Source organism: Klebsiella sp. K5-306 (genome assembly GCF_051835185.1).
Classification (GTDB): Bacteria; Pseudomonadota; Gammaproteobacteria; order Enterobacterales; family Enterobacteriaceae; genus Klebsiella; species Klebsiella oxytoca.
In genome coordinates, this window is record NZ_JAIFJY010000026.1 from 1 (window position 1) to 52,033 (window position 52,033).

Genomic DNA, 52,033 nt, shown 5'->3' on the forward strand with positions numbered 1-52,033 from the left:
GGAAGTTCTTCAGCTCTTCGATTGGCAGATCGTAGCCGGTGAGGTGCAGCAGGCTGTAGATCAGCATCGAGCCGTGACCGTTGGACAGCACGAAGCGGTCGCGATCGGCCCAGGACGGGTTCTGCGGATTATGGTTCAGGAAATCACGCCACAGGACTTCGGCAATGTCAGCCATACCCATCGGGGCACCCGGGTGGCCGGATTTGGCTTTCTGTACTGCGTCCATGCTCAGCGCACGAATAGCGTTAGCAAGCTCTTTACGTGAGGACATTTTGACTCCAGATCGGATAATGAAGGCCATGCCCGCAGCGACTTGACGACAGCGCGTTTTGGGCTACGCCGGAAAAAAGTGTGAACAATGTAACCTAAGCGGCAAAGCATGTACATGGAGCATCCTTTTACCGTTTAAGAAATCTCTGGAACACGTTGTGCTACGGCGTAATCCTCTCGCCCGCATTCTCATATAGTATTTATAATTTGCACAGGATACGGCAGGTCAGCCATCGCCGTTTTTTCGGATAAAGAACCATAAGATTGTGGATGATAAAAAAATGAAAATTCGCTCAGCTCTTCTTGCCCTTGGGATCGCAGCAACGCTTACCGGATGTCAGAACATGGACTCCAATGGTCTGCTTAGCTCCGGCGCAGAAGCTTTCCAGGCTTATTCACTCAGCGATGAGCAGGTCAAAGCCCTAAGCGACAAAGCCTGTCAGGAGATGGATGCGAAAGCGACTATCGCGCCTGCCAGCAGTGAATACAGCAAACGTCTGAGTAAAATCGCCGCCGCGCTGGGGGACAACATCAACGGCCAGCCGGTGAACTATAAGGTGTACCAGACCAAGGACGTTAACGCCTTCGCCATGGCTAACGGCTGTATCCGCGTTTACAGCGGACTGATGGATTTGATGAATGATAATGAAGTCGAAGCGGTTATCGGCCACGAAATGGGTCACGTCGCGCTGGGCCATGTGAAGAAAGGCATGCAGGTGGCATTAGGCACCAACGCGGTACGCGCGGCGGCGGCCTCCGCTGGCGGTATCGTCGGCAGCCTGTCGCAGTCGCAGCTGGGCGATCTTGGCGAGAAGCTGGTGAACTCACAGTTCTCCCAGCGTCAGGAGTCCGAGGCGGATGACTACTCGTACGATCTGCTGCGCAAACGCGGAATTAATCCTGCGGGCCTCGCGACCAGCTTCGAAAAACTGGCGAAGCTGGAAGCCGGACGCCAAAGCTCAATGTTTGATGACCACCCGGCATCGGAAGAACGCGCTCAGCATATCCGCGATCGCATGAAGGCCGACGGGATTAAATAATCGACAGCGGGAGGCATTATCGCCTCCCTTTTTTATCGGTTAGCGAAAAATAGTTAGCCGCATTAATTGATAATTTAAGCGCACAAACCGTTAATTATTTTTAGCGTTCATTACAGCCAATTATTTTATATCCATTCACTCAATAAAATATTATTTCGTAAATTTAAAACGCGACACCCGATCCCTCTTTGAGTTGCGCTTTGCAGCAAATAATTAAATAGTCCACCCCTGTCGTCCTGCGGGCCGGCAACATGGGTATACCGTTTGTTTCCTGTCGATACACCTGCTCACACAATGATTGCTTTCAACATTATTTCAGGAGAATATCCGGGCTGCAGTGATTCCCTTGAATATATCGACAGCAGAGAAGTCCCATCAGTGAAAAAAGAATTATCGTTAATCGCACTTGGCTTTATTGCCACCGCGCCAACCTTTGCCAGCCAACAATCAACGAGTCAGGGCTTTATCGAAGACAGTCATCTGGATCTGTTTTTACGCAACGCTTATATCAAACGTGATTATCGCGATGGGCTGGCGGATAAAGCCGAATGGGGACAGGGGATTATCGCCACCTTCGAGTCCGGCTTTACTCAGGGACCGGTCGGCTTCGGCGTGGACGGTATTGCCCAGTATGGCGTAAGGCTTGACGGTGGCCGGGGGCGCAGCGGCGCGGGGGGCATCGACTTTTTCGCCCAGGACAACGACGGCCGGGCAAAATCCGATCTCGCTAAATTCGGCGCCACCGCCAAAATGCGCTTCTCTGATACCGTGCTCAGCTACGGCAACCAACGCCCCATGCTGCCGATCGTCTACGCCGACGATTCGCGACTGCTGTACGAAAGCTACACCGGTACTCTGCTAACTTCGAAAGAAATTGACGGTCTGGAAATCAACGCGGGCTATCTAACCGATCAACAGCGTAAGAGCGACGACAGTCATGACAGCGGTTTGAAAAGCCTGACTTTCGGCGGCGCCAGCTATCAGTTCAGCGACCAGTTCAGCGGCGCGCTTTATGCCTCTCACGTCGAAGACGTGCTGAACAAGCAATATCTCGGCCTTAACTATAAGCAGCCATTCGCTACTGGCCAGCAGCTGATACTCGATTTTAACGGCTATAATTCACGTCTGGAGCAAGAATACGCCGATGCCCAGAACACCGGACGCAGTAACAGCATCTGGAGTCTGGCCGCCAGCTATATCCGGGATATCCATACCTTTAAAGTTGCATACCAGCAAAGCAGCGGTAGTACGGGCTATCACTACGGCGGCTATCGCAACCAGGGCGGCGTCGGCGACGGCGGCAATACCATCTGGCTGGCTAACTCCTACTGGTCTGATTTTAATGGCGAAGATGAACGTTCCTGGCAGGCCTCTTACGGACTGGATTTTGCCGGGCTGGGTTTACCAGGACTGACCTGGACTACCGCCTACGTGCGCGGCGATAACATTAAAACTGCGGAAACCAGCAATGGTAAAGAACACGAATGGTTCAACCAGCTGCAATATCAGGTTCAGAACGGCGTGGCGAAAGATTTGAAGTTCAGATTGCGCTACTCGGTGCTGCGGGTTTCCAGCAATGCCAGCGACTATAACGTCAGCGGCAATGAAGTGCGTTTTTACGTCGAATATCCGTTTAACGTATTTTAACCCTGTCATGAACCCGACCCTGCCGCCTGGCCCTCTCCCGGCGCGCAGGAGCCGCCGCCCGACGCCTTGATTAACCCCCTGTGCGGTGCGGTACCCTCTCCATGGAAGGGAGAGGGTTTTGGGTCATGGAGTCGCAGACTTTTCCCAAAAGACCGGGGAAGTATGTCGCCCGGCTACACGCTGTGTAAACCGGGTTGTTCTCCGGCAATGGCGCTATCGATGATGATTAATACAGCGTCTTTTGCGGCGGCCCGGCAAAACGCAGCGCGCCGATCTGTCCCATCTTCACTTCCACCACCGAGGGCCCCGGCATCGCCAGCGCTTCAGTCATCACCGCCTGGAAATCATCCGCCCGATCGACGCTCCACGCCTGCAGACCGATGGCCTGCGCCAACAGCGTAAAGTCCGGCGTATGCAGCTCGTTATAATACTGGCGGCCGCCAAAGTACTTATCCTGAATACCGCGCATCACGCCGTAGCCGCCGTCATTCATAATCAGCAGCGTCACGTTAGCCTTCTCCTGTGCCAACGTCGCCAGCTCGCCGAGGTTCAGGCTCAGTCCGCCGTCGCCGACCAGCCCCACCACTTTACGCTGCGGATTAGCAATTGCGGTGCCGATCGCCATCGGCAGCCCCATACCGATAGCACCGGCCAGAGAATGAATATTCATCAGCGGACCGTGGGCGCGAAACAGGCGGCTCCCCCACAGGCTGCCAGACACGGTAATATCGCGAACCAGGATACCGTTCTCCGGCAGCGCCTGCGCGATAGCGTCATTTAATCTGGCGTAATCACCGCACTGTTCGCGCAGCCCCTGCTCCGCCATCGCCACCGCTTCTTTTATTTGGCTATCCCAGCGCGCGTCGCCCCATATTCGCCCCTGCGCTCGTTCCGCCAGCGCGTCTAAAAACGCGCGGCAGTCCGCCACCAGCGTATTGTCCATCAGATAGTTACGGCTGGCCGCCGCCGGGTCGATATCAATCTGCACCCGCGGCGCGGGCAGTTCCAGCGTCCATGAGCGCGTTTCGTTACTGCGCAGACGTGAACCAGCGACAAGTGTGAAATCACATTGTGAAATCAACGCTTCAACCGATGGGGAATTGTGAAATGCGCGCAGGCTGGCGCGGTGGCTATCCGGCAGAATACCGCGGCCATGGGTGCTGGAAATCACCGTCATCCCGGCATCGGCCAGCGTCTTCACCGCCTCGCAGCTCTCTAAAGCTCCGCCGCCGAGCCACAGCAGCGGCCGCTTCGCCTGCTTAAGCTGCGCCCACAGCGCATCAACCATTGCCTCTTCAGCTTCCGCCACCGGTGGCGTTTTCAGCGGCGTGGTCAGCAGCGAAAGCGGAATTTTCACGCTTTGAATATCGATCGGAATTTCAACCGAGACCGGACCGCACGGCGGCGTCTGCGCATCCTGAATCGCTTTATGCAGGAGCGCTACCGCCTGATTGGCGTTACTGATACGGTATGCGCGCTTTGAGCTGGCTTTCAGGAAGGTCAGCTGATCGCGGGTTTCGTGAATAAACCCGGTGTCGGCATCCAGCCAGGCCTTTTCGACCTGACCGGTCAGGTGCAGCAGCGGCGTGCCGGCGTTCATTGCCTCAACCAACGCGCCGACGGCGTTGCCCGCCCCGGCGCCGGTGCTGGTCAGCGCCACGCCGAGCCCGGAAAAACGCCCGTGGGCGTCGGCCATGGTCACCGATCCCGCCTCCCCGCGCGCCGGGACGAAGCGGATTTTTTCCCGCTGGCCGACGGCATCGGCGATCGGCAGATTGTGAATAGAAATGACGCCATATATGGCTTCAACGTGATACTGCTCCAGCGTTCTGGCGATGGCGTCGCCGACGGTTATCATTTCACTCATTGCTCACCCTTCTCTCAATCGCACCAGTGGTTGACGCTATTACCCGTCGCCAGATAAATACTCTTCTGCTGCATCCAGGCCTTCAGGCCCTGGATACCTTTTTCGCGGCCCAGACCGCTCTCTTTAAATCCCCCAAACGGGGTGGAAATAGAGAAAACCTTGTAGGTGTTGATCCACACCGTACCGGCCTCCAGCTGTTCGCTCAGGCGCAGGGCGCGGCCGGTATCGCGCGTCCAGATCCCCGCGGCCAGCCCGAACACCGAATCATTGGCCTCGCGGATCAGCGCCGCTTCGTCGCGAAAGCGCATCGCCACCAGTACCGGCCCAAAGATCTCTTCCTGACAGACGCGAGCCCGGTTGTTGAGTCCCTCGACGATCGTCGGCAGGAAGTAGCTGCCCGCCGCCAGCGCCGGATCCGCCGGGATCTCGCCGCCGCACAGCACGCTACCGCCTTCGCGCTTCGCCAGCTCGACATACTCCAGCACGCTCTGACGATGCTTATCGTTAATCAGCGGTCCGACGTGGGTATCCGCGCTAAATGGGTGGCCCACCCGCAGCCCTCGGGTTAATTCCAGCAGGCGGGCCATTAATTGCGGATAGACTTTTTCATCAATGAACAGACGCGATCCGGCGATGCAGGCCTGGCCGCCGGAGCTGAATATGCCGTAGCAGATACCCCGCGCCGCCTGTTCGATGTCGGCATCTTCCAGCACAATAGTTGGCGATTTGCCGCCCAGCTCCAGCGACGCCGGGATCAGCTTTTCCGCCGCCACGTGCGCCAGATGCCGCCCGGTAGCGGTACCACCGGTAAAGGAAATTTTGCGCACCTTAGGATGGCGAGCCAGCGCATCGCCAATGACCGAGCCTTTTCCGGGCAGAACGCTCAGCAGCCCGGGAGGTAATCCGGCCTGTGCAAAAATCTTCGCCAGCTCCAGCGCCATCAGCGGCGTCGCTTCCGCCGGTTTGAGGATCACCGCGTTACCGGCGGCGATGGCCGGCGCAACTTTTTGCATTTCGCTGGCGATGGGCGAGTTCCACGGCGTAATCGCCGCCACTACGCCCAGCGGTTCATAGCGGCTCAAGGTCAGCAGATCCGCCTGACGCGGCGTCGGCAGCTCGCCTTCCAGCAGTTCGCAGGCGGCGGCAAAATAGCGCGCGGTGCCCGCCGCGCTCATGACCAGGCCCCGCGCTTCCGCCAGCGGTTTACCGTTGTCGCGGCTCTGTTTACGGGTTAACTCGTCAATTTGCGCTTCAATCAGATCGGCGACCTTATGCAGGATCTTTGCCCGCTGATGCGGCAGCATGGTCCGCCACGTCGGTTCCCGCCATGCGCGATCGGCGCAGTCGATCGCCTCCTGCAGGTCGTCCAGGCTGGCCGCATATAATGAAGCGTTAAGCGATCCATCCGCCGGAAAGCGGCTGTGCATCAGGTTGCCGCCGCCGCGCCGCCACTGACCGCCGATAAAAATGTCTAACTCGTCCATCTCAGCCTCTCTGCGTTATGTCAGTTCGCAGCAGGCGCGTACCGCGCTCAGTGCCGCCAGGGTCGACGTTTTGGGATTGCTGGCGAGCGGCAGACCGCTCAGCTCCAGGTGAAACTCGCCGAACAGTCCTTCGGCGTGCAGCGTATGGGTGTTGCGTTGGGTCGTCGGATCCACCATCAGCTGCACCCGGGTGGCATCGAGACCAATACCGCCCAGCGCCACGGTCGCCGCCACGTTGGCATTCGCCGGAAACAGCCGCGCCGCTTCGCGGGCGCTGCCTTCAAAGAAAATGCGCGTTTCATGTACCGCGCTGAGATCGATAAGCTGCTCAGCGTAGCTGCCGCGCCAGCTGGCCGGACTTTTACGCGACTGATAGGTCACGCGCTCAAGGCCGCCCTCTTTCGCCGCCGCCAGGCCATCAATACCGGCTATCGCGCCCGCCAGCAGCGTGAGCTTTCCGCCCGCCTGGCGAAGGCGCTGTTCCAGTTCGCTATCCGCCAGCGCGCCGGTGGAGATCACCGCCAGATGCCAGCCGCGGGCCAGCACCGCCTCGGCGTACTGCGCTACCGCCTGCTGGCTGGCGCATTCAAGCACCAGATCCGGCGTCCGATCGCACTGCTGCGGATCGCTCAGCGGCGTAACCGCCCCGGCAAACTGCTGGCGGATCGCCGCATGATGCGGCTCGCGAGCCACGATCCAGCCCAGCGACACCTGCGGCGGTAACCGCTCAATGACCGCCTGCGCCATCGCGCCATAGCCGATTAACATCACCTTTTTCATCATCTTTCCTTACAGGTGACGGCAAAAGCCGCCGGACACATCCAGCGCCGCGCCGGTGGTAAACGAAGCCAGCGGCGAAGCGAGAAACAGCAGCGCCTGCGCCGGTTCCTGTGGTTTGCCAAGCCGCGCCATCGGGATCCCGCGCTTACGGGCTATGTCGGCGGTCCACTCTGGCCAGCTCTGGCTCTTATCGCTGCGGTCTGCAAAACGGCGCTGCCACTGCCCGGATTCGACCATGCCCAGCAGAATGGAATTGACGCGAATCCCTTTGCCAATCAGATCCTTCGACAGGGTCAGCGTCATATTAAGCAGCGCGGCGCGGGCGGCTGAGGTGGCGATCATGTGCTCTTCCGGCTGCAGCGCCAGCAGCGAGTTCACGCAGGTAATTGAAGCGATGTCCGACCGTTCAAGCTGCGGCTGGAACGCCCTGACCGGATTAATCACCCCGAACAGCTTCAGTTCGGCTTCGTGCAGCCAGGCCTCGCGCGGCGTATCGGCGAAATGGGCGACATAGCCCTGGCCAGCATTGTTTATCAGCATGTCAGCGCCGCCAAAGTGGGCCCCGACCGCATCTGCAAAGGCCTGAACCTCTTGTTCGTTCAGAACGTCGCAGCGCCAGGAAAACACGTCTCCTGCGGGATATTCGTTTAACAGCGCCGCGTGAGCGCTGGCCAGCCGGTCCGGGTTGCGGCCACAAAAGGCGACTTTCGCCCCTTCGCCCAATAGCAGGCGCAGCGTTTCGAAGCCAATCCCTGACGAGCCGCCGGTGACCACCGCGACGCGTCCTTCAATTTGTGCATTCATCGCGCACCTCTTCCCCTATGCGTAAAAGCTGTTGGTTAAAAAACGTAGCGTTATCGAGATAGCTGGCGTGCCCGGCCTGCGGGATGGCGAGATACGGCATGCCGTAGCGTAGCGCCACTCCCTGCACCAGCTCGGGCTGGGTGATGGCATCCTGCTCGCCGCACCACACGGCGAAGCGGCCGCGATACCCGGCAAGCCAGCGGTGGATGTCCTCGTGCGCCAGCATCCAGGCGGCGGCGAGATAGCCTTCACTGCGCAGCCTGCGCATGCCTGCCGCGACCGTCGCCACATCGGCTTCGCGCGCGCCGGCGCGCAGCAGCTTCGCCGCCCGCCCCTCGGCCATCGCCTCGCCGCCCAGAGCCATTTGCTGCTGACGCCCCTGCCAGACTTTTTCCCGCTGCGCGGCCTCCGCCTGGCCGTAGCCCTGGGCGACGTCGGCCAGCACCAGATACCGCACGCGCTGGGGATATCTGGCGGCGAAAGCGGCGGCGACCAGCGCGCCCAGCGAATGGCCGAGCAGAACGGTTTTCTGCACCCCGGCGCGGTCAAGCATCCGCGCCAGCGCATCGGCGTAGGCGCCGGCATCCGCCCTCGCCGTCGCAAGCATCGGGCTTTCGCCATAACCGGGCATATCCCAGGCCAGCACGCGGTAGCCGGGAAGCGCCATCTGTTTATGCCAGGAGGCCGCGCCGGAACTGATGCCGTGCAGCAGCGTCAGCGGCGTACCGCTTCCTTGTTCACGAAAACCCGTCATCATCCCCCCTTAGCTACGCTTCACTTTCGACAGCGGATGATCTTCCGGGTAGGTCGGAATATGCGGCTTTGGCGTACCGAGCATCACGCACATCAGCGCTTCTTCCTCGCCGTGGTTGAATAGCCCGCGATAAATCCCGGCAGGAACAGAAATCAGATCGCGTTCGCGCAGAACGGTCTCGGTGTAGTTGTCGCCATCCTGAATCATCAGGGTGATCTGCCCTTTGAGCATGAAGAACACCTCTTCCACATCATCATGCAGGTGCAGCGGGCCTTCGCACTTGGACGGCAGTACCATGGTGGAGAAGGTAAAGTGTTCCGCCTGGACGGTATTGCTATCGCTGGCGACGCCGGTCGCGCCGGTGCCAATGTAGCGCATCTGCGCGCGACGATATTTCGGGTCAAAATCTGCCTGGAACTTCAGCGCATTCCAGTCGTATTTACGGCCTTCAAAGCGCGCGATACGCGACTCGACCCACTCCTCCATCGTCAGATGTTCAGGTTTGAGACTCGGTTTTGCAGTTACGGTTGAATCAGTCATCGTTTTATCCTCAGTAACGTCTTAGCAGCGGCAGTAACAGGACGCAGCCCACCGCCGCCATCACCGCCAGAAAAATCAGCCCGGAATCCATGCTGTGGGTGAAGGCGATCAGCGCGCCCATCACCGCCGGCGATAGCGCCCCGGCAAAGTTTCCCAGACCGTTGAAAATCCCGCCCGCCGTGGCGCTGACTCGCGGATGGGTTGCCTTGGCCAGCAGCGCAAAAATATTCGGTGCGCCGGTCCCCCACATAAAGGTGCTAAAGCTCATCGCCGCAATCACCGGCAGCGGGGTAGTGAAATGCATCACCGCCGCCAGGCCAATGCCTGCGCCCGCCAGGGAAATAAAGCAGGCGGCGGCGCGCTTATCGACGCGGTCAGACAGCCAGGCGCCGATGATTTCGCCGAGCAGCATGGCGATAAACGGCATCGACGACAGCCAGCCGGCGTGTTCGAGATGAATGCCTTTACCCTTAATCAGGTAGCCGGGCAGCCAGCCGTTGATGCCCCACAGATAGGCGAGAAAGGCGATGTTGAAGATGCAGATCATCCAGAAGTGCGGGCTGACAAACAGCTCGCGGCGCGCGCTGCGGCGTGCCTCCTGCGACGTTTGCCCGCCGCTGGCTTTTGCCCCCAGCGTGATGCCGCGCAGCCCGATGCGCACAAAAATCAGTACCGGTACCGTCAGCATCGCCATCACAAAGAAGGTGCTCTGCCAGCCGAAGGTGTTAAGCAGCCAAATCGACAGCGGGAAGCCAATCGCCGCGCCGACCGGCGTCCCGAGCAGCCAGAGCATGGTGGCGCGCGCCTGCAAATGCTGGGGAAAGGTATGGCGGACGATAGCGAACGCCAGCGGGAACAGCGGCCCTTCGGCGATACCCAGCAAAATTCGCAGCGTCACCATCAGCGTATAGTTATGGGTAAAGCCCATCACCAGCATCAAAACGCACCACACCGCCATCATTCCGGTAAGCAGGCGCAGCGGCGCAATACGGTCGCCCAGGCCGCTTAGCAGCACCGAAGAGAATCCATAGCTCAGCAGGAAAGCGCTCATCAGTATGCCCAGACGGGTGGTGTCGAAATCGATCCCCATCGCCTGCTGGAAGTGGCTATCGGAAAACAGCGCGGCGATGCTGATTTTGTCGAAGAACGCCAGCAGTACGCAGGCCAGCAGCGACAGCGGAATGGCCCAGCGAACCGCTTTTTCAGGCGTGCGGACGCCCTCGCCGCTCGCCTCAGCAGGCGCGGCGTTAGTCTCTAATGTGGTCATTTCTCCCCCTTAAGGGTGCGGGTTAGCTATCGCAATGACATCAGTGAAAAAGCCGGGTCGGCGAGCGGTACAGCGGATAAATCTCGCCCCGCCGCCATCCAGCGCTTCGCCAGCTTGACGGTGCGCGCATCATTAAACGCCACCAGCTGCGTCAGCCGCCCGTTTTCGTCCAGCGAGAAGTACAGCGAATCTTCACGCGCTATCGTTCTGCTGCCCGGCTGCGGAATACCGAGGATCTGGATATTGTGCTGATATTGATCCGACCACAGCCACGGCGCGTCGTCGTAGCCTGGCGCATCGGGGTTGAGAATCGCTTTTGCCGTCGCCACCGCCTGATTCTGGGCGAAGGCCCAGGACTGGATGCACAGGCCGTAGTGATGATGCTGCGCCACATCCCCGGCAGCAAAGATGAACGGATCCGACGTTCGCCCCTGGCTATCCACAACGATCCCGCGCTCGGTTTTCAGCCCCGCGTCGCGCGCCAGTTCGAGATTAAGATCGACCCCGATCCCCACCACCACCGCATCGAAGGTTTCCCGCCGGCCGTCGCAGTGCAGCGTTGGCAGAGCGTTATCCTCTTCCAGCTCCAGCGCGCCGCAGCCGCAGCGAATATCGACACCCTGCTCGCGGTGCATCTGCGCCAGCGCCTGCGAAACTTCCGCGCTCACCGAACGCATGCACAATGCTGGCTGCTGCTCATAGAGGGTTACGGCCACGCCGCATTTGCGCGCCGAAGCGGCAATCTCAAGGCCAATCCAGCCGCCGCCGACTATCGCCAGTTTTTGACTTGCCGCCAGACGACTTTTCAGACGCTGCGCATCCTGCCAGTGACGCAGGGTATAAACCTGGGGATGCGCCGCCCACGACTCGTCCGGTAGACGCGCTCGCCCCCCGGTGGCGATTAAAAGGACGTTGTAACTCAGGCGTTCGCCGTTGCTTAAAATCACCGTTTTAGCTAGTCGGTCAATCCGCTCTGCACGCAGCGGACGGTACCAGGTCAGGTTCAGCGCCTGCTGCGCCTCGTGCGAAAACAAGCGCGGTAGCTGCGCATCGGTATCCAGCAACGCGGCTTTGGACAGCGGCGGCCGTTCATAGAAATCCCATTCCTCTTCCGCCACTACGCAAATCTCGCCCCCGAAGCCCTGGTCGCGCAGCGTTTTCGCCGCCCAGCCGCCCGCCTGGCCACCGCCGACTATCACGATCCGCGCCGTCATACCGCCTCCGTTTTTTTCTGCTGGCGGCGGGTATCGTGGTCGATTCCGCCCTCCACCGCCCACTCGGTAAAGGAGACCAACGAGTGCTCCAGTTCGCGCGGCTGCCAGTTTTCCGTCAGATAATCATCGTTGGTGTAGTACTCGAAGGCGCCGCCGGTGGGGCTGTTGACGTACCAGAAGTAGGCCGAGGAGACCGGGTGGCGACCGGGGCCGATGAAAGTGCTCCAGGCATTTTTGTTCATCGCGATGCCGCCGCCGATCACCTCGTGAATATCGCGGACGGTGAAAGCAACATGATTCAGCCCGCGCTTACGGTTCGGCAGTTGCAGCAGGAAGAGGTTGTGATGGCCACCGCGCGCGCCGCAGCGCAGGAAGACCGCGCGGTTAATGTAGCGGTCTGACACCTGGAAGCCGAGCACCTCGCGATAGAAGCTTTCGACCGCCGCCAGCTCTTCAACGAAGAACACCACGTGGCCGACGTTGATCGGCTGCGCGCGGTCGTAAACCGGACTCGGCGTGTCGATACGACGAATATCGCCCCACTGATTAATTGGCTCGACGTTCAGCTCCACTGCCTTTTGCTGGCTGACCTGCACTCGCAGCGTCATACCGTTCGGGTCGAGGCACTCCAGCGCGCCGTCGACCCTGCGGAAGCCAGGCTGACGTTCCAGCTTTGGACGCAGCGCTTCCAGCGCCGCCTGGTCCGCTACGCCCCAGGTCATGCGGCGCAGCGTATTGCCGGTTTCAAAAGCCGGCGGCAGGTCGGCGGCCTCCAACGGGTTAAGCTCAATGCGCGCGCCGCTGAGGGTGGTGAACACGCGGCCGCTGGCGTCGCCAGCCAGGCCAAAATCGTGCATAAATTTGGCGCTATGGTTCAGGTCATCTACGCCAAATTCCAGCTTTTCAATTCCGGTAATACTCATTTTTCGTCGCCTCTTTACCGTTCAGTCGCCCGAATTTGGGCGTAAAACATGCCCGACGCACTCAAGCGCCTGCCGTTAAGTTTTTGATTTAACTTGCCTGGGACAAATATCCCAGGAAACCGGAAATTTTGTCCGCCGCCAGGCTGACGTCGTTCTGCAGCCGCTCGCGATCGCTTTGCGGGATCTCATCGGAGGGCACCAGGATACTGACGACTCCCGCCACCCGGCCGCTGCGGTCATACACCGGGTAGACAATCGACGAAATGCCGTGGCGAAAGAAAGACTCGCCAATCACATAGCCGCGGGCTTTATCCTGCTGCACCATCTGCCACAGCGCTTCGCGATCGTGCAGCTGGCCCGGGGTGTTGCCCGGCAGCCGCTCGTTGGGGAACAGCTGTTCAAACTCGCTGCGTGAAACATCGGTCAGCAGCATGCGGCCCAGCGAGGTGCAGTGCACCGGCAGCCGGGTGCCGACGCTGACCTGGTTTATCCGCGAACCGGCCGCGCTGACGCGAGCGATGTAGATGATGTCCCGGCCATCGCGGATTGCCAGATGGCTGCTGCACTGGCTGACATCACGCAACTGCTCGATAACCGGCTGACCTACCTGGGCGATATCCAGCGAGGCAATATATTCAAAGCCCAGCCGCAGCACGTTCATCCCCAGCGAAAAGGTATTGGTGCGCGCGTTGCGTTCGAGAAAGCCCATATACTCCAGCGTTTGCACCACGCGATAGGCGGTCGCTTTCGGCATATCCACCAGCCGGTGCAGCTCGGCGAAGGTCAGATCGCGATGCTGTTCGCCAAAAGCCAGCAGCAGCTGCAGGCCGCGCTCAAGCCCCGGCACCAGATACTTCACTTCCTGCTCGTTCGCCATACCGCCTCACTTATTAGTTAAAAACAAAACCGCCGTTGACCGGGATCAGCTGGCCGGTGATAAACCGCGACAGCTCGCTGAGCAGCCAGACTACGCTGCCGGTGACGTCTTCCGGCTGCTGAGCGCCGCTGAGCGCGCGACCGTTTTCATACAGCTGATGGCGTTCCGCGGGCACGTATTCCGTCGCCTCAACGCGGGTCAGCCCCGGCGCGATGGCGTTTATGCGGATCCGTTTCTCCCCCAGTTCGCGGGCCATCGAGCGGGTCATCGCGATCACCGCACCTTTACTGGCCACGTAGGCCATCAGCCGCGGCGCTCCCCACAGAGCGGTATCCGAAGCGACATTGACGATCCCGGCCCCTTCACGCAGCAGCGGCACCGCCGCGCGGGTCACCAGCCAGGTGCCTTTGACGTTAACCGTCATCACCCGATCCCACAGATCCGGATCGTAATCGAGCATGTTTTTCCCGCCGACGCCGGTGGCCATCGCCGCATTATTCACTAACCCGTCGATCGCCCCCCGCTCGCCGATAGCGCTGAATACCCGGTCGATCGACTCGCTATCGGCGAGATCGATCTCATGGGATTCAATGCAGTAGCCCTTTTCCTGCAGACGATGAGCGCTTTCCGCCAGTTCGCCCCGCAGAATGTCGCACATCACTACCGCCGCTCCCTGCCCGGCACAGGCTTCGGCAAAGTGGTAGCCCAGGCCGCGCGCCGCGCCGGTGACGACGATACGTTTTCCGTTCAACAGACCGTTCATCAGGCGGCTCCCTGCTGCTCTTCCAGGGCCGCCAACTGCTCTTTTGCCGCTTTCTGCATCATGCGGCGCAGGCGGGAAAGGCCGACGTCGTGCTGATAAAGATATTCGCGATCGCGGGCATTCGGCGCCAGGCTTTCCAGCACCACGCGATCCTGTTCGAGCACTTCCCAGTGCAGTTTTTCCAGGCGGTTGCGGTACATAAATCGCCATAGATCGCGCTGCCAGCCCTGTACGCCGCGGATGCGCCAGAAGAAGACGCGGCAGTTGTCGTTATCTTCCGGCACCACCATGCCGACAATCCAGAAGTGGCCGCCCGGCCCGAAGCGCTTTTTGTACGGAATAGAGAGGCGCATCCAGTAGGCCCCGCTGCTGCCCAGTTCGACCCAGTCGAAGTTAACGCCAACCTGCCCTTTTTTCTCAAAAATAAACCCGGTTTTCGTCGGCTGCAGCACCATGTCGGCTTTACGATCGCCTTCCGCCATCGAGTGCGAGGAGGAGTGAAGATAGGTGCCGTGCATCGGGTCCATCACGTTTTCCAGCGCGTACTGGTAGTTGCATTTCCACGCTGCGGTACACAGGAAGTGGCTAAATTTGTCGCTATTGGCCAGCTCTTCCGGAAAGCTCAGCTCATCAGGCTGCTGGTCGGCGGTGACGCCAAACCACAGGAAAATGGCGCCATGCGCTTCCTGAACGCTGTAGCGGCGAACGCACTGCTGACCCACCAGCGGGCAGCGGTCAACCGCCGGGACGTCTTTCACTTCGCCGTTACCGGCCACTTCCACGCCGTGATACCAGCAGGCAATGCGATCGCCCAGGTTCCAGCCCATCGACAGGCGCGCGCCGCGGTGCGGGCAGCGGTCTTCCAGCGCCTGCACCTGGCCATCTTTATTGCGCCAGACCACAATCTGTTCGCCGAGGCGGGTAATCCCCACCGGCGCCGACTGCACTTCCCAGCTCGCCAGCACCGGATACCACAGGCCGCGTAATCCTTTATCAAGATAGTTCTGTACCGTTGTTGTCATCGCTGTGTCCTCAGTATCCGTTTACCTGCAGAAATGCCTGGAAGCTGCTCTCGCTCCACGGTTCCCCCTGCTGGTCGTGCATTCTGACGCCGTTCAGGCCGTTCACCAGCTCACCGAGGCTTTCTGCGCCCTGTTCAAAGAGCGTCTCGAGGGTGGCGATAAGCTGTAGCTCCCAGCTTTCCGGCACCCGGCTGCGGGTTTGCCAGATCAGATTGGTGTAGTCGCCGGGTTTGTGAATGTTGCCGTTTCCGCCTTCCGCCGGCGGCGTAAACTGACGGCTTTCCGGCAGCGCCGGGTTAAAGTCCAGGGTTTCGCTCATGCCACGTTCTCCTCGATAAAAGAAATCTGGATCTGCTTGTCGTATACCCGCACCGGGTAGCGATGCAGGTTGCGCCCGCCGGGGCCGTGCAGACACTGGCCGGTTTTGACGTCGAATACCGCTTCATGCAGCGGGCACTCCACCTTGCCATCTTCGACAAAGCCCTGGCTCAGCAGCGCATACGCATGGGGACAAACGTCTTCCAGCGCGTAATATTCGCCATCAATCAGATAGATACCGATTTCTTTACCGTCGATACTGCCGCTATAGGGGAAATCTTCCTGTACTTGCTCCGCGTCACACACGCCAATCCAGCTCATCGCATTCCTCCGGGCTTTGTTTCATATATGAAACTCTGTTTCTTATTTAATACGGTCAATATAAAAGCGATGAATCTTTCGTCAAGCAGCAATGTGACTAATTTGTTAATGAATGGCTTTTTAATTAGCTAACTGTGGAATTGATCACGAAAAAAAGCAGCCAGATGAAATGATGATATTTAAAGCGCCCTTTCATTATAAAAAACGCTATCTCTTCAGAAACAAAATGCGCTATTGACTTCTTTTCATGAATATCGTTAAAAATGAACAGGAAGGGAGCTTGCGGTGTTTCACATATGAAACAAAAATAAAATTAAACCTTAATAAACAATGAGTTTCATAGGTGAACCATTTTAGTTAAGTGATTATTTCTGGCGTCAAAAAAAATAATAACCAAAATGTATTAAATTTAAAAAGAGGTAAATCATGGCGGCAAGATGGCAAGGTACTATCGCATTACTTTTGTTAATAATTATTTCTTACGTCGATCGGGTAAATATCTCAGTGATGATTCTGAACCCCGAATTTGCCGCTCACTTTCATTTAAATGAAAACAGAATGTTACAAGGCATGCTGATGACATGCTTTCTTCTTGGTTATGGTTTATCGGCTTTAATATTAACTCCCCTTATAGAAAGTAAGCTCAACTATCGCCAGGGGCTGTTAAGCAGCGTAGCGATATGGGCGCTGGTTTGCGCGGTTTCTCCGCTGCTGGGCTCCCTGCTGGGCATGTTAATCGCGCGCATCGTTCTCGGCGTTGCCGAGGGGCCGCTATTCTCGCTGAAAACCCGCTTTATCAGCGATAGCTTCGCCGCCGATGAGGTCGGTAAACCTAACGCCGTGACCGCTCTCGGCGTTTCGCTCGGGCTGGCGGCTGGCTTTCCGCTGGTCACCTGGCTGATGGCGCACGTCGGCTGGATGGGATCGTTTTACGCCCTGGCGCTGCTCAACCTGCTGCTCGGCGGCGGCTTAGTCTGGCGCTTTTTACCTGCTCCAGTCGTCAATGAACGCCGCGCCAGGCCCGGTATGATTACAACCTCGACCCTCGCCTGGCGCACGCCGCTGCTGGGCTGGATCCTGCTGGTGGAGATCGCCACCCTCAGCTATCTATGGGGCAGCAGCGCCTGGCTGCCGGCCTGGCTGCGCGACGAGCATCACTTCTCGCTACAGGCTACCGGCCTGCTGGCGGCGGTTCCGTTTCTGCTGAGCCTGGGTTCAAAATTTCTCGGAGGGGTACTTCTCGATAAAATGCGCCCGGAGCAGGCGCCGGTGCTGTTTATTATCGGCGGCCTGCTGACCGCTCTGTCGGTACTGGCGCTGATGCTCAGCCACCAGCAGGCGATGCTGGCGCTGTTTATGCTGGCGGCGAACGTTTTCTGGGGGCTGCAGGGCGCGGCGATCCCGGCGGTCGTGCAGCATCATGCGCCGCGCGAAGCGGTAGGCAGCGCCTATGGCATTATTAATGGCATCGGTAATATCTGCGCGGCGTTTATCCCGCTGCTGATGGGAATGGTTATGAAATCGGCGGGATCGGTAAGCTCAGGATTCTCGGTGCTGGTAGTATCGCAGCTGATAACGCTTTGCGCCGGAGGCATGCTGCTGCTGCGCATGCGTCGCGCAGCAGCAGTCAGCGTCTGAGGCTTATTCGCCTTTTTTCGCCGCCTGAATGTAGAGCATTTCCAGCGCCAGCGTCGCCGCCGCCAGGGCGGTGATTTCGGACTGGTCATAGGCCGGAGCGACTTCCACCACGTCCATACCGACGATGTTCAGATCCTTGAGGCCGCGCACCAGCTTGATCGCGCGATCGGAGGTCAGTCCGCCGATCACCGGTGTACCGGTGCCCGGCGCAAATGCCGGATCCAGGCAGTCGATATCAAAGGTCAGGTATACCGGCATATCGCCGACGATCTGTTTCACCTGAGCGATCACGTCGTCGACGCTGCGGTCGTTAACCTGACCCGCATCCAGCACGGTAAACCCGTTGTCCTTATCAAACTCGGTGCGAATGCCGATCTGCACTGAATGGTGCGGGTCGATCAGGCCTTCGTTCGGCGCGGTATAGAACATGGTGCCGTGGTCAAATTCGCAGCCGTTGGCGTAGGTATCGGTGTGGGCATCGAAATGCACCAGCGCCATTTTGCCGAAGTGCTTAGCATGAGCACGCAGCAGCGGTAGCGTCACAAAGTGGTCGCCGCCGAATGAAAGCATGCGCTTACCTGCCGCCAGCAGTTTTTCCGCGTGCGCCTGCAGCTTTTCACTCATTTCACGCGCATCGCCGAAAGCGTAAACCAGATCGCCGCAGTCCACGACGTTCAGCCGCTCGCGCATATCAAAGTTCCACGGGAAACGGTTATGCTCCCACGCAAGATTAGTCGACACCTGACGGATCGCCGCCGGGCCATGACGCCCGCCCGCGCGTCCGGAGGTCGCCATATCAAACGGTACGCCGGTGATGACCCAGTCCGCATCGCTGTCGTACGGCATAAAATTCATCGGTAGACGCAGAAAGCCAAATGCGTTGGATACCAGGGAGTTATCGTATTGATGACCTAAGGTGCTCATGGGTATGACCTCTTTTACAGTCGTTGTATTGAAATACAAATATAAAAAAACCCCTCCGCGTCGTTAGGCCCGACGAGGAAGGGTTTGAATAAGTTTGCTGCTTAATTGGGCGAATTATCGCCGCAAATGTCTACGTGTTCAAGTGAGTCTGGCGAATGGCGTAATGAGCCTTCCCCTCTCTCTTCCCTCTCCGCTACGGAGAGGACGTATATCACTCGTCTTCCAGATAAGTGTAGCCGTATAAACCCGCTTCGAACTCTTCAAGGAACTGCTGCTGCAGGTCAGCGTCGAGATCGGTCTTTTTCACCTGATCGCGGAACTGCGTCAGCAGCGTGTTCGGATCCAGCTGGACGTACTGCAGCATATCCGCGACGGTGTCTCCCTCATCCGACAGTTCCACTTCGACGCTGCCGTCAGGGAAGACAAACACGTCTACGGCTTCCGTATCGCCGAACAGGTTGTGCATATTGCCCAGAATCTCCTGGTAGGCGCCTACCATGAAGAAGCCCAGCATCGGCGGATTTTCCGGATCGTATTCCGGCATCGGCATGGTGGTCGCAATGCCATCGCCATCGACGTAGTGGTCAATTGCGCCGTCGGAGTCGCAGGTGATATCCAGCAGCACCGCGCGGCGTTCCGGTACCTTGTTCAACCCTTCCAGCGGCATCACCGGGAATAGCTGATCGATACCCCATGCATCCGGCATCGACTGGAACAGAGAGAAGTTGACGTAAATCTTATCCGCCATACGCTCCTGCAGCTCATCGATTATCGGGCGATGCGCGCGGTTGCTGGGATCGAGCTGTTTCTGCACTTCATGGCACATATTCAGATACAGTTGCTCGGCCCAGGCGCGTTCCTGAAGATTAAAGGTGCCGGAGGAGTAGCCGATATGAATATCGTGCAGATCCATCTGGCTATCGTGCAGCCATTCGCGCAGCGAGCGGCGGTTGCCGGTTTCCTGCATCTCCAGCCAGGTTTCCCACATGCTTTGCAGCGGACGCGCGGCATCTTCCGCGGGCGGGGTCGCCTCGGTATATTCGTTACGCTCAACGCCGATGATGTTGGATACCAGTACGGTGTGGTGCGCGGTGACCGCACGGCCGGATTCGGTAATCACCGTCGGATGCGGCAGACCGTTCTCTTCACAGGCATCGCCAATTGCCCAGATAATGTTGTTGGCGTATTCGTTCAGGCCATAGTTCACCGAGCAGTCGGACTGCGAACGGGTCCCTTCATAGTCAACGCCGAGACCGCCGCCAACGTCGAAGCACTGAATATTCACGCCCAGCTTATGCAGCTCGACGTAGAAACGCGCCGATTCACGCACGCCGGTGGCGATATCGCGAATATTGGCCATCTGCGAGCCAAGGTGGAAGTGCAGCAGCTGCAGGCTGTCGAGATGCCCTGCAGCGCGCAGAATTTCAACCAGCTGCAGAACCTGGGTCGCCGCGAGGCCGAATTTGGATTTTTCGCCGCCGGAGGACTGCCACTTGCCAGAGCCCTGCGAAGCCAGACGCGCACGCACGCCAAGACGCGGCACCACGTTCAGCCGCTCGGCTTCTTCCAGCACGATGGCGATTTCCGACATTTTCTCAATGACCAGATAGACCTTATGGCCCATCTTTTCACCCACCAGCGCCAGGCGGATATATTCACGGTCTTTATAACCGTTACAAACAATCACGCTGCGGGTCATGCCGGCGTGCGCCAGTACCGCCATCAGCTCGGCCTTCGAGCCGGCTTCCAGACCCAGCGGTTCGCCGGAGTGGATCAGCGATTCAATCACGCGGCGATGCTGGTTAACCTTGATGGGATAAACCAGAAAGTAGTCACCGTTATAGCCATAAGACTCACGCGCCCGTTTAAAGGCGGCGTTAATTGAACGCAGGCGGTGCTGCAAAATCTGCGGGAAGCAGAACAGTGCAGGCAGGCGCTGCCCCTGAGCTTCACGCGCTTTCACCAGCTCGGCAAGGTCAACGCGCGCTTCCGGAACGTCAGGATCCGGGCAGACGCTGATATGGCCCAGTTCGTTAACGTCGTAGTAGTTATTACCCCACCAGGCAATATTGTAAGTACGTAGCATCTTGCTGGCTTCCTGGGAGCTCATCGCAACCTCCTGCATGGAACGTAGTACACCGTGATCGCCTGCTGACGAAGGCGAAGATAAAGACATGTCGTCAGACATAGCGAACCTCAAATTTTAGTAACAAGTGTAAAACAGTTGACTACTATCGCAATCCGAAGAAGCGATAACAACCCATAAACAGTCCGAAATCCCAGTAGATAGTGCTGGACTTGCGGCTGAGCGACCGGTTTCTTATTCATATCATCGTAAAACACGTACCCGAACGGAGTATGACAGTCCGGAGAAACCACGAGAAAACCCTTGCTATCGCAAGAGCGCCCTTGTTCAGTTTTCCTGTAGCCTGCCGGCCCTGGAATCCTGAGAAGCGCCGAGATGGGTAGAACATCGGCTGGTTTGCATGAGAGAGATGCGGATTGAGGAATAGTGACGCGCGACGGAACGACGCGACGAGTCAGGCGAAAAACGTGGGTTCATTATCTGGTATCACCTCCACACTGCCCCGGTACGGGCCAGCGACAAGCCAAAGCTATAGGTTCCGGACAGCCAGCAAAAACGCCGCTGCGGGACTCTGTCAATACAGACTGCTTAACCCGGCTGGAAGTGGCGTCACGAGGTGAGTGCTCGTGCGCTGTTTTAATGAGCCGCGCGCGGCGTTTTATACCGATAAGCGGGGTAAAAAGCAAAATAAAAATATGCGCGTTGCCGGGCATTGTCAGGAAAAATTGCCACCGCCCTTTTTCTATAAATGCGACGAATATCAAAAAAGGCTGGAAATGGGGTCAAGAACTGCCCTAAAATAGCCGTCCAGAAGTTAATCCATCTATACTGATTAACACTCAGACTGCTCGTGTCACTACCTGCAAGCTTTGGTAGAGTCATCCGTCAAAGCCATTCTACACAACAGTATGAGCTACCCGAATCGTCCACAGGTGAAATAAAACATGGCAAAACACCTCTTTACGTCAGAGTCCGTATCCGAAGGGCATCCCGACAAAATTGCTGACCAAATCTCCGACGCCGTGCTGGATGCGATCCTTGAACAGGATCCAAAAGCGCGCGTAGCATGTGAAACCTACGTCAAAACCGGCATGGTTCTGGTGGGTGGCGAAATCACTACCAGCGCCTGGGTTGATATCGAAGAGATCACCCGCAATACGGTCCGTGAAATTGGCTACGTGCATTCCGATATGGGCTTTGACGCCAACTCCTGCGCGGTGCTGAGCGCTATCGGTAAACAGTCTCCGGACATCAACCAGGGCGTTGACCGCGCCGATCCGCTGGAGCAGGGCGCGGGCGACCAGGGCCTGATGTTTGGCTATGCGACTAACGAAACCGATGTGCTGATGCCTGCGCCGATCACCTACGCTCACCGTCTGGTGCAGCGTCAGGCTGAAGTACGCAAAAACGGCACCCTGCCGTGGTTGCGCCCGGACGCAAAAAGCCAGGTGACGTTCCAGTACGACGACGGCAAAGTTGTCGGTATTGATGCGGTCGTTCTCTCCACACAGCACGCCGAAAGCATCGATCAGAAATCGCTGCAGGAAGCGGTAATGGAAGAGATCATCAAACCGGTGCTGCCGACCGAGTGGCTGAACAGCGCGACCAAATTCTTTATCAACCCAACCGGCCGTTTTGTTATCGGCGGCCCGATGGGCGACTGCGGCCTGACCGGGCGTAAAATCATCGTTGATACCTACGGCGGCATGGCTCGCCACGGCGGCGGCGCGTTCTCCGGTAAAGATCCGTCTAAAGTCGACCGTTCTGCGGCCTACGCGGCGCGCTATGTGGCGAAAAACATTGTTGCCGCCGGTCTGGCCGATCGTTGCGAAATTCAGGTTTCCTACGCCATCGGCGTCGCAGAGCCGACCTCGATTATGGTTGAAACCTTCGGTACCGAAAAAGTACCGTCCGAGCAGCTGACGCTACTGGTTCGTGAGTTCTTCGACCTGCGTCCGTATGGCCTGATCCAGATGCTTGACCTGCTGCACCCGATCTACAAAGAGACGGCGGCTTACGGTCACTTTGGTCGCGAACATTTCCCTTGGGAAAAAACCGACAAAGCAGCTCAGCTGCGCGAAGCGGCCGGCCTGAAATAAGCCCCTGCTCTTCTCGCTCTTAAGGCCAGCCTCGCGCTGGCCTTTTTATTTTCAACCGTATAACCGCAGCCTCTGCATCCAGCCCTTTGCAAAGCTTCCTATGGAAGCGATTACATCCCATGTGCAACATCCTTTTCCCCGACGTGCGCGAAAAATGTAATAACCCTTGGCTTTGTTACACAATATTTCAGCAAACTCTGATTAGCGCTTTAAATTTCTTGAGCTAAACTTTATTAAAATGCTGATTTAAATAAATTAAATGTGATTACTTTTCTTTACGATAGTGTAACCGATTACACCAGCGTGATTATTATCACATTTTTTTACTACGCATTTACCTACCCTATGCCTCGACAGAATCAATAACTCAACCGGAGGGCGTTATGCCTGACAACAAAAAACAAGGGCGTTCAAACAAGACGATGACGTTCTTTGTCTGCTTCCTCGCCGCACTGGCAGGCCTGCTATTTGGCCTGGATATTGGTGTTATTGCGGGTGCCTTACCCTTTATTGCCAACGAGTTCCAGATAAGCGCTCATACGCAGGAATGGGTAGTAAGCTCCATGATGTTCGGCGCCGCGGTCGGCGCGGTCGGCAGCGGCTGGCTCTCCTTCAAACTCGGGCGTAAAAAAAGCCTGATGATTGGCGCCATCCTGTTCGTTGCCGGTTCCCTGTTCTCCGCCGCCGCCCCGAATGTGGAAGTCCTGCTCATTTCCCGCGTGCTGCTCGGCCTCGCCGTTGGCGTCGCTTCCTACACGGCCCCGCTATATTTGTCGGAAATTGCGCCGGAAAAAATTCGCGGCAGCATGATTTCGATGTACCAGCTGATGATCACCATTGGTATTCTCGGGGCGTATCTTTCGGATACCGCTTTCAGCTACAGCGGCGCCTGGCGCTGGATGCTCGGGGTGATCATTATCCCGGCGGTGCTGCTGCTGATTGGTGTAGTTTTCCTGCCGGACAGCCCGCGCTGGTTTGCCGCTAAGCGCCGCTTTGTCGATGCCGAACGCGTTCTGCTGCGCCTGCGCGACACCAGCGCTGAAGCGAAACGCGAGCTGGATGAGATCCGCGAAAGCCTGAAGGTAAAACAGTCCGGCTGGTCGCTGTTCAAAGAAAACAGCAACTTCCGCCGCGCGGTATTCCTCGGCGTCCTGCTGCAGGTGATGCAACAGTTCACCGGTATGAACGTCATCATGTACTACGCGCCGAAGATTTTTGAACTGGCGGGCTATGCCAACACCACCGAACAGATGTGGGGGACCGTCATCGTCGGTCTGACCAACGTTCTGGCGACCTTTATCGCCATCGGACTGGTTGACCGCTGGGGCCGTAAACCGACGCTGATCCTCGGCTTTATCGTCATGGCACTCGGCATGGGCGTGCTGGGCAGCATGATGCATATCGGCATCCACTCCGCCACGGCGCAGTACTTTGCCGTCCTGATGCTGCTGATGTTCATCGTGGGTTTTGCGATGAGCGCCGGCCCGCTGATTTGGGTGCTGTGCTCCGAAATCCAGCCGCTGAAAGGGCGTGATTTCGGTATCACCTGCTCAACGGCGACCAACTGGATTGCCAACATGATCGTCGGCGCGACCTTCCTGACGATGCTGAACTCGCTGGGCAGCGCCAACACCTTCTGGGTCTATGGCGGCCTTAACATCCTGTTCATCTTCCTGACTCTGTGGTTGATCCCGGAAACCAAAAACGTTTCGCTGGAACATATTGAACGTAATCTGATGAAAGGCCGTAAACTGCGCGAAATCGGCGCGCGCGACTAGTACGATACACGCTTCCTCCCCTCCGGGAGGAAGCTTCTTCTTGCTCTCCTCATCCCGCCGCACTATCCTCTGGCGCTATGAAAACACCCCGAATTCCCATTGCCCTTCAACAGGCCGTTATGCGCAGCCTGCGGGAGAATCTTGCCAAAGCGAACCTCAAGCTGGGACGACATTACCCTGAACCGGTGCTGGTTTATCAGCAGCGGGGAACCTCCGCCGGTACCGCCTGGCTGGAGAAAAACGAAATTCGCCTTAACCCGGTGCTGCTGCTGGAAAACCAGCAGGCTTTTATCGACGAAGTCGTGCCGCACGAGCTGGCCCATCTGCTGGTATGGAAACACTTTGGCCGCGTGGCGCCGCACGGAAAAGAGTGGAAATGGATGATGGAGAGCGTACTGGGCGTACCGGCGCTGCGTACTCATCGTTTCGAACTCGATTCTGTCCGTAAAAATACCTTCCCCTACCGCTGCCAGTGTCAGCAGCATCAGCTTACCGTTCGCCGCCACAATCGCGTGATGCGCGGTGAGGCCACCTATCGCTGCGTGCGCTGCGGCGACGTGCTGGTGGCGGAAAAGTAATCTCCGGAAATAACTGGAAATTTTCTGATCTGACTGATTGCATCAGGCAATCACATTCGTTACGTTGCGGGCTCGTTTTGACACGGAGTTAACGATGTCCCGTATTTATATTTTTGCTGCCGCGTTTCTTAGCGCGGCGGCGTGTGCCCCGCTTGCTGCGGAGGGAATCAACAGTTTTTCTCAGGCCAAAGCCGCTGGCGTCAAGGTCAACGCCGACGTCCCCGGCGATTTCTACTGCGGCTGTAAAATCAACTGGCAGGGGAAAAAGGGCGTTATCGATCTGGAATCATGCGGCTATAAAGTGCGTAAAAATGAGAACCGCGCCAGCCGGGTAGAGTGGGAACACGTGGTTCCGGCCTGGCAGTTTGGTCACCAGCTTCAATGCTGGCAGGACGGCGGGCGGAAAAACTGCGCCAAAGATCCGGTCTATCGCAAGATGGAAAGCGACATGCATAACCTGCAGCCGGCGGTTGGCGAGGTCAACGGCGATCGCGCCAACTTTATGTACAGCCAGTGGAACGGTGGCGAAGGCCAGTACGGCCAGTGCGCGATGAAGGTTGATTTTAAAGATAAAGTTGCCGAGCCGCCGGCTCGCGCCCGGGGCGCGATTGCCCGCACCTACTTCTATATGCGCGACCGCTACCAGCTCAATCTTTCCCGCCAGCAAACCCAGCTGTTTACCGCCTGGAATAAGCTGTACCCGGTAACACGCTGGGAATGCGAACGCGACGCGCGTATTGCAAAAGTTCAGGGCAACCATAATCCTTACGTCCTGCAGGCTTGCCAGGCGCAAAAGAGCTAACCTACACTAGCGGCAATTGTTAATTTGCAGCTTCACGCTTCCCTCTTTAATTAGGGAAGACAATATCTGCGCGAAGAACGGAATATCAAGCATGCGCATCCCTCGCATCCATCACCCGGAACGCATCACCACGGGTAGCCAGATAGCCCTCTCCGACGACGCGGCCAACCATGTCGGTCGCGTTTTACGGATGGGTAAAGGCCAGGCAATCGAGCTTTTTGACGGCAGCAATCAGGTCTTCGAGGCGGTCATTGTCGAGGCAGGTAAGAAACATGTGCTGGTTGAAGTACAGAGCGGCAAAATCGATAACCGCGAATCCCCTCTGCATATCCATTTAGGCCAGGTGATGTCACGCGGCGAAAAAATGGAATTCACCATCCAGAAATCGATCGAACTTGGCGTAAGCCTCATAACGCCACTGTTTTCCGAACGCTGTGGCGTTAAACTGGACGCCGAACGTTTGCACAAGAAGATTCAGCAGTGGCAGAAAATCGCCATTGCCGCCTGCGAGCAAAGCGGCCGCAACGTGGTGCCGGAGATCCGCCCGGCAATGCAGCTCGAAGCCTGGTGCGCGGAGCAGGACGAGGGCCTGAAGCTCAATTTACACCCTCGCGCCAGCGCCAGCATCAATACGCTGCCGCTGCCGGTCGAACGTATCCGACTGCTGATCGGTCCGGAAGGCGGGCTTTCGGCAGAAGAGATAGCGATGACCGCTCGCTACCAGTTTACTGATATCCTGTTGGGACCGCGCGTTCTGCGTACAGAGACAACTGCGCTCACTGCCATTACCGCCCTGCAGGTGCGTTTTGGCGACTTAGGTTGAAGCGTTAACGGAGAAGAACAATGATTAAGCTCGGCATCGTGATGGACCCCATCGCAACCATCAACATCAAGAAAGACACCAGCTTCGCTATGTTGCTGGAAGGGCAGCGTCGCGGCTATGAACTCCACTATATGGAGATGAACGATCTGTACTTAATCAACGGTGAAGCCCGCGCCCGTACGCGCAAGCTGAGCGTCGAGCAGAACTACGACAAATGGTACGAGTTCAACGGCGAGCAGGATCTGCCTCTGGCGGACCTGGACGTCATTCTGATGCGTAAAGATCCGCCGTTTGATACCGAGTTTATCTATGCGACCTACATCCTCGAACGCGCCGAAGAGAAAGGCACGCTTATCGTCAATAAGCCGCAGAGCCTGCGCGACTGTAACGAAAAGCTGTTTACCGCCTGGTTCTCCGAGCTGACGCCGGAAACGCTGGTCACCCGCAATAAAGCTCAGCTGAAAGCCTTCTGGGAAAAGCACGGCGATGTCATCCTCAAGCCGCTGGACGGCATGGGCGGTACCTCCATTTTCCGCGTGAAAGAGGGTGACCCTAACCTCGGCGTGATTACCGAGACCCTGACCGAGCTGGGCAGCCGCTACTGCATGGCGCAGAACTATCTGCCGGCCATTAAAGACGGCGATAAGCGCGTACTGGTCGTGGACGGCGAGCCGGTTCCTTACTGCCTGGCCCGTATTCCGCAGGGTGGCGAAACTCGCGGCAACCTCGCCGCCGGCGGCCGTGGCGAAGCGCGCCCCCTGACCGAAAGCGACTGGGCTATCGCCCGCCGCGTAGGCCCGACGCTGAAGGCCAAAGGCTTAATCTTCGTCGGCCTGGATATCATCGGCGATCGCCTGACGGAAATTAACGTCACCAGCCCAACCTGCGTACGTGAAATCGAAGCCGCCTTCCCGATTTCCATCACCGGGATGCTGATGGACGCCATCGAAAAGCGCCTCAATAAATAACGCGCTCATTCAGGCTATGGGCCAACGCCTGTAGCCTGAAGCTCGCTTCAGTGATTCACTTTCAGGCTCAGACAGGCAATGGCCGTGACGCCTGCAAGATAAAGTGAATCGACACTCTCTTGCTTTACCCGCATACTGGGTGCTGCTTTTTTGAACCAGGAACAGAACCTCTGACAATGAATTTACAGCATCACTTTCTGATTGCCATGCCTGCTCTCCAGGACCCGATGTTCCGTCGCTCCGTAGTCTATATCTGCGAGTATAACGATGACGGCGCCATGGGCATCATCATCAATAAGCCGATGGAAAATCTGCAGGTTGAAGGAATCCTGGAGAAGTTAAAAATCACGCCTGAGCCGCGCAATCCCGAGATCCGCCTGGATAAACCGGTGATGGTTGGCGGCCCGCTGGCCGAGGACCGGGGTTTTATACTGCACTCGCCGCCCTCTGACTTTTCTTCCAGCATTCGTATTTCCGATAATACGGTGATCACCACCTCCCGCGACGTGCTCGAAACGCTGGGCACGGATAAACAGCCGGACAACGTGCTGGTTGCGCTGGGCTATGCCTCCTGGGAGAAAGGTCAGCTGGAGCAAGAGATACTGGATAACGCCTGGCTCACCGCACCGGCGGATCGGAACATTTTGTTCAATACGCCAATAGCCGACCGCTGGCGCGAGGCTGCGAAGCTGATCGGCATCGATATCGTCACCATGCCGGCCGCAGCGGGGCATGCCTGATGAGCGGAACGTTTTTAGGCTTTGATTTTGGTACCAAAAGCATCGGCGTCGCCGTAGGGCAGCGCATCACCGGCACTGCCCGCCCCCTGCCCGCATTGAAGGCGCAGGACGGCAAACCTGACTGGAATATTATCGAGAAGCTGCTCAAAGAGTGGCAGCCCGAAAAGGTGGTTGTCGGCCTGCCGCTGAATATGGACGGTACGGAGCAACCTCTGACCGCGCGCGCGCGCAACTTCGCGAATAAAATCCATGGCCGTTTCGGCGTGCAGATAATCCTGCACGATGAGCGTCTGAGCACGGTGGAAGCCAGAGCCGGGTTATTTGAACACGGTGGATTCCGTGCGCTCAATAAAGGCAGCATTGATTCAGCGTCCGCTGTCATTATTCTGGAAAGCTACTTCGAGCAGGGTTTCTGATCCTGAATGCTGGCGCCACATCGCAGCGACAGGCGCCATCATCCTGATTCAGTTTTTAGTGACGCAGATGCTCATTCGCCCAGCTGACCGCCTGGGTTCGGTTCTTCACGCTTAGCTTACGGAACACGTTGTACAGATGGGTACGCACCGTGTTTTCGCTGATAAACAGCGCGCGAGCAATATCCATATTGGTCGCCCCGCAGCGAAGTTCATTAAGGATTTCACATTCGCGCTCGGTCAGCGGCGAACTTTCCACAGGCGCCGATTGATGATCCGCTGCGTACATAGCCGGGTGCATTACGCTCAATTCAGCCGTCTGTTCGCCGTTAAGCACAGCTTTAACGCCCTCAATTAAGCGCAATTCATCATCGTCGTGACGGAAAACGCCATAAAGCGCTGGCCACTGTGCCATTTCGTAGAGCTCATACTTTTGTGCGCTGTTGATAATCAATAAACGGGGGTTATCTACCTGCAGGCGAATAATATCACGCCACACGCTATTCAACTTTTTATTTGAAACCGCAATATCAAATAATATTACAGAATCTTTCATAAGTCGTTGCGCGAGGGGTTTGTTAATATTTTGCAGGATCACTGTAGCAGATAACCTGTCAGCCAGCCAGGTTGCAAATGCCTTGCTTTGAATTGAGGGGTGAGTAATAAAGGTAACCTGATGAGAAAGAACTGAATCCTCAGAAAAATTAATCACTTAAAACTCTCCTTAGTTGATACCCGCCTTCATAGCGGTTAAATGAATTAACAAGAATACTATCGCCGGTGTATTTATAAATAAAAACCAAATTTACACTTTGAAACAATATTCCATGGGAATTTTCCTATCCCTGTAAACAGCATAAATCGAATACCTTGAGAGAGTCAAAAGATTATCAAACTTTTTTCCTGGTTATGGGAGGTTTATGTCAATTCGTTTTTCATAGCCTACATTATTCGGCTTAATTCCATATGGTTCTTTGTAATATAAAATAATAATACCGAACATTAATAAAACATTATCATAACAAGCCATTGGTAAGATGTCTGAATATAAAAAATGCAGCTATAAAAGACCCGCTGCCGTACGTTGCTGAAAGCTTTGCGTAAATGTTTGCATGCCAGATTGCTGCCCGGTTTGCATCACGCCGGGCAGCTGATGCGTTTTTCCCTCCCGGATCAAATTCGCCACTGCTGGGGTATTAACTAAAAGCTCGTATAGCGCAACTCTGCCGCCTGCAGCATCCGGAAACAATTTTTGTGCCAGTACCGCGCACAAACTTCCCGCCAGCTGGCTGCGAACCTGCTCTTTCTCCTGGGCGGGAAAAACATCCACCAGCCTTTCAACCGCCTGCGCCGCGCCGCGCGTATGCAGCGTCGCCATAACCAGATGTCCGGTCTCCGCCGCCGTAAGTGCCAGGCGGATAGTTTCGCTATCGCGCAGTTCCCCTAACAGAATGACGTCCGGATCCTGGCGCAGCGCAGCGCGTAACGCCGCGGCAAAGGAGGGGCAGTGGCGGCCGATTTCCCGCTGCTGGATCAGGCAACGCTCGCTGTGGTGAATAAATTCGACCGGATCTTCCAGCGTCAGGATATGACCATTGAGGCGCTGATTAAGATAGCCCACCATCGCCGCCAGGGTAGTTGATTTCCCGCTGCCGGTGGCGCCCGTGACGAGGATAAGCCCGCTCTCCTCATTGAGCAGCTCGCTTAAGGCGGCTGGTACACCGAGCGCCTCCAGCTGCGGGCAGGTTTCCGCCAGCAAACGCAGCGCCAGCGACAGGCCGCGGCTGTGGGCAAATGCGCTGGCGCGAAGGCGTGGCCCGCCAGCCGGCGCTAAAGCGAAATCGACCTGCCCGCTGGCCTGCCACTGCGCGAGCTGCTCGGCGTTGAGCCAGTCATGGAGTATTTTGCTGATATCAGGGGAGGTAAAAGGCGCAGGCTCCAGCGTTCCCTGGCGACGCCAGCGCGGCGCTGAAGCATTGCACAGGTGTAGATCGGAGACGTTATGCTTTACACTAAGGGCCACTATTTCTTCCAGTTCCATAACTCATCCTCGGTATATGAACGATATTGCGCATAACCTGGCACAGGTCCGGGACAAAATCTCAGCCGCTGCCGCACGCTGCGGCCGTGCTCCAGAAGAAGTTACGCTGCTTGCAGTCAGTAAAACGAAACCTGCGAGCGCTATCGAAGAAGCGATGGCCGCAGGCCAGGTCGCGTTTGGCGAAAACTATGTTCAGGAAGGGGTGGAAAAAATCCGCTACTTTCAGGAGACCGGGGCAAGCGGGCTGCAGTGGCACTTTATTGGTCCGCTGCAGTCCAACAAAAGCCGCCTCGTGGCCGAACATTTTGACTGGTGTCATACCGTCGATCGACTCAAAATCGCCGCTCGCCTCAGTGAACAGCGCCCTGCCCACCTGCCGCCGCTCAACGTGCTGATTCAAATCAACATTAGCGATGAGCAGAGCAAGTCGGGTATTCCGCCTGCAGAGCTGGACGCGCTGGCGGCAGAGATCGCTAAATTGCCGAATCTGCAGCTGCGCGGTTTAATGGCCATCCCCGCGCCTGAGTCAGAATATGTAAGGCAGTTTGCCGTCGCCCAACAAATGGCGGTAGCATTTGCGCGGCTAAAAACGCACTACCCTACCGTCGATACGTTGTCGCTGGGAATGTCGGATGATATGGAAGCCGCCATCGCGGCGGGAAGCACTATGGTGCGCATCGGAACCGCAATTTTCGGCGCGCGCGACTACAGCAAAAAATAAGGAATCTGAGGAACGCCATGAAGACGTTGACTTTCCTGCTCTCAACGGTCATTGAGCTTTATACAATGGTCGTGTTGTTACGCGTCTGGATGCAGTGGGCGCGCTGCGACTTTTATAACCCGTTTTCGCAGTTCGTGGTCAAGGCTACGCAGCCTGTCGTTGGGCCGCTGCGCCGCATTATCCCGGCGATGGGGCCGCTCGACAGCGCCTCCCTGCTGGTCGCCTTTATTCTCTGCGTCGTGAAAGCTATCGTCCTGTTTATGGTCGTCACCTTCCAGCCGATTATCTGGATCTCCGCGCTGCTGATCCTTATCAAAACCGTCGGCTCGCTGATCTTCTGGGTTCTTCTGTTAATGGCGATCATGAGCTGGGTAAGCCAGGGCCGTAGCCCGGTGGAATATGTTCTGATGCAGCTGGCAGACCCGCTGCTGCGCCCTATCCGCAGGCTGCTGCCCTCAATGGGCGGAATTGATTTCTCGCCGATGGTGCTGGTTCTGCTGCTGTACGTGATCAATATGGGTATCGCCGAACTGTTGCAGGCTACCGGTAACGTTCTGCTTCCGGGGCTGTGGATGGCGCTATGAGTGCTGTCCAGGCCTGCGCTGACGGTCTGGTCTTAAGGCTGTATATTCAGCCTAAGGCCAGCCGCGACAGCATCGTTGGTTTACATGGCGACGAGCTCAAAGTCGCCATTACCGCGCCACCCGTTGACGGCCAGGCCAACGCCCATCTGGTAAAATTTCTTGCCAAACAGTTTCGCGTAGCAAAAAGCCAGGTGCTTATTGAGAAGGGCGAACTGGGTCGCCACAAACAGATAAAAATCATTCATCCGCAGCAGATCCCCGACGGGGTCGCTGCGCTGACAGAATAGACAGGATCTCTTATGCAAAAAGTTGTTCTCGCCACCGGCAATCCCGGTAAAGTGCGCGAGCTGGCCTCGCTGCTGGCAGATTTTGGCCTCGATATCGTGGCGCAAACCGAACTGGGCGTGGATTCCGCAGAGGAAACCGGCCTCACGTTTATCGAAAACGCCATTCTTAAAGCGCGCCACGCCGCGCAGATTACCGGCCTTCCGGCTATCGCCGATGACTCAGGTCTGGCCGTCGATGCGTTAGGCGGCGCGCCTGGCATCTATTCTGCCCGCTATTCCGGTGAAGATGCGACCGACCAGCGCAATCTGGAAAAACTGCTCGACGCGCTACGCGACGTGCCGGACGATAAGCGCCAGGCGCAGTTCCACTGCGTGCTGGTCTATCTGCGCCATGCGGAAGATCCCACGCCGCTGGTGTGCCACGGCAGTTGGCCAGGCATCATCGCTCGCCAGGCCGCCGGCAGCGGCGGCTTTGGTTACGATCCGATTTTCTTTGTTCCGACGGAAGGTAAAACCGCAGCGGAGCTGAGCCGTGAAGAGAAGAGCGCCATTTCCCACCGCGGACGAGCGCTGAAACTGTTACTGGAAGCCTTACGTAATGGCTAATTTGCCGCCCCTGAGCCTCTACATTCACATCCCGTGGTGCGTGCAGAAATGCCCGTACTGCGATTTCAACTCGCATGCGTTGAAGGGCGAAGTGCCGCATGATGACTATGTCCAGCATCTGCTGAACGATCTGCGCGCCGACGCCCACTATGCGCAGGGACGTGAAATCGGGACGATTTTTATTGGCGGCGGTACGCCGAGCCTGCTCTCCGGCCCGGCGATGCAAACCCTACTCGATGGCGTACGCGCGGCTCTTCCGCTGGCGGCCGGAGCCGAAATCACGATGGAAGCCAACCCCGGCACCGTGGAAGCGGATCGCTTCGTGGAGTATCAGCGCGCCGGCATTAATCGCATATCCATCGGCGTACAGAGCTTTAGCGAGCAAAAGCTGCAGCGTCTGGGGCGCATTCATGGGCCACAGGAAGCCAAACGCGCGGCAAACCTGGCAAGCGGTCTGGGACTGCGCAGCTTTAACCTCGATTTAATGCATGGTCTGCCGGACCAGTCTCTGGAAGAGGCGCTGGACGACCTGCGCCAGGCGATTGCGCTCAATCCGCCGCATCTCTCCTGGTATCAGTTGACCATTGAACCAAATACCCTGTTTGGTTCGCGACCGCCGGTCCTGCCTGACGACGATGCGCTGTGGGATATTTATGAGCAGGGGCATAGCCTGCTTAGCGCCGCGGGCTACCGGCAATATGAAACTTCCGCCTATGCAAAACCGGGATATCAGTGCCAGCATAATCTGAACTACTGGCGCTTTGGCGACTACTTGGGCATTGGCTGCGGCGCGCACGGTAAAGTGACGTTTGCGGACGGACGCATTCTGCGGACGGCGAAAACCCGCCACCCGCGCGGCTATATGGAAGGCCGTTACCTGGAGCGCCAGCATGATGTTGAGAACGCAGATAAACCGTTTGAGTTCTTTATGAACCGTTTCCGCCTGCTCGAAGCGGCGCCACGGGATGAATTCAGCCGCTTTACCGGCCTCGACGAGCGGACGATCCGCCCGCAAATCGATGCCGCTATTGCCCAGGGCTACCTGACGGAAGATGAAGGCTGCTGGCAGATTACCGAGCACGGCAAGCTATTTTTGAACTCCCTTCTCGAATTATTCCTCAGCGAATAAACCTCTCCCTGATTATCCCGTTATATAAATAGCGGGATAATTAATTATTCGTTTTTCCCGAAATATTAATATCGTAATTCCCGAAGAATCTCAGTTCAGCATTCTTAATAAAAATTAATTCACATTCATTTATAGAAAATAAATATAACCTAACGCACAAAAATACGCATTTCATCGTCTCATTGGGAAAAAGTGTGAGTCAGACAGCTTAAAGGTGTACGACAACCAGGATAATATGTCATACAGAAACAAAGAATGACTCTTTAGATATTGACCAATTAACCTAAGTGCATGGAGCCGACTCATGAAAAAACTCTCGTTTTCTCGTTCTCTGGTGTGTGTTTCTTTGCTTGCCCTGCTCTCAGCGGGCGCCAGCGCAGCTGAAAAAGTTACGTTAAAACTGGCACATAACCTTGAACGCAGCCACGTTGTTCATCAGGCGTTTGAGCAGATGGCGAAAGAGGTTAACCAACTTTCCAACGGCAATATGAAAATTCGCATTTACCCGAGTAGCCAGATGGGCAGCGCGCGTGAAACGATGGAGTTATTACAAAACGGCGCACTGGATATGACGAAAGGTTCCGCCAGCGACCTGGAGTCATTTGATAACGTCTACGCGATATATAATTTACCGTTCCTGTTCAAGGATCAGAATCACTTCAATAAAGTCGTCTTCGGTGAAGTGGGTAAAGAAATAATGGAGTCCACGAAAGATAAAGGATTCTTTGCCCTTTCCGCTTATGTTGCCGGGACCCGAAGTTTTTATGCTAAAAAACCCATTACTAAACCGGAAGATTTAAAAGGGCTGAAAATCCGCGTCCAGGCCAGTCCGACCACGTTGAAAATGATCGAATTAATGGGCGGTTCGCCAACGCCAATTTCGTTTGGTGAAGTCTATACCGCGATGCAGCAGGGCGTAGTGGACGGCGCGGAAAATAACGTACCTTCCTGGGTGCAAACGCGCCATATCGAAATCGCTAAGGTTTTCTCAGAAGATGAACATGCCTCCATCCCGGATTTCCTCGTTATCTCCAGCAAAACCTGGGACAAGCTGACGCCGGAGCAGCAGCAAATCCTGAACGAGGCGGCGAAAGCCTCAGAGGCCTATCAGCAAAAACTGTGGGACAAAATTGACGCCGACACCCGCGCGCAGGCCAAAGCCATGGGCGGCGAAATTATCAAAGTTGATAAAGCACCGTTCCGCGCCGCCGTTCAACCGCTCTTTGATGACTTCAAAAAAGATCCGAAGCAGGCGGCTCTGCTGGCCAAATTTGAAGCTGCTGCTGAATAACACTTAGCGGGCCAGCCGCTGGCCCCTTTCACCGGGAACTCAAAGATGATACTTAACCGCATAAAGCTGGCGGTGGACCGCACGATCGCCGCATTCTCCGTCGCCGTTATGATTGCGCTGGTGATCTGCGTCGTCTGGCAGGTATTTAGCCGCTACGTGCTAAACCAGCCAAGCACCCTGACCGACGAACTGGCGCGCTTTTTAATGATTTGGGTCGGGCTGCTGGGTGCGGCATATACCGTCGGCGCCCAGCGTCATCTGGCTATCGATTTACTGGCGATGACGCTCCCTCCTCGCAGGCAGGCGCTTCTCAGCGTCATTATTAATCTGCTGATCTTTATTTTTGCTGGTTCAGTAATTGTGACCGGCGGCGTGAAGCTGATTGAGAAAACGCTATCGACGTCCCAGGTCTCAGCGGCGATGCAAATCCCCATGGGCTACGTGTATCTGATCCTGCCGCTAACCGGGATCATTATGATGTTCTACGCGTTGTGTTTTATCAGCACCGGACTGAAAAACATGAAGCACTCTGCAGCGGGGGCAAATTGATGGACAGCTATATCGCACTGATGCTATTTGGCTCTTTCTTTATTCTGGTTTTTATTGGCGTACCTATCTCCTTCTCCATTGGCATCGCTACCGTCGGTTCGATGCTGCTGATGTTCCCCTGGGATATCGCAGTGATTACCGTTTCTCAGCGCCTGGCAAACGGCCTCGATAACTTCGCGCTGCTGGCGATTCCATTCTTTATCTTTGCCGGAACCCTGATGAACAGCGGCGGGATTGCCATACGTTTAATCAATCTGGCCCAGGTGATGGTCGGACGCGTGCCGGGCTCTCTGGGCCACGTCAACGTGCTGGCCAATATGATGTTCGGCTCGATTTCAGGCTCAGCGGTCGCCGCCGCCGCCGCGGTCGGCGGCACGCTCAACCCCATACAGACGCAGAAAGGCTACGATCCGGCCTTCTCTACGGCGGTGAACGTCTCATCCTGCATCACGGGTCTGCTTATTCCGCCGTCAAACGTACTGATCGTCTTTTCCCTGACCGCAGGCGGCGTCTCGGTGGCCTCGCTGTTTATGGCCGGCTATTTGCCGGGCATCCTGATGGGCCTGGCTATTATGGTGGTCTGTGCCGTCATTGCTAAACGTCGCGGCTATCCGGTTTCCGAGCGTCCGACCTGCGCCCAGGCGGCAAAAGCGTTTTTCGATGCTCTGCCCAGCCTGCTGCTGGTCATCATTGTGATGGGCGGGATCCTTGGCGGCATTTTTACCGCGACGGAAGCCTCTGCCATCGCCGTGGTCTACACCTTTATCCTGTCGGTACTGATATATCGGGAAGTGAAGTGGCGCGATTTGCCGAAGCTGATACTGGAATCGGTAGTCATGACCTCTATTGTGCTGCTGCTGATTGGCTTTTCCGTGGGCATGTCGTGGGCGATGACCAACGCCGACATTCCCTACATGATAAGCGACGCGCTAATGGGCGTTTCTGAAAACCCGGTGGTGATTCTGCTGCTGATAAATATCGTGCTGTTAATCGTCGGGATCTTTATGGATATGACCCCGGCGGTGCTGATTTTCACGCCGATATTCCTGCCAATCGCGCAGGACCTGGGGATGGATCCGGTGCACTTCGGTATTATGATGGTCGCCAATCTGTGTATCGGGCTGCTCACCCCACCGGTTGGCAGCGCACTGTTCGTTGGCTGTTCTATTTCTGGCGTCAAAATTCAGCAGTTGATCAAACCGCTGCTGCCGTTCTACGCCGCCCTGCTGATCGCGCTGATGATGATTGTCTATATCCCGCAGATTTCGCTGTTTATTCCGCAGCTGCTAGGGCTGATGTAGCGTTATTGCCCTGGAAAGGAGGGGACGCATTCCTGAGGAAGAATGGGCGTTAGACCTTGAGCTAACGCTTCTGCCGGGCGACGGCTCTAGCGCCGTGCCCGGCCGACAAAAGCTTCAATAGCAAAATATTCTGTCATCCGACAAGCTCATACGCGCCAGGCGCAGCCGGGCCATTCCGAACCTGACCCGGCTACTTTAGAACCCCGTTGCGGCGCATCTTCTCCAGCCCCTCCTGCCAGTATTTTTCGTCGAGAGCCAACTCCCGGTAGCGGATCTCCAGCGCCATCAGCTGCGTGCTCAGTTCGCCTTTTTGCTTCTGCAGCGGCGCTATCTTTTTATCGCGCGCGGCCATCTCCGCTTTGATATTTTCACTCATCTCTTTATGCTGGCGATAATAGTTACGCTTCTGCTCATTCAACACGGCATCGCGCTCGGCGCGCAGCGGCGCGGCATCGCAAACCGCTTTTTTCTGACAGGCGGCCAGTGCGGGTTCATAGAGAGTTTTGTAGTAATGATTCTCGAACTTCAGCGGATCGTTTTGCCGGTCTACTTCATACATTTTTTCCAGCATCGCCTGCTGCACGTCGCTGCGATCGAGCGGCTTGCCGTTCGCATCCGTACCCCATGAACGGTTAATCTGCTTCTCTAACGCGGCGATCTCGGTTTTCAGCGCATCCTGTTGCCCTTGCAGCGTCTTCATCGTGGCTTTGCTGGCGGCAAAGCTGGCGTCAATTTTGGCAAATTGCGCCATAAACTTGTGGTCATTGACGATCAGGGTTTTACTTTCATCCCCTCCGATTTCCTTAAAGGTTCTCCCGCCCCTCTTCGCCGCCATCTGCAGCGAAAAGAATTCGGTCTGCCAGCCGGAGTCTTTGGTCCCTACCGCGGTCATCATGGCGGAGAACTTTACCGGCCGCCCCCTGGTCCAGACTCGCTCATAAAAAAAGTAATCTCCCGCGGCGCCGACGCGAATATAGAGATCTTCCGCGGCGGCCATATCGCCTTCCAGCATATAGGTCGCCTGATTTCCCCTGACGTCGAGCTGCTTCAGCGTCACGTTTTGCAAGCGCATAATCCCGCCAGTCTGTTCAGCAAACTGCTGTTTTACCACGTCGTCTGTTGGCGTGTTGGCATCCGCCAGCACGTGACAAGGGGAAGCGATCATCAGGACGGTGAGCGTTTTCCATGCATATTTCATCAGCAAATTCCTTTTATGAATACAGCAGGCATCATAAGGAGTTCGCCACCGCAGGCAGGATAAATGAAATCTGATTTTGCTACCTGCGGACGCAGGTAGCGGAATAAAACTTACTTTAACGACCCCACCAGCGCTTTGCGGCTATCCTCAAGGGAAACCACGCGGCTGCAGACATCCTTACCAAACTGCTGGAAATCGGCTTCCTGATTTTTCCATTCATCCTGAATGGCGGTTTGCAGGCCGCCAAGGCTGCCGAGGATCCCCTGCAGCGGGTTACCGCCGCCTTTGAGAACCGCCTTCGCGCCCATCTCGTTGATGCTGTCCTGCAGGATGCCGCCCATCGCCTGGTTTACCAGCTGCTGGCCGTCGGCGCGCACCTGATCGATAGCTTTATAGTGGAACGTCAGGCCATCGTTACGATGTTCAATTATGCGGCTCATTTGCGCTTTCAGCTGCGCATCAAGCTTGGTCAGGCGGCTATGCATGCTGCTGCTGGCCCCTACCTGTTCGGTAATAATTTTATCCAGCGCGGCGCGGCCTTTTTCTACCCGCGAGCGTGCGCCTTCATCAATCCACGGCAGGCTGCTGCGCAGGCTGGCCTGATAGTCCTGAGCCTGTTCGCGCTGAGCGGCGTTCAGAGAATACGCTTTCCCGTTAAAGCTCAGGCTGCCGTCCGGCTTAATCACCAGATCGCCATTTTCGCCTTTCACCTGCACCTGCTGCGGGCTGAGGATGACATCGTCACGCGGCGTGACGCTACACTGGTAGTCCGCATGCGCGGACAAAGCGGTGACGGAAAGCGCCACAGCTAACAGCGTTTTGCGCATCATTTAACTCCCTTCAGACAAAACGGGCCGGCAGTTGCCGACCCTTGTCAAACTTAGTCCCACCAGATATCAAAAAGTTCGCTGGTGCGTACATCGGCCAGCCCGCGGTCTTCCAGCCATTTACGCACAATGGCCTGGTGCTCCTCGGTGCATTTACCGATTTCCTGCAGGCAGATCAGGCCTTCCCAGGAGAGATAGCCGCTGCCGTCAAAGGCCAGCTTATTAGGCTCAATCACCTCATCAATCAGATCGTTAACGGTCTGGTCGATCTGCTCTTCGCTGGTTCCTTCCGCGAAACGCCACGCGACGGAAAAACCCACTTCCTGAAATTCGTCGATATGCATTTTTTTACGCAGACGACGGCTACGATTCGTTGCCATTATTTCACCCTCTCGAACATTAAGTCCCATACGCCGTGGCCAAGACGATGGCCACGCTGTTCAAATTTGGTTACCGGGCGCGATTCCGGGCGCGGCACATAGTCGTTGCTTTCTGACCGGTTGCGATATCCTTCAAGCGAGGACATCACTTCCAGCATATGCTCGGCATAGGGCTCCCAGTCGGTCGCCATATGGAAAACGCCGCCCAGCTTCAGTTTACTTTTCACCAGTTCGGCAAAAGGCGGCTGAACGATCCGGCGCTTATTATGACGCGCTTTGTGCCACGGGTCAGGGAAAAACAGCTGCACCATGCTCAGGGAGTTATCGGGGATCATCGCGTGCAGCACTTCTACCGCATCGTGGCACATAACGCGCAGATTTTGCACGCCCTCTTCTTCAGCAGACGCCAGACAGGCGCCGATGCCAGGAGAGTGCACTTCAATGCCGAGAAAATTCTGCTGCGGCTTCTCTTTCGCCATCGCCACCAGCGAAGCGCCCATACCAAAACCAATCTCCAGCGTGATGGGCGCTTCACGGCCAAACAGCGCGGCAAAATCGAGCGGCGCATCGTTAAATTCAACGCCCATCACCGGCCAAATGGTGTCCAGCGCGTGCTGCTGACCTTTAGTCAGGCGGCCCTGACGACGGACGAAGCTGCGAATACGGCGCAGCGGACGGCCGTTTTCATCGAATTCCGGAGATATGACGTCGTTTTTCATAAAAGTTAAGTCTGCTTGTGAGAGTGTTCGGAAAACGGGCATTATCCAAAGTTACCCGGCGGATGCAAGGGTTTACAGCCTCTCGCCCTTGTGCTGCAATCTGCCACCTTATAATCGCTATCCCGGAGCCGTAGCTTTGACTTTTCTCGCCGCGCAATTTTCAGCCCAGGTACTGGACTGGTACGACAAATACGGACGTAAAACCCTGCCCTGGCAAATCGGCAAGACGCCCTACAAAGTATGGCTCTCCGAGGTGATGTTGCAACAAACGCAGGTGGCGACGGTCATCCCCTATTTTGAGCGCTTTATGGCGCGTTTCCCAACAATTACCGATCTGGCCAATGCGCCACTCGATGAAGTCCTCCATCTGTGGACCGGGCTGGGCTATTACGCCCGCGCGCGCAATCTGCATAAAGCGGCGCAGCAGGTGGCCACCCTGCACGGCGGAAACTTCCCGCAAACTTTTGATGAAGTCGCCGCGCTGCCGGGCGTGGGTCGTTCCACCGCCGGGGCGATTTTATCCCTTTCTCTCGGTCAGCATTATCCGATTCTCGACGGCAACGTGAAGCGCGTGCTCGCGCGCTGCTATGCTGTCAGCGGTTGGCCGGGGAAAAAAGAGGTTGAGAAACGCCTGTGGGATATTAGTGAGGACGTGACGCCAGCGAAAGGGGTTGAGCGTTTTAACCAGGCCATGATGGACCTCGGGGCGATGGTGTGTACCCGCTCTAAGCCCAAATGCGAGCTCTGTCCGCTGAATAACGGCTGCGTGGCCTACGCCAGTCATTCATGGGCTCAATATCCAGGCAAAAAACCGAAACAGACGATCCCGGAACGTACCGGCTATTTCCTGCTGATGCAGCACGGCGATGAGGTATTTCTCTGCCAGCGCCCGCCGGTGGGTTTATGGGGCGGATTGTTCTGCTTCCCGCAGTTTGAAGATGAAGATGCGCTGCGGCAGTGGCTGGCGCAGCGCCAGATTAAGGCCGATAATCTGACGCAATTAACCGCGTTTCGCCACACTTTCAGCCATTTCCATCTGGATATTGTGCCGATGTGGCTTACAGTGCACTCATCCGGCGCATGCATGGATGAAGGGGGCGCACTCTGGTATAACTTAGCGCAGCCGCCGTCCGTCGGTCTGGCGGCCCCCGTGGAGCGCTTGTTGCAACAGTTAAAAGCCGGAGCACCGGTTTAGCTTTCTGGCGATTAAAGAGGATTAAGAATGAGCAGAACGATTTTTTGTACTTTCCTGCAGCGTGAAGCCGATGGCCAGGATTTTCAGCTGTATCCGGGCGAACTGGGCAAACGTATCTATAACGAAATCTCTAAAGAAGCCTGGGCCCAGTGGCAGCATAAACAGACGATGCTGATCAACGAGAAAAAACTCAGCATGATGAACCCCGAGCATCGCAAACTGCTGGAGCAGGAGATGGTTCAGTTCCTGTTTGAAGGTAAAGACGTACACATCGAAGGCTATACGCCGCCAGAAAAACAGTAAGGGCCTGACGGCCCTTTACCACAACAAACACAACACGCACTCCCGGAATGATGAAAAAATACTTAGCGCTAGCGCTGATTGCGCCTTTGCTCGTTTCGTGTTCCAGCTCAACCAAAAAAGGCGCCGAGTATAACGAGGCGTGGGTGAAGGACACCAACGGCTTTGATATTCTGATGGGCCAGTTCGCCCATAACATCGAGAACATTTGGGGTTATAACGAAGTTCTGCTCGCCGGGCCGAAGGACTACGTCAAATACACCGACCAGTATCAAACCCGCAGCCACATCAACTTTGACGCAGGGACGATTACCGTCGAAACCATCGCCGGCACCGACCCGGCCGGGCGTCTGCGCCAGGCGATTATTAAAACCCTGCTGATGGGCGACGACCCTAACTCCATCGACCTCTATTCCGACGTCGATGACATTCAGATCTCAAAAGAACCGTTCCTGTATGGTCAGGTCGTGGATAACACCGGTGAGTCGATTCGCTGGGAGTGGCGCGCCTCACGCTTTGCGGACTACCTGCTGCAAACGCGTCTGAAAAGCCGCAGCAACGGTCCGCGCATGATCTACAGCATCACCATCAACCTGGTGCCGAACCATCTCGACAAACGTGCGCATAAATACATTGGCATGGTCCGTCAGGCGTCGCGCAAATATGGCGTTGATGAGTCGCTGATCCTGGCGATTATGCAAACCGAATCGTCCTTTAACCCCTATGCAGTCAGCCATGCCGACGCGCTGGGGCTGATGCAGGTGGTGCAGCACAGTGCCGGGAAGGATGTGTTCCGCTCGCAGGGGAAATCCGGCCTGCCGAGCCGCAGCTATCTGTTCGATCCGGCCAATAATATCGATACCGGGACCGCCTATCTGGCCATGCTGAACAACGTCTATCTGGCCGGTATTGCTAACCCCACCTCGCGTCGCTATGCGGTGATTACCGCCTATAACGGCGGCGCGGGCAGCGTGCTGCGGGTCTTCTCCAGCGATAAGATTCAGGCCGCGAATATCATCAATAACATGACGCCGGGCGACGTTTATCAGACCATCACCAGCCGTCACCCGTCCGCCGAATCGCGCCGTTATCTCTACAAGGTAAACACCGCGCAAAAAGGCTACCGCCGCAAGTAATCCTCTGCCAACGCCCTTGTTTCCTCAAGGGCGCCTTCCTTCTGCTATACACAATAGAGTTGCGCAACTGTTTTGCGATTTTCTGCGGCAGTTAACAAAAGTATCCACCCCATGAATGATAGAATCCAACCAAAATAACGCTACAAATGTTATTTAAAACACAAAACAATTCTATATCCGTGAGGATCAAAACATGAATCTTAAGCTGCAGCTCAAAATACTGTCGTTCCTGCAGTTCTGCCTCTGGGGAAGCTGGCTGACCACGCTCGGCTCATATATGTTCGTTACCCTGAAGTTTGACGGTGCGGCCATCGGAGCGGTTTATAGCTCGCTCGGTATCGCTGCGGTATTTATGCCGACGCTGCTTGGTATCGTTGCCGATAAATGGATCAGCGCCAAATGGGTTTACGCCATTTGCCATCTGGTCGGCGCGCTGACGCTGTGGCTCGCCGCCCAGGTCACTACGCCGGGCGAGATGTTCCTCGTCATCCTGCTTAACTCGCTGGCCTATATGCCGACGCTGGGGCTGATTAACACCATTTCCTACTACCGCCTGCAGTCTGCGAACATGGATATCGTGACCGATTTCCCGCCGATTCGCATCTGGGGCACCATCGGTTTTATCCTCGCCATGTGGGGCGTCAGCTTCTCCGGCTTTGAGCTGAGCCATATGCAGCTCTATATCGGCGCGGCGCTCTCCTTGCTGCTGGTGCTCTTCACTCTGACGCTGCCGCATATTCCGGTGGCCAATCAGCAGAAAAACCAGAGCTGGACCGCCATGCTGGGCCTTGATGCCTTCGCGCTGTTTAAAAACAAACGTATGGCGATCTTCTTTATTTTCTCGATGATGCTGGGCGCCGAACTGCAAATCACCAATATGTTCGGCAACACCTTCCTGCACAGCTTTGATAAAGATCCGCTGTTCGCCAGCAGCTTTATCGTGCAGCACGCCTCGGTGATGATGTCGATTTCGCAGATCTCGGAAACCCTGTTCATTCTGACCATCCCGTTCTTCCTCAGCCGCTACGGCATCAAGAACGTGATGCTGATTAGTATCGTGGCGTGGATGCTGCGCTTCGGCCTGTTCGCTTACGGCGACCCGACTCCGTTCGGCACCGTGCTGCTGGTGCTGTCGATGATCGTTTATGGCTGCGCCTTCGACTTCTTCAATATCTCGGGGTCGGTGTTTGTGGAAAAAGAGGTTCGCCCGGAAATCCGCGCCAGCGCCCAGGGAATGTTCCTGATGATGACCAACGGTTTCGGCTGCATACTTGGCGGGATGGTGAGCGGCAAAGTGGTGGAGCACTTTACCGTCGAAGGGATTACCGACTGGCAAACCGTATGGCTGATTTTCGCCGGCTATTCGCTGGTTCTGGCGTTTGCTTTCGTCGCGCTGTTTAAATACAAGCACGTTCGCGTACCAGCCGGTGCGCAGACCGTCGTACATTAAATAAACGGCTTCACCCGAAATGTACGAATAAAAAAAAGCGCCCCGGTGATATCAACGGGGCGTTTTTTTTATGCTTTCAGCACATAGCCATACAGACGCTTAATGCCGTCAGCGTCCGTTTCGCTATAGACCCCCTGGAGCTCCGGCGAGAAGCCCGGCAGCATATTGACGCCCTCCTCCAGCGCCAGAAAATAGCGCAGCACCGCCCCGCCCCAGATTTCGCCAGGCACGACGCACAGCACGCCCGGTGGATACGGTAGCGCGCCCTCCGCCGCAATGCGCCCTTCCGCTTCGCTTAAGCGCACCAGTTCGACGTTACCGCGAATAAACTCGCGGTTGGCGTCCTGTGGGTTCATGACCGCCCGCGGGAAGCTCTGCTTGCGGAACATCTCTTTTTGCAGATCCTTCACCTCAAAGCTAACGTACAGGTTGTGCATCTCCTGACACAGCTCGCGGATGGTGTAGTCCCGATAGCGCACCGGGTATTTGTTAACGATGCTCGGCAGAACCTCGGCCAGCGGCGTATCCGATTCGATATGCTGCTCAAACTGGGCAAGCATCGCCACCAGCTGCGCCAGCTTCTCCTCGCTTTCGGCGGGGGTCAGCAGAAACAGAATAGAGTTCAGATCGCACTTCTCCGGCACAATGCCATTTTCGCGCAGATAGTGGGCCAGAATGGTCGCCGGGATGCCAAAATCAGTATATTCCCCGCTCTGCGCATCGATTCCTGGCGTCGTCAGCAGCAGCTTACAGGGGTCAACGAAGTACTGTTCGCTGGCATAGCCCTCAAAGCCGTGCCAGCGCGCGCCCGGTTCAAAGCTAAAGAAGCGCCGCTCGCGGGCGATGGTTTCGGTGGGGTGATCCTGCCACGGGCGTCCCGCGACCATTGGCGGAATAAACGGCTGGATCATTTTGCAGTTAGCGATAATCGCTTTGCGCGCGTCAATACCCAGCGCCACGCATTCGGCCCACAGGCGGCGCCCGCTCTCCCCTTCATGGATTTTGGCATTCACGTCGAGAGCCGCGAACAGCGGATAAAACGGGCTGGTCGAGGCATGCAGCATAAAGGCGTTATTCAACCGCTTATGCGGGCAAAAACGCGCCTGCCCTCGCAGATGGTTATCCTTTTTATGGATCTGCGAAGTTTGCGAAAAACCGGCCTGCTGTTTATGCACCGACTGAGTAACAAAAATGCCCGGGTCATCCGGCGTCAGGTCCAGCAGCAGCGGCGAACAGTCGGCCATCATCGGGATAAACTGCTCGTAGCCGACCCAGGCCGAGTCAAACAGGATGTAGTCGCACAGGCTGCCGATTTTATCGACCACCTGGCGGGCGTTGTATACCGTCCCGTCATAGGTTCCGAGCTGGATCACCGCAAGGCGGAACGGGCGCGGCATATCAGCTTTTTCCGGCGCCGTCTCGCGAATCAGATCGCGCAGGTATTTTTCATCGAAGCAGCGATCGTCAATCCCGCCGATAAAACCGAACGGGTTGCGCGATGCTTCGAGATAGACCGGCGTCGCGCCTGCCTGAATCAACGCCCCATGATGATTTGATTTATGGTTATTGCGATCAAACAGCACCAGATCGCCGCGGGTCAGCAGCGCGTTAGTCACCACTTTGTTCGCCGCCGAGGTACCGTTAAGGACAAAATAGGTTTTATCGGCGTTGAAGACCTTCGCCGCGAACTTCTGCGCGTGTTTGGCCGATCCTTCATGAATCAACAGATCGCCAAGCTTAACGTCGGCGTTGCACATGTCGGCGCGAAAGACGTTCTCACCAAAGAAGTCGAAGAACTGCCTCCCCGCTGGATGCTTCTTAAAGAAGGCGCCGTGCTGATGGCCGGGGCACGCGAAGGTGCTGTTATCCATCTCTACGTACTGAGTCAGCGTATCGAAGAACGGCGGCAGCAGGTTCTCTTCATAGTCGCAGGCGGCTGCTTCCAGTTCGAGCCACTCCTGCTCTTTGCCGCTAACGATGGCCGTCACGCCTTCTGGTTTTTCGTGCTCAGCTTCGCTGAACAGATAGACCGGCAGGTTAAAGCCCGTGCGTTTCAGCAACGCAAGGATGCCGCTGCGGCTGTCCGCCACGGTAATGACGACTGCCGCCACATCGGTAAAATCAGTACTGTCCAGGGCCACCACGCGACGGTGGGTGGACAGGTGGGATACCAGCTCGCGGCTGGCGGCAATGTGCATTGATTTCATGAGCGCGAATACCCGTTTCCGGAGAGTAAAAGGCTTAGGCCAGGGCATCTCTGCTCTGGCCAACGAACTGTCAGGGTCTGGCTGGATCCCAGCTCCGACCGCCAGACATCAGTAAAAGCAGACCGCGTCCGATCTTACTGTTGTCCTGCAGTGAGCCTGCGTTACGCTCACCGCATGACGGGCAGAAGTTGCAGAGTAAGGGTAGCAAGACGAGGCAGCCTGCGCATCTGTACGCAGCGGCACTGGTGATGTAGTGGCGATGTCGTCATCCCGGCGGCCTCATTCAGGGGAGGAGAAAATTCGCGCAATCATGTCACCTTTAAATGTACCGTGCAAGATGAATTACGTATGCAGCGACCCCACGGATGCGCAAGCCTTTTGGCCAGCTTCGCGCCATAATAATGCAGTCGTTAGGGATAATTAACAGGAGTCATACTTTGGTTACAGGGCCATTTATTAACGCCGGTGCGGTCCTTCTGGGCGGCGTACTTGGCGCACTCTTAAGTCAAAGATTGCCGGAACGGATTCGTACATCAATGACCTCTATTTTTGGGCTGGCGTCGCTGGGCATCGGTATTCTACTGGTGATCAAATGCGCCAACCTGCCGGTGATGGTGCTTTCAACGCTGGTGGGCGCGCTGTTCGGCGAAGTATGTAATATGGAGAAAGGCATTAATACGCTGGTGAGTAAGCTTCAGCAGCTGCTTTCGCCAAAAAAGGGCCAGATAAAGAGTTCGGCGCATGAGTCATATATTCAAAGCTACGTCGCGATTATCGTCCTGTTCTGCGCCAGCGGAACCGGGATTTTCGGCGCGATGCGCGAAGGAATGACCGGTGACGCCAGCATTCTCATTGCCAAAGCGTTTCTCGACTTCTTTACCGCCACCATTTTCGCCTGCACCCTGGGGCTGGCGGTCTCGGCCATTAGCGTGCCGATGCTGGCCATCCAGCTGGCACTGGCGGCCTGCGCATCGTTGATTATGCCGTTAACCACGCCGATGATGATGGCGGATTTCAGCGCTGTCGGCGGGATGCTGCTGGTTGCCACCGGTTTGCGCATCTGCGGAATTAAAATGTTCGCCGTGGTGAATATGCTGCCGGCCCTGGTGCTGGCGATGCCGATTTCGGTAGCCTGGACGGCGTTTTTCGCCTGAAGATGCGTGCTTTTGACGCAATGTGGTGATAGATTGTTCAGTCTGCTGCGAAACAGATAAATTTCGTTGACGAGGTGCGGCGAATCAGGTTTAATGCGCCCCGTTGCCCGGATAGCTCAGTCGGTAGAGCAGGGGATTGAAAATCCCCGTGTCCTTGGTTCGATTCCGAGTCCGGGCACCACTATTTAAAGAACCCAGCCTATGGCTGGGTTTTTGCTTTTCTGCGAGCGGACTCTCCATCGAACTCCGTTCGATTATTCGCCGCACGGCGGCTCACCCCTTCGGGGCCAGCGCGACAAGCGCGCTGTTCAACGCCTGCGGCGTTAGTCCGAGTCCGGGCACCAAAATTTAAAGAACCCAGCCTATGGCTAGGTTTTTGCTTTTCTGCGAGCGGACTCTCCATCGAACTTCGTTCGATTATTCGCCGCACCGCGGCTCACCCCTTCGGGGCCAGCGCGGCAAGCGCGCTGTTCAACGCCTGCGGCGTTAGTCCGAGTCCGGGCACCACTATTTAAAGAACCTGCCCACAAGGCGGTTTTTTGCTTTTGGGGAGCCAGCACTAGCTTCCCTTCAAAGTCCCCTCCCCCTCTCTGCCAGAAAAAATTCATTGCCAGGGATTTTGCCTGCCCCACGCTCTCTCGCATCAATTGCCTGAGCGTAGGTCCGCTTGTTTTGCGGGAAAAGCCTTATCACCAGCGTCGTTGAAAAAATAAGCTATTTGTCGGTTAGTAGGGAAAGATAAAAAAAAGCCGAAGAATTTTAATAAACTTATAATGTGGCGTATTTCTCAGATTGTTTATGAATGAGTAAATAAATTAATGCCTATTAAAATGCAAAAAAGCACTACCGACAATTATTATTTCTGGCGTAAGCAGCAAAAGGAATGAAGATGCTGAGTAACGGAGCAAAAGATTATAAAGCTAAGCTATTTGAAAATCATGATGAGAATATTCATTTTCTTTTGAATACTCCACTCTCCCTTCAGCGCCAGGTCTGGGAGTCTGCAGCCATAAAGGCAACACTACCTGCGGGTGTGTGCATCGAAACGGTTAACGATACAGAGATAACTGCGGAATGGATTTCATATCCCGATTCGATAAATACCAGGATTATTCTCTATTTCCACGGCGGTGGAAATTCTCAGGGATCGTGTCTGACTCACAGAAAACTCGCTGCCTGTCTCGCACAATATTCTGGTTGCCGAACTCTGGTACTGGAATATCCTCTGGCGCCAGAAAATCGATTTCCTGCGGCCTTATTAAATTGTCATCAGGCCTATTTATGGCTGCTTGCTAATGGTTATTCAGCAGAGGACATTATCCTCGCGGGAGACTCCAGCGGTGGTGGACTGGTCATGTCGCTTTTACTCCTGTTAAAACAGCATCAAGATCCTTTGCCGGACTCGTCTGTTCTGCTGTCTCCCATGTTAGATTTCACACTTTCTGGTAAGAGCATAACGCTGTGTAAGGATCTCGATCCGCTGCTTTGCATAGAAGACCTGATAATGACCGTGAAATACTACTGTTCGGACAGTGAACGAAGCGATCCTCTTGTCTCTCCCCTGTTTGGTGATTTGTCTGGACTTCCTCCCTTATTTATTCAGGTGGGAAGCGAGGAGTTATTGCGCGATGATGCATTACGCCTCTCCCGATATGCTAAAAAGGCTGGGATGCAAGTTGAGCTTGAGATATGGGACGGGCTCTGGCATGTATTTCAGTCATCGGTGGGAAAGGTACCTGAAGCGGATGAGGCGTTACAAGCCGTAGCTAAATTTATCCGAAGCAGAGAGTCATTGCCGTGAAACGTGGCTCTCAACAATACTATGCGCCCCCATAAAATATACGCGATTTTGTGACTCTCTATTTAGAGGCACAACGAAGGTGGTCCATCTCTTTCTCTGACTGACGGCAGATACCTCTTCCTGTGCCTCTTTCCCTGCCCGATAATACCTCTACGCATAATCATTTGTCCTTGTTATTTAATAACTCGCCCAGAGCCGGTAGATTTCAGGCGTCAATAAAGATCAACCTGCTCGAGGATTTCCAAAGTTTTCGGTAGCGCGTCACGCCATGGTCTACAGTCGCCAGGCTTAATGTTGGGTTTGTTTTTACCATGAAAGTCACTGCCGCAGGTCGCCAGCAGCGATTTATCCAGCGTGTAGTGATAAAGTTCGCGACATAGCTCCTCATCATGATAGCTGGAGAACACTTCCACGCCGCGTACGCCAAGCGGCAACATCTGGTCAATCACCGCCAGCGGCTTTTCCTTCACGTTAGCGCCGATATGCGCAATGACCGGAATGCCGCCGTTGTCGATTATCAGCGCCGCCATCTCCGCCATCGGCGGCAATTCCACCGTCACCTGGCAGGGTTTGCCTCGGCCAAAAAAGTCCCAAAAAAAGTTAATTAACGGCATATCGCTGCGCGCATTCCCCGCGCGGTAAGGCAGCAGCAGATCATGATTCAGGTTGCGCGCATCCTCTAAAATAAGTTCTGCCATCTCCTCTTCCTGCGGGACCCGATCGCCGGCCATGGCATACAGGCGATCTTCATCAAGCTGGAACCCCAGCGCCCGCAGTTTCTCCAGCTTTAGCGGCGTCGCGGCAGTTTCCAGACGATGGAAGTTGTGTTCGACGGCGTCAAAATCCCGGCTGTCTCGACGAAAACCGTAGCCCAGCAGATGATAATTATTGCCCGCAAACGCGCAGTCGATTTCAATCCCGGTCATCACGCTTACGCTATTTGCTCTGCCATAGCGAATAGACTCCTCAACGGATCGCGCCGAGTTGTGATCGGTTATCGCCAGGGCCGCAAGATTCGCCGCTTTAGCCATGGTAAGCAGATCGCTGACCGGGAAATCGGCATCGTTGCTATATGCCGAATGCATGTGCAAGTCGATTAATTTCATGACTTCTCCTTTAAAAGTTTTAACATTACGCCGCTGATCGCCTGCTTTGCCCTGTTGAATCGCCGATGGTTAACGGATAGCTTTGCTTTTCAGGAAGCTAAAGTCCGTTAACGGCCCTGGAACAATCAGGCACATCGCTTATGGCAACACACGTTCAATCCTCAATAGAAATAGATTCTTCGCAAAAAGAGGAATATGGTCTGAGGTTATTATAATTTCGAGAGAAGCGAAGTCGGCTATCTATCTTTTTCACTAACATATCGGTGGACTCTTCATTCAGGAGTTTGCAAACGTGCCGGGTATCAAGGCGCAGAATTCTGCATGCCTCAAGCGTTGGGCAGAAATTCATAGAGTGGAAAGTAATTTGCTTCTCTGTTCTGTTCACCACGGGCATTTCGACCTCTGCAGCGTGGAATCGCGTTATAAGTAAGCGGTGTGCGGTGTCTAATAAATGGCTATCGCCAATATTCAACCCGGCTTTATTTTGGCAGAACCATGCAGTACGGCGGGCAATGGAATCCGCGTTCAGCGCCTTAAGGTCTTCATCGGTTGCGTTGCGCAGATGATTAATTTCGCTGCGAACGTCAGCACGATAGAGAATTGCGCATTCCCGCCGCAGAATACCTTTATGAACAATGACCTCTGTGCCCGCCTTATCAAAAGCCTCGACGCACTGAAATGCAATCCGCCGCCGCCCTTGAGCAAGTGCATCCTGAATAGAAAAACCAAAAGCTATTTCGCTTATCCCGGACCAGGCGATGGCAAATGCGCACATAGGACAAGGCTCACTGGTGGATATCAGTATGCACCCGTTTAAATTTTTGCCAATTTTTTGGCTGGCAATTTTAATCGCGTTGATTTCAGCATGTGAGGTTGCGTCTCCCTCTGTTTCCTCATAGTCATGCGCCGCCGCAACCATCTCACCATCCTTGATGATAACGGCGCCAAAACCTTTATTCCCCTCACGCAAACTCTCTTCAGCTTCACCAATGGCAACACGCATCCAGAATTCTAGTTCCATAACCCCATTCATAAAACCACATCCCACAAGTGAATTTATTTATGGCACCTGGTGACAAGTGCTATACGCTGCGTAAAAAGATAAGATGATTAATACGCATGAGATTAGTAAAGCACCAATCACAACCACGATATAATGACGCAAATCAACGTTAAGATTATTCTAAGGAAGGTGCGAATAAGCAGGTCATTTCTTCCCAAGCTGACTCGCTGATTAAAATTTCGCGGATCTGGGCCGATTTTTTTCCCGCAAACACATCGAATTAGCCTATTTAGGCTATTTTTTCCACC

52 protein-coding genes, 1 tRNA gene and 1 pseudogene are annotated in these 52,033 nt (G+C 55.8%); 26 read left to right on the top strand and 28 right to left on the bottom strand.

From position 1 onward, the window contains the following. A pseudogene (locus K2184_RS26535) lies at nucleotides 1-271 on the bottom strand (transketolase); the annotation flags it as partial. Between the two features lie 280 nt (nucleotides 272-551). Between K2184_RS26535 and K2184_RS26540 the strand changes: the two are divergent. Further along, a complete protein-coding gene (locus K2184_RS26540) occupies nucleotides 552-1,310 on the top strand; it encodes a M48 family metallopeptidase (RefSeq protein WP_017145438.1) in 759 nt (252 codons plus the stop codon). Nucleotides 1,311-1,688: 378 nt separating this feature from the next. After that, on the top strand, nucleotides 1,689-2,957 hold the full coding sequence (locus K2184_RS26545; protein WP_134883772.1) for an OprD family outer membrane porin: 1,269 nt from the start codon (nucleotides 1,689-1,691) through the stop codon (nucleotides 2,955-2,957). A gap of 226 nt (nucleotides 2,958-3,183) precedes the next feature. Here K2184_RS26545 and K2184_RS26550 read toward each other — a convergent pair whose 3' ends face one another. From K2184_RS26550 to K2184_RS26615, 14 genes are all read right to left on the bottom strand, one after another. Beyond that, complete coding sequence (locus K2184_RS26550) at nucleotides 3,184-4,824, bottom strand: thiamine pyrophosphate-binding protein (protein WP_105889173.1); 1,641 nt, start codon at nucleotides 4,822-4,824, stop codon at nucleotides 3,184-3,186. A gap of 14 nt (nucleotides 4,825-4,838) precedes the next feature. Next, complete coding sequence (locus K2184_RS26555; RefSeq protein WP_064370408.1) at nucleotides 4,839-6,308, bottom strand: aldehyde dehydrogenase; 1,470 nt, start codon at nucleotides 6,306-6,308, stop codon at nucleotides 4,839-4,841. A gap of 15 nt (nucleotides 6,309-6,323) precedes the next feature. Continuing rightward, nucleotides 6,324-7,088, bottom strand: a complete 765-nt coding sequence (locus tag K2184_RS26560) for an aspartate dehydrogenase (protein WP_004115341.1) — start codon at nucleotides 7,086-7,088, stop codon at nucleotides 6,324-6,326. Between the two features lie 9 nt (nucleotides 7,089-7,097). Further along, nucleotides 7,098-7,892: an SDR family oxidoreductase gene (locus K2184_RS26565; protein ID WP_004115344.1), complete on the bottom strand. Its 795-nt coding sequence runs from the start codon at nucleotides 7,890-7,892 to the stop codon at nucleotides 7,098-7,100. Continuing rightward, entirely contained in the window at nucleotides 7,876-8,646 is a 771-nt protein-coding gene (locus K2184_RS26570) for an alpha/beta fold hydrolase (protein ID WP_016807907.1), read from the bottom strand. Before K2184_RS26570 ends, K2184_RS26565 begins: the two co-directional genes overlap by 17 nt. 9 nt (nucleotides 8,647-8,655) lie before the next feature. Continuing rightward, nucleotides 8,656-9,186, bottom strand: a complete 531-nt coding sequence (locus K2184_RS26575; RefSeq protein WP_024274710.1) for a cupin domain-containing protein — start codon at nucleotides 9,184-9,186, stop codon at nucleotides 8,656-8,658. 10 nt (nucleotides 9,187-9,196) lie between these two features. Then, a complete protein-coding gene (locus K2184_RS26580; RefSeq protein WP_064372531.1) occupies nucleotides 9,197-10,453 on the bottom strand; it encodes an MFS transporter in 1,257 nt (418 codons plus the stop codon). A 26-nt stretch (nucleotides 10,454-10,479) separates the two neighbouring features. Beyond that, the gene (locus K2184_RS26585; RefSeq protein WP_064370406.1) at nucleotides 10,480-11,667 is read right to left on the bottom strand and encodes an NAD(P)/FAD-dependent oxidoreductase; all 1,188 of its coding nucleotides are present in this window, start codon (nucleotides 11,665-11,667) and stop codon (nucleotides 10,480-10,482) included. Beyond that, on the bottom strand, nucleotides 11,664-12,590 hold the full coding sequence (locus tag K2184_RS26590; protein ID WP_127719185.1) for a VOC family protein: 927 nt from the start codon (nucleotides 12,588-12,590) through the stop codon (nucleotides 11,664-11,666). Before K2184_RS26590 ends, K2184_RS26585 begins: the two co-directional genes overlap by 4 nt. An 88-nt stretch (nucleotides 12,591-12,678) precedes the next feature. Next, nucleotides 12,679-13,467, bottom strand: coding sequence for an IclR family transcriptional regulator (locus tag K2184_RS26595; protein WP_004105673.1), 789 nt, complete (start codon nucleotides 13,465-13,467; stop codon nucleotides 12,679-12,681). Between the two features lie 13 nt (nucleotides 13,468-13,480). Further along, a complete protein-coding gene (locus K2184_RS26600; protein WP_004115354.1) occupies nucleotides 13,481-14,230 on the bottom strand; it encodes an SDR family oxidoreductase in 750 nt (249 codons plus the stop codon). Beyond that, nucleotides 14,230-15,252 (bottom strand): aromatic ring-hydroxylating oxygenase subunit alpha, encoded by a 1,023-nt coding sequence (locus K2184_RS26605; protein ID WP_163525793.1) that lies wholly within the window; start codon nucleotides 15,250-15,252, stop codon nucleotides 14,230-14,232. Before K2184_RS26605 ends, K2184_RS26600 begins: the two co-directional genes overlap by 1 nt. A 10-nt stretch (nucleotides 15,253-15,262) precedes the next feature. Then, nucleotides 15,263-15,571, bottom strand: coding sequence for a recombinase-like helix-turn-helix domain-containing protein (locus K2184_RS26610; RefSeq protein ID WP_004105685.1), 309 nt, complete (start codon nucleotides 15,569-15,571; stop codon nucleotides 15,263-15,265). Further along, nucleotides 15,568-15,891, bottom strand: a complete 324-nt coding sequence (locus K2184_RS26615; protein WP_004105687.1) for a Rieske (2Fe-2S) protein — start codon at nucleotides 15,889-15,891, stop codon at nucleotides 15,568-15,570. Before K2184_RS26615 ends, K2184_RS26610 begins: the two co-directional genes overlap by 4 nt. Nucleotides 15,892-16,317: 426 nt before the next feature. Here K2184_RS26615 and K2184_RS26620 point away from each other — a divergent pair, with 426 nt between their 5' ends. Beyond that, on the top strand, nucleotides 16,318-17,529 hold the full coding sequence (locus tag K2184_RS26620; protein ID WP_053064427.1) for an MFS transporter: 1,212 nt from the start codon (nucleotides 16,318-16,320) through the stop codon (nucleotides 17,527-17,529). A gap of 3 nt (nucleotides 17,530-17,532) precedes the next feature. Here K2184_RS26620 and speB read toward each other — a convergent pair whose 3' ends face one another. From speB to K2184_RS26640, 4 genes are all read right to left on the bottom strand, one after another. Beyond that, on the bottom strand, nucleotides 17,533-18,453 hold the full coding sequence (gene speB, locus K2184_RS26625) for an agmatinase (RefSeq protein WP_004105690.1): 921 nt from the start codon (nucleotides 18,451-18,453) through the stop codon (nucleotides 17,533-17,535). A gap of 211 nt (nucleotides 18,454-18,664) precedes the next feature. Beyond that, a complete protein-coding gene (gene speA / locus K2184_RS26630; RefSeq protein WP_004105692.1) occupies nucleotides 18,665-20,641 on the bottom strand; it encodes a biosynthetic arginine decarboxylase in 1,977 nt (658 codons plus the stop codon). Nucleotides 20,642-20,649: 8 nt separating this feature from the next. Next, nucleotides 20,650-20,781, bottom strand: coding sequence for an acid stress response protein YqgB (yqgB, locus tag K2184_RS26635; protein WP_127472328.1), 132 nt, complete (start codon nucleotides 20,779-20,781; stop codon nucleotides 20,650-20,652). A gap of 85 nt (nucleotides 20,782-20,866) precedes the next feature. After that, entirely contained in the window at nucleotides 20,867-21,016 is a 150-nt protein-coding gene (locus K2184_RS26640; RefSeq protein WP_418268721.1) for a hypothetical protein, read from the bottom strand. Between the two features lie 467 nt (nucleotides 21,017-21,483). Between K2184_RS26640 and metK the strand changes: the two genes are divergently transcribed. The 8 genes from metK (at nucleotide 21,484) to ruvX (ending at nucleotide 28,743) form a co-directional block, all read left to right on the top strand. Then, nucleotides 21,484-22,638 (top strand): methionine adenosyltransferase, encoded by a 1,155-nt coding sequence (gene metK / locus K2184_RS26645; RefSeq protein WP_004115371.1) that lies wholly within the window; start codon nucleotides 21,484-21,486, stop codon nucleotides 22,636-22,638. 383 nt (nucleotides 22,639-23,021) lie between these two features. Beyond that, entirely contained in the window at nucleotides 23,022-24,416 is a 1,395-nt protein-coding gene (locus K2184_RS26650; protein ID WP_004105696.1) for a sugar porter family MFS transporter, read from the top strand. Between the two features lie 77 nt (nucleotides 24,417-24,493). Next, nucleotides 24,494-24,994 carry a SprT family zinc-dependent metalloprotease gene (locus tag K2184_RS26655; protein ID WP_024274713.1) on the top strand — a complete coding sequence of 167 codons (501 nt, stop codon included), beginning with the start codon at nucleotides 24,494-24,496 and terminating at the stop codon, nucleotides 24,992-24,994. Between the two features lie 94 nt (nucleotides 24,995-25,088). Further along, nucleotides 25,089-25,796, top strand: a complete 708-nt coding sequence (gene endA / locus K2184_RS26660) for a deoxyribonuclease I (protein WP_004115375.1) — start codon at nucleotides 25,089-25,091, stop codon at nucleotides 25,794-25,796. Between the two features lie 91 nt (nucleotides 25,797-25,887). Continuing rightward, on the top strand, nucleotides 25,888-26,619 hold the full coding sequence (gene rsmE, locus K2184_RS26665) for a 16S rRNA (uracil(1498)-N(3))-methyltransferase (protein WP_004115377.1): 732 nt from the start codon (nucleotides 25,888-25,890) through the stop codon (nucleotides 26,617-26,619). A gap of 20 nt (nucleotides 26,620-26,639) precedes the next feature. After that, nucleotides 26,640-27,587 carry a glutathione synthase gene (gshB, locus tag K2184_RS26670; RefSeq protein ID WP_004105704.1) on the top strand — a complete coding sequence of 316 codons (948 nt, stop codon included), beginning with the start codon at nucleotides 26,640-26,642 and terminating at the stop codon, nucleotides 27,585-27,587. Nucleotides 27,588-27,763: 176 nt separating this feature from the next. Further along, a complete protein-coding gene (locus K2184_RS26675; RefSeq protein ID WP_004105705.1) occupies nucleotides 27,764-28,327 on the top strand; it encodes a YqgE/AlgH family protein in 564 nt (187 codons plus the stop codon). Continuing rightward, nucleotides 28,327-28,743: a Holliday junction resolvase RuvX gene (gene ruvX, locus K2184_RS26680; protein WP_004105707.1), complete on the top strand. Its 417-nt coding sequence runs from the start codon at nucleotides 28,327-28,329 to the stop codon at nucleotides 28,741-28,743. Before K2184_RS26675 ends, ruvX begins: the two co-directional genes overlap by 1 nt. 55 nt (nucleotides 28,744-28,798) lie before the next feature. Here the strand turns inward: ruvX and K2184_RS26685 are convergent, their stop codons facing one another. Further along, nucleotides 28,799-29,452, bottom strand: coding sequence for a LuxR C-terminal-related transcriptional regulator (locus K2184_RS26685; protein ID WP_163525792.1), 654 nt, complete (start codon nucleotides 29,450-29,452; stop codon nucleotides 28,799-28,801). 348 nt (nucleotides 29,453-29,800) lie between these two features. Beyond that, a complete protein-coding gene (locus K2184_RS26690; RefSeq protein ID WP_163525791.1) occupies nucleotides 29,801-30,781 on the bottom strand; it encodes a type IV pilus twitching motility protein PilT in 981 nt (326 codons plus the stop codon). A gap of 16 nt (nucleotides 30,782-30,797) precedes the next feature. On the opposite strand from K2184_RS26690, the gene K2184_RS26695 reads away from it, so the two are divergent. From K2184_RS26695 to K2184_RS26730, 8 genes are all read left to right on the top strand, one after another. After that, complete coding sequence (locus tag K2184_RS26695) at nucleotides 30,798-31,502, top strand: YggS family pyridoxal phosphate-dependent enzyme (RefSeq protein ID WP_004115386.1); 705 nt, start codon at nucleotides 30,798-30,800, stop codon at nucleotides 31,500-31,502. A gap of 17 nt (nucleotides 31,503-31,519) precedes the next feature. Further along, nucleotides 31,520-32,086, top strand: a complete 567-nt coding sequence (locus K2184_RS26700; RefSeq protein WP_004105714.1) for a YggT family protein — start codon at nucleotides 31,520-31,522, stop codon at nucleotides 32,084-32,086. Further along, nucleotides 32,083-32,373: a DUF167 family protein YggU gene (gene yggU / locus K2184_RS26705; protein ID WP_004105716.1), complete on the top strand. Its 291-nt coding sequence runs from the start codon at nucleotides 32,083-32,085 to the stop codon at nucleotides 32,371-32,373. Before K2184_RS26700 ends, yggU begins: the two co-directional genes overlap by 4 nt. 12 nt (nucleotides 32,374-32,385) lie before the next feature. Then, nucleotides 32,386-32,979, top strand: a complete 594-nt coding sequence (locus K2184_RS26710) for an XTP/dITP diphosphatase (protein WP_004105717.1) — start codon at nucleotides 32,386-32,388, stop codon at nucleotides 32,977-32,979. After that, nucleotides 32,972-34,108 (top strand): radical SAM family heme chaperone HemW, encoded by a 1,137-nt coding sequence (gene hemW, locus K2184_RS26715; protein ID WP_004105720.1) that lies wholly within the window; start codon nucleotides 32,972-32,974, stop codon nucleotides 34,106-34,108. Before K2184_RS26710 ends, hemW begins: the two co-directional genes overlap by 8 nt. 304 nt (nucleotides 34,109-34,412) lie before the next feature. Then, nucleotides 34,413-35,399: a TRAP transporter substrate-binding protein gene (locus K2184_RS26720; RefSeq protein ID WP_004115390.1), complete on the top strand. Its 987-nt coding sequence runs from the start codon at nucleotides 34,413-34,415 to the stop codon at nucleotides 35,397-35,399. 45 nt (nucleotides 35,400-35,444) lie between these two features. After that, the gene (locus K2184_RS26725; protein WP_064406947.1) at nucleotides 35,445-35,948 is read left to right on the top strand and encodes a TRAP transporter small permease; all 504 of its coding nucleotides are present in this window, start codon (nucleotides 35,445-35,447) and stop codon (nucleotides 35,946-35,948) included. Further along, entirely contained in the window at nucleotides 35,948-37,249 is a 1,302-nt protein-coding gene (locus K2184_RS26730) for a TRAP transporter large permease (protein ID WP_004105725.1), read from the top strand. The genes K2184_RS26725 and K2184_RS26730 overlap by 1 nt, the downstream gene beginning before the upstream one ends. A 190-nt stretch (nucleotides 37,250-37,439) precedes the next feature. On the opposite strand, the gene K2184_RS26735 is transcribed toward K2184_RS26730, so the two are convergent. The 4 genes from K2184_RS26735 to trmB all read right to left on the bottom strand — a co-directional run bounded on the left by K2184_RS26735 (nucleotide 37,440) and on the right by trmB (nucleotide 40,373). Further along, the gene (locus tag K2184_RS26735; protein ID WP_163525790.1) at nucleotides 37,440-38,447 is read right to left on the bottom strand and encodes a DUF1202 family protein; all 1,008 of its coding nucleotides are present in this window, start codon (nucleotides 38,445-38,447) and stop codon (nucleotides 37,440-37,442) included. Nucleotides 38,448-38,557: 110 nt separating this feature from the next. Continuing rightward, nucleotides 38,558-39,277 (bottom strand): DUF2884 domain-containing protein, encoded by a 720-nt coding sequence (locus tag K2184_RS26740; protein WP_017145429.1) that lies wholly within the window; start codon nucleotides 39,275-39,277, stop codon nucleotides 38,558-38,560. A gap of 50 nt (nucleotides 39,278-39,327) precedes the next feature. Then, on the bottom strand, nucleotides 39,328-39,654 hold the full coding sequence (locus tag K2184_RS26745; protein WP_004105731.1) for a YggL family protein: 327 nt from the start codon (nucleotides 39,652-39,654) through the stop codon (nucleotides 39,328-39,330). Next, nucleotides 39,654-40,373, bottom strand: a complete 720-nt coding sequence (gene trmB / locus K2184_RS26750) for a tRNA (guanosine(46)-N7)-methyltransferase TrmB (protein ID WP_163525789.1) — start codon at nucleotides 40,371-40,373, stop codon at nucleotides 39,654-39,656. The genes K2184_RS26745 and trmB overlap by 1 nt, the downstream gene beginning before the upstream one ends. A gap of 136 nt (nucleotides 40,374-40,509) precedes the next feature. Between trmB and mutY the strand changes: the two genes are divergently transcribed. The 4 genes from mutY (at nucleotide 40,510) to K2184_RS26770 (ending at nucleotide 44,454) form a co-directional block, all read left to right on the top strand. Continuing rightward, the gene (mutY, locus tag K2184_RS26755; RefSeq protein WP_004105734.1) at nucleotides 40,510-41,568 is read left to right on the top strand and encodes an A/G-specific adenine glycosylase; all 1,059 of its coding nucleotides are present in this window, start codon (nucleotides 40,510-40,512) and stop codon (nucleotides 41,566-41,568) included. Nucleotides 41,569-41,595: 27 nt separating this feature from the next. Beyond that, the gene (locus K2184_RS26760) at nucleotides 41,596-41,871 is read left to right on the top strand and encodes an oxidative damage protection protein (protein ID WP_004105744.1); all 276 of its coding nucleotides are present in this window, start codon (nucleotides 41,596-41,598) and stop codon (nucleotides 41,869-41,871) included. 47 nt (nucleotides 41,872-41,918) lie between these two features. After that, nucleotides 41,919-43,004, top strand: a complete 1,086-nt coding sequence (mltC, locus tag K2184_RS26765; RefSeq protein ID WP_004105745.1) for a membrane-bound lytic murein transglycosylase MltC — start codon at nucleotides 41,919-41,921, stop codon at nucleotides 43,002-43,004. Between the two features lie 193 nt (nucleotides 43,005-43,197). Continuing rightward, complete coding sequence (locus K2184_RS26770; protein ID WP_016807921.1) at nucleotides 43,198-44,454, top strand: nucleoside permease; 1,257 nt, start codon at nucleotides 43,198-43,200, stop codon at nucleotides 44,452-44,454. Between the two features lie 68 nt (nucleotides 44,455-44,522). On the opposite strand, the gene K2184_RS26775 is transcribed toward K2184_RS26770, so the two are convergent. Beyond that, nucleotides 44,523-46,661, bottom strand: coding sequence for an ornithine decarboxylase (locus K2184_RS26775; RefSeq protein WP_163525788.1), 2,139 nt, complete (start codon nucleotides 46,659-46,661; stop codon nucleotides 44,523-44,525). Between the two features lie 437 nt (nucleotides 46,662-47,098). Between K2184_RS26775 and K2184_RS26780 the strand changes: the two genes are divergently transcribed. The 3 genes from K2184_RS26780 (at nucleotide 47,099) to K2184_RS26790 (ending at nucleotide 49,616) form a co-directional block, all read left to right on the top strand. Then, nucleotides 47,099-47,815 (top strand): DUF554 domain-containing protein, encoded by a 717-nt coding sequence (locus K2184_RS26780; RefSeq protein ID WP_004115404.1) that lies wholly within the window; start codon nucleotides 47,099-47,101, stop codon nucleotides 47,813-47,815. Nucleotides 47,816-47,920: 105 nt separating this feature from the next. Continuing rightward, nucleotides 47,921-47,996: transfer RNA gene (locus tag K2184_RS26785), tRNA-Phe, on the top strand. 708 nt (nucleotides 47,997-48,704) lie between these two features. After that, complete coding sequence (locus K2184_RS26790; RefSeq protein WP_163525787.1) at nucleotides 48,705-49,616, top strand: alpha/beta hydrolase; 912 nt, start codon at nucleotides 48,705-48,707, stop codon at nucleotides 49,614-49,616. 212 nt (nucleotides 49,617-49,828) lie between these two features. On the opposite strand, the gene K2184_RS26795 is transcribed toward K2184_RS26790, so the two are convergent. After that, the gene (locus tag K2184_RS26795; protein WP_163525786.1) at nucleotides 49,829-50,722 is read right to left on the bottom strand and encodes a PHP domain-containing protein; all 894 of its coding nucleotides are present in this window, start codon (nucleotides 50,720-50,722) and stop codon (nucleotides 49,829-49,831) included. 154 nt (nucleotides 50,723-50,876) lie between these two features. Further along, entirely contained in the window at nucleotides 50,877-51,743 is an 867-nt protein-coding gene (locus tag K2184_RS26800; protein WP_224238655.1) for a nucleoside deaminase, read from the bottom strand. Between the last annotated feature and the right edge of the window lie 290 nt (nucleotides 51,744-52,033).

Bases quoted from the DNA above. Each gene is read 5' to 3' on its own strand.
- K2184_RS26540 (WP_017145438.1), top strand. From the start codon at position 552: ATGAAAATTCGCTCAGCTCTTCTTGCCCTTGGGATCGCAGCAACGCTT.
- K2184_RS26550 (WP_105889173.1), bottom strand. From the start codon at position 4,824: ATGAGTGAAATGATAACCGTCGGCGACGCCATCGCCAGAACGCTGGAG.
- K2184_RS26555 (WP_064370408.1), bottom strand. From the start codon at position 6,308: ATGGACGAGTTAGACATTTTTATCGGCGGTCAGTGGCGGCGCGGCGGC.
- K2184_RS26560 (WP_004115341.1), bottom strand. From the start codon at position 7,088: ATGAAAAAGGTGATGTTAATCGGCTATGGCGCGATGGCGCAGGCGGTC.
- K2184_RS26565 (WP_004115344.1), bottom strand. From the start codon at position 7,892: ATGAATGCACAAATTGAAGGACGCGTCGCGGTGGTCACCGGCGGCTCG.
- K2184_RS26570 (WP_016807907.1), bottom strand. From the start codon at position 8,646: ATGACGGGTTTTCGTGAACAAGGAAGCGGTACGCCGCTGACGCTGCTG.
- K2184_RS26575 (WP_024274710.1), bottom strand. From the start codon at position 9,186: ATGACTGATTCAACCGTAACTGCAAAACCGAGTCTCAAACCTGAACAT.
- K2184_RS26580 (WP_064372531.1), bottom strand. From the start codon at position 10,453: ATGACCACATTAGAGACTAACGCCGCGCCTGCTGAGGCGAGCGGCGAG.
- K2184_RS26585 (WP_064370406.1), bottom strand. From the start codon at position 11,667: ATGACGGCGCGGATCGTGATAGTCGGCGGTGGCCAGGCGGGCGGCTGG.
- K2184_RS26590 (WP_127719185.1), bottom strand. From the start codon at position 12,590: ATGAGTATTACCGGAATTGAAAAGCTGGAATTTGGCGTAGATGACCTG.
- K2184_RS26595 (WP_004105673.1), bottom strand. From the start codon at position 13,467: ATGGCGAACGAGCAGGAAGTGAAGTATCTGGTGCCGGGGCTTGAGCGC.
- K2184_RS26600 (WP_004115354.1), bottom strand. From the start codon at position 14,230: ATGAACGGTCTGTTGAACGGAAAACGTATCGTCGTCACCGGCGCGGCG.
- K2184_RS26605 (WP_163525793.1), bottom strand. From the start codon at position 15,252: ATGACAACAACGGTACAGAACTATCTTGATAAAGGATTACGCGGCCTG.
- K2184_RS26610 (WP_004105685.1), bottom strand. From the start codon at position 15,571: ATGAGCGAAACCCTGGACTTTAACCCGGCGCTGCCGGAAAGCCGTCAG.
- K2184_RS26615 (WP_004105687.1), bottom strand. From the start codon at position 15,891: ATGAGCTGGATTGGCGTGTGTGACGCGGAGCAAGTACAGGAAGATTTC.
- K2184_RS26620 (WP_053064427.1), top strand. From the start codon at position 16,318: ATGGCGGCAAGATGGCAAGGTACTATCGCATTACTTTTGTTAATAATT.
- speB (WP_004105690.1), bottom strand. From the start codon at position 18,453: ATGAGCACCTTAGGTCATCAATACGATAACTCCCTGGTATCCAACGCA.
- speA (WP_004105692.1), bottom strand. From the start codon at position 20,641: ATGTCTGACGACATGTCTTTATCTTCGCCTTCGTCAGCAGGCGATCAC.
- yqgB (WP_127472328.1), bottom strand. From the start codon at position 20,781: ATGAATAAGAAACCGGTCGCTCAGCCGCAAGTCCAGCACTATCTACTG.
- K2184_RS26640 (WP_418268721.1), bottom strand. From the start codon at position 21,016: ATGAACCCACGTTTTTCGCCTGACTCGTCGCGTCGTTCCGTCGCGCGT.
- metK (WP_004115371.1), top strand. From the start codon at position 21,484: ATGGCAAAACACCTCTTTACGTCAGAGTCCGTATCCGAAGGGCATCCC.
- K2184_RS26650 (WP_004105696.1), top strand. From the start codon at position 23,022: ATGCCTGACAACAAAAAACAAGGGCGTTCAAACAAGACGATGACGTTC.
- K2184_RS26655 (WP_024274713.1), top strand. From the start codon at position 24,494: ATGAAAACACCCCGAATTCCCATTGCCCTTCAACAGGCCGTTATGCGC.
- endA (WP_004115375.1), top strand. From the start codon at position 25,089: ATGTCCCGTATTTATATTTTTGCTGCCGCGTTTCTTAGCGCGGCGGCG.
- rsmE (WP_004115377.1), top strand. From the start codon at position 25,888: ATGCGCATCCCTCGCATCCATCACCCGGAACGCATCACCACGGGTAGC.
- gshB (WP_004105704.1), top strand. From the start codon at position 26,640: ATGATTAAGCTCGGCATCGTGATGGACCCCATCGCAACCATCAACATC.
- K2184_RS26675 (WP_004105705.1), top strand. From the start codon at position 27,764: ATGAATTTACAGCATCACTTTCTGATTGCCATGCCTGCTCTCCAGGAC.
- ruvX (WP_004105707.1), top strand. From the start codon at position 28,327: ATGAGCGGAACGTTTTTAGGCTTTGATTTTGGTACCAAAAGCATCGGC.
- K2184_RS26690 (WP_163525791.1), bottom strand. From the start codon at position 30,781: ATGGAACTGGAAGAAATAGTGGCCCTTAGTGTAAAGCATAACGTCTCC.
- K2184_RS26695 (WP_004115386.1), top strand. From the start codon at position 30,798: ATGAACGATATTGCGCATAACCTGGCACAGGTCCGGGACAAAATCTCA.
- K2184_RS26700 (WP_004105714.1), top strand. From the start codon at position 31,520: ATGAAGACGTTGACTTTCCTGCTCTCAACGGTCATTGAGCTTTATACA.
- yggU (WP_004105716.1), top strand. From the start codon at position 32,083: ATGAGTGCTGTCCAGGCCTGCGCTGACGGTCTGGTCTTAAGGCTGTAT.
- K2184_RS26710 (WP_004105717.1), top strand. From the start codon at position 32,386: ATGCAAAAAGTTGTTCTCGCCACCGGCAATCCCGGTAAAGTGCGCGAG.
- hemW (WP_004105720.1), top strand. From the start codon at position 32,972: ATGGCTAATTTGCCGCCCCTGAGCCTCTACATTCACATCCCGTGGTGC.
- K2184_RS26720 (WP_004115390.1), top strand. From the start codon at position 34,413: ATGAAAAAACTCTCGTTTTCTCGTTCTCTGGTGTGTGTTTCTTTGCTT.
- K2184_RS26725 (WP_064406947.1), top strand. From the start codon at position 35,445: ATGATACTTAACCGCATAAAGCTGGCGGTGGACCGCACGATCGCCGCA.
- K2184_RS26730 (WP_004105725.1), top strand. From the start codon at position 35,948: ATGGACAGCTATATCGCACTGATGCTATTTGGCTCTTTCTTTATTCTG.
- K2184_RS26735 (WP_163525790.1), bottom strand. From the start codon at position 38,447: ATGAAATATGCATGGAAAACGCTCACCGTCCTGATGATCGCTTCCCCT.
- K2184_RS26740 (WP_017145429.1), bottom strand. From the start codon at position 39,277: ATGATGCGCAAAACGCTGTTAGCTGTGGCGCTTTCCGTCACCGCTTTG.
- K2184_RS26745 (WP_004105731.1), bottom strand. From the start codon at position 39,654: ATGGCAACGAATCGTAGCCGTCGTCTGCGTAAAAAAATGCATATCGAC.
- trmB (WP_163525789.1), bottom strand. From the start codon at position 40,373: ATGAAAAACGACGTCATATCTCCGGAATTCGATGAAAACGGCCGTCCG.
- K2184_RS26760 (WP_004105744.1), top strand. From the start codon at position 41,596: ATGAGCAGAACGATTTTTTGTACTTTCCTGCAGCGTGAAGCCGATGGC.
- mltC (WP_004105745.1), top strand. From the start codon at position 41,919: ATGATGAAAAAATACTTAGCGCTAGCGCTGATTGCGCCTTTGCTCGTT.
- K2184_RS26770 (WP_016807921.1), top strand. From the start codon at position 43,198: ATGAATCTTAAGCTGCAGCTCAAAATACTGTCGTTCCTGCAGTTCTGC.
- K2184_RS26775 (WP_163525788.1), bottom strand. From the start codon at position 46,661: ATGAAATCAATGCACATTGCCGCCAGCCGCGAGCTGGTATCCCACCTG.
- K2184_RS26790 (WP_163525787.1), top strand. From the start codon at position 48,705: ATGCTGAGTAACGGAGCAAAAGATTATAAAGCTAAGCTATTTGAAAAT.
- K2184_RS26795 (WP_163525786.1), bottom strand. From the start codon at position 50,722: ATGAAATTAATCGACTTGCACATGCATTCGGCATATAGCAACGATGCC.
- K2184_RS26800 (WP_224238655.1), bottom strand. From the start codon at position 51,743: ATGGAACTAGAATTCTGGATGCGTGTTGCCATTGGTGAAGCTGAAGAG.